The following is a 48558-nucleotide window of genomic DNA, read 5'->3' as shown; positions in this document are numbered from 1 at the left end:
GGTGGCCGCCCGACGCCGGGGCGGCCGCGAGGACTGATCCCCGCTCGGCCTGACCGGCGGCGCCGCCGGTCAGGTCCCCGAGCCGCCGAAGCCCTGGGTGGTGTACGCGCACTCGGTGTAGATGTACCCGGGGCGCAGCTTCGCGGTGTCGGAGCCCGCGGTCGTCACCTGGCCGCCGTTCGGCTTGTGCACGAAGTACGTAGTGCCGACCGGGAGTTGCAGGGTGCGCTGCGGATAGTCCTTGCCACCGGCGCAGGGCTTGAAGGTGGACATCAGCGTGTCGGCGAGCAGGTACGACCGGCAGCCGCCGCAGGCCTTCAGGGTGAAGCTGCCGGTGACCGGGCCGGTGTAGAGGACGGTGACGTCGTCCGGGCTGTCGTTCTTCACCGTGACGGAGATGCTGCCGCCGCTCGCGGTGGTGGGCAGCTTCTTGCCGGCCGCCGGGATGGTCTGGGCGACCTCGGCGGCGATGGCGATCTTCTGGGCGCGCGCCCGGTTCCTGTGGTGCGGGTGCCCGGCGACGAACGTGTCCATGGTCTGCCGGGCGTTGCTGAAGTCGCCGCTCCTGTACTCCTGGACACCGCAGTCGTACGCGCCGTCGTCGCCGCTGCGCCCGGCCCGGGACGCGGCGGAGGCGAGCTTGCCGCCGGGGTCGCCAGCGGCCGTCTTCAGATCGCCGATCCTGGTGTCGAGCCGCTGCAACTCCTCGACGGCCGCGCAGGATCCGGAGCCGCCCACGCCCTTCTGCGCCTTCTTCACGGCGGCGTCGACGGCGGGGACCACCTTCGCTGTCTGCGGGGCGCCGGGGAAGGTCTTCATCAGGTCGCCGAAGCGGGTGACCCAGTCCTGGTCGCCGGCGGACAGGCCCTGTGCTCCGCACGCGTACAGGGAGGTCGCGAGGCGGTCGTCGGGCCAGTCGGCGAGGGTGCCGACGGTGGCCTTGGGCAGTTCGCCGGGCACCGTGCGCAGATAGGTCAGCGGGGCCACGGCGGTGCAGTAGTCCTGGCTGTCGTAGGGCGCGGCGACCTTGGCGTAGTAGGTGCGCAGACTGGCGGGGACCTCGCGGGCGGCGCGGGAGCCGGGGTGGTCGGCGACGAGGTCGCGATAGACCCCGAGTGCCTCGCGGTAGTCGCCTTCCGCGGTGCCGAAGGGCTTGCCCGCGTCCGCCGCCACCAGCTGGTCGGCGCTGGTCAGGCGTTTGAGGAGGGCTTGTTGTACGGCCTCGTCGCGGGCGTCCTGGTACCAGAGCGCGCCACCGGCCGGTACGGCGAGCAGCACCAGGCCCAGCAGCAGCGCGAGCGGCGCGCGGCCGGGCCACACCAGGCGGGTGCGCAGTCCGACGTACGCGCCGTGAACGGCCGCCGCCAACAGGAGCAGCGCGTACACCGCCAACAGGGCGCCGGGGACGCCGTCGGCATCGGCGGGCAGGGCGACGACCAGCAGGATCGCGGTCGCCACCCAGCAGGCGGCCATGAGCAGCCGGCGCCTCGTGAGCGCGTAGCCGAGGCCGAGCCCGCTGAGGTTGAGCAGGGCGACGGCGACGGCCCGCCCGGCATCCGGGGCCGCGGGCGGCGGCCCAACGGGCATGGGCGGCACCCCGAACCCCCGACCGAGCGACGGACCGTAGGCCCAGGGGCTTGCGAAACCAGTGCCTCCGGGGGCTCCGGGTGCTCCGGGGGCTCCAGCGGCTCCTGGGGCTCCTGGGGCTCCAGCGACTCCGGGCGCCCCGGCGGCTCCGGATACTCCAGCGGATCCGGGGGCTCCGGGGACTCCGGCAGATCCGGATACTCCAGCGACTCCCGGCGCTCCAGGCCCTCCGGGGGCTCCAGGCGCTCCGGCAGATCCGACGGCTCCGGGTGCTCCGGGTGCTCCGGGTGCTCCGGGTGCTCCGGGTGCTCCGGGTGCTCCGGGTGCTCCGAGGACTCTAGCGACTCCGGGCGCTCTGGCAGCTTCAGCGGCTCCGGGCGCTCCTGGGGCTCCAGGCACTCCGGTCTCTCCAGCAGCTCCGAGCACTCCAGCGGCTCCGGAGGTTCCGGCAGCTCCGGGGACTCCAGCGACTCCGGGCGCTCCGGCAGCTTCAGCGGCTCCGGGCGCGCCAGGGGCTCCAGGCACTCCGGTCTCTCCAGCAGCCCCGAGCACTCCAGCGGCTCCGGAGGTTTCGGCGAATCCGGGCGCTCCAGGCGCTCCGGCAGCTCCGGGGGCTCCAGGCGCTCCGGGGGCTCCAGGCGCTCCTACAAGTCCGGGGGCTCCAGCGGCTCCGGGCGATCCGGGCACTCCGGCAGCTTCAGCGGCTCCGGATTCCCCAGCGACTCCGGGCGCCCCGGGCGCTCCGGATACTCCAGCAGATCCGGCGGCTCCGGGGGAGCTTCCGAACTCGCCGAGATCCCCTGGCTCTCCGGGACCGCCAGGGCCGACGGGGCCGACGGGGCTTTCAGAGGCTCCTGCGGGGCTTCCTGACCCCCCTGCGGGTCCGGGCCCATCAGGCCCTGCGAATCCTCCGGGTCCCCCGGGTTCTCCAGGACCGCCGACGCCGCCAGGGGCTCCTGCGGGGCTTCCGAACCCGCCGTATCCCGCAAGCCCCCTGGGGCCAGCCGATCCCCCAGGCCCGCTGAGCCCACCGGACCCAACAGACTCACCGGAATTCCCGGGCCCACCAGAGCCCACAGACCCACCGGGCTCACCGGATCCGGCAGACCCACCAGGGCCGACAAGCCCACCCGAACCCCCAGGCCCGCCAAGCTCACCGGATCGCCCAGACCCACCGGGCCCAACAGGCTCACCGGACTTCCCGGGCCCACCAGAGCCAACAGACCCACCGGATCCCGCAAACCCACCGAGTCCGACAAGCCCACCCGATCCCCTAGGCCCGCCGAGCCCACCGGACCTCTCAGACTCACCAGGGCCGACAGACTCACCGGGCCCAACAGGCCCACCGGACTTCCCGGGCCCACCAGAGCCCACAGGTCCACCGGGCTCACCGGATCCGGCAGACCCACCAGGGCCGACAAGCCCACCCGATCCCCCAGGCCCGCCGAGCCCACCGGATCCGACCGACCCACCGGATCCCGTAGACCCACCCGTACCCGCAGGCCCTCCCCGGTCCCGGGGTTCCCCGGGTTTTTCCGTGTCTCTCGGGCCCTCCGGGTCTTCGAATCCTCCGGGCATGACGACTCCCCCCGTGTCCGACAACCCCCGCTGTGCGTGGCCTTTGAGTCTAGCGGTCGGTGCAGCCGGTGGAGCCCCAACACCGGCTCAGATAGAGGCACTTGGGGCCACCGCCTCCCCTTCGTCCACGCGGGCCGCGCCCGGGGGCCGGGTGCGGCCGTCCGCAACCCGGAAACGGGCACATCGCCTGACCGGCCCAATGCGGGTGCGTCGGAGGGGCGCGGAGCCGTGACGGGTGTGACCGTGGTGAAAGGAATCCCCGGGTGCGCGACTGACCGCCCGGTTGCCCAGCGACGAGGAGGCGGGATGCCGGACCAGGTCGGCGTGCGCGAACCCCTGCTCACGGAGGATGCCGACGCCGCGCCCGAGCGGGCCTTCGAACAGCTGGGCGCCGTCGCGGACGCCGTGCTGTACGAGGGCTATCTGCTGTACCCGTACCGCCGGTCCTCCGCCAAGAACCGCGTCCGCTGGCAGTTCGGGGTGCTGCTGCCGCGCGACTGGGTGGAGCGCTTCGGCCCGGTGGCGCCCGGGATCTCCGGCTCCGCGGACTCCTGGTACCAGCAGACCGAGTGCCTGCTGCACGCCCCGGCGGACGACGCGGTCGTACGGCTGCGGGTGCGCTATCTCCAGATGCAGCACAAGCAGGTGGAGGACGCGGGCGGAACCCCGGTGGAGTCCCTGCGCACGGCCGACGGCGCCACGCATCTCTCCTTCGACGAGGCGATCCCGCGCGAGACCGAGCTGACGGTGCCGCTCGCCGAGCTGCTGGACGGCGGTCGTACGGTCGACGTCGGCGCGCCCGGCGGGGACGAGTACGAGCCGCTGGCGGCGGGCGCGGGACGGATCGTACGGCGGCACCACGCGCTGCGGGCAGCGACGACGGTGGCCGCCGAACCGCTCGCGCCGGGCCTCTTCCGGCTGCGGGTGCGCACCGAGAACACGGGCGTTCCGGCCGACCCGGGGGCCTGCCGGAACGAGGCGCTGCGCGACGCGCTGATCGCCACGCACACGGTCCTCGGCGGCGCGGGCGTGGAGTTCGTCTCGCTGATCGATCCGCCCGCGGCGCTGGCCGAGCGGGCGCGCGGCTGCCGCAACGCGTTCACGTTCCCCGTGCTCGGCGGCCCGCCCCCAAAGTCCACCGACGGCGACGGCGAGGGCGAGACCGGCACGGCGATGCTGTCGGCGCCGATCATCCTCTCCGACCACCCGCAGGTGGCGCCGGAGAGCCCGGGCGATCTGCACGACGCGGCGGAGATCGACGAGATCCTGACGCTGCGCACGATGCTGCTGACCGACGAGGAGAAGGCGGAGGCGCGGGCCACCGATCCCCGGGCCGCGCGGATCCTGGACCGGGTCGACAGCATGCCCCGCGAGGTCTTCGAACGCCTGCACGGCGCGATCCGCTCGCTGACACCGGCGGCCTCGCCGGGCTCCCCGGCCTCCGGCCGCCCGGCCACGACGCCCGCCACGGCCGCGGCGGCCCGGCCCGACGCCCCGGCGGCCGAATCAACCGTCGCCCCCCAGCGCCCCGCCTGGTGGCAGGAGGGCGGGGACGAGGGGCTGTCGCCGACGACCGACACCGTGCTCGTGGGCGATGTGCCCCTCGGGGCCGGCAGTCCGGTGCTGCTGCGGCCGCGCACACGGGGGGCCGACGCCCAGGACATGTTCCTGGACGGGCGGTCCGCCACCGTCGCCGGGGTCTTCCACGACGTGGACGGCAGCGTGCGGCTCGCCGTGACCGTGGACGACGATCCGGCCGCCGAACTGCACGGCTGGTACGGCCGTTTCCACTACTTCCGGCCCGACGAGGTCGAACCCCTCGCAACCACGGGCACCCCGGCCGCCCCCGGCCGGGCCCACGACCGACTGCGACGGAGGCCGCAGAGATGACCACACAGAGCGGTACCACCGAGGCCCGCGCCGACGCCCCCAAGGGCTTCGACGAGATCACCATCCTGTGGATCTCCGAGGGCATGAGCTGCGACGGCGACACCGTGTCGCTGACCGCCGCCGGACAGCCGTCCATCGAGGACGTGGTGCTCGGCCTCATCCCGGGCCTGCCGAAGGTCAACCTCGTCAACAAGGTCCTCTCCCCGAGCCTGGGCGGCGAGGACTTCCTCGCCCCGTACCGCAAGGCGGCCCGCGGTGAGCTGGAGCCGTTCATCCTGGTGATCGAGGGCTCGATCCCGAACCAGAACATCATCGAGGGCGACGGCTACTGGACGTCGTTCGGCAACGACCCCGCGACCGGCGACCCGCAGACCCTGAACTGGTGGATCGACCAACTCGCGCCCAAGGCATGGGCGGTGGTCGCGGCCGGCACCTGCGCCACGTTCGGCGGCATCCACGCCATGGCCGGCAACCCGACCGGCTGCATGGGCCTCGCGGACTACCTGGGCTGGGAGTTCAAGGCGCGCTCGGGCCTCCCGGTGGTCAATGTGCCCGGCTGTCCGATCCAGCCCGAGAACTTCATGGAGACCCTGGTGTGGGTGCTCCAGCACGCCGCCGGCAGTGCTCCCCCGCCGCCGCTTGACCACATGCTGCGGCCGCAGTGGCTGTTCGGCAAGACCGTGCACGAGGGCTGCGACCGGGCCGCGTACTACGAGCAGGCCGACTTCGCCAAGGACTACAACTCGCCCAAGTGCCAGGTGAAGGTGGGCTGCTGGGGTCCGGTCGTCAACTGCAACGTGCCCAAGCGTGGCTGGATGTCCGGCATCGGCGGCTGCCCGAACGTCGGCGGCATCTGCATCGGCTGCACCATGCCGAGCTTCCCCGACGCCTTCATGCCGTTCATGGACGAGCCCCCCGGCGGCACGCTCTCGTCGATGGTGATCAAGCCGTACGGGGCGGTCATCCGCCGACTGCGCGGCATCACCAACGACATGGTGAACCACGAGCCCCGCTGGCGGCACAACAAGCAGAAGCTGACCAGCGGTTACGACCCGCACTGGCGCGCGTGACGCCGTACTGCCCCGGCCCGCGCACCACCCCTCCGCCCGCTCCGCCATCCGCTCCGCCCGACCCGAACAGCGAGGGACAGTACCGCAGATGACCACCACCGACGCGCGGACCTCAGGACGCAAACCAGCCCAGCTCGTGGACATGAACTGGGATCCGATCACCCGGATCATCGGCAACCTGGGTATCTACACGAAGATCGACTTCGCCAACCGTGAGGTCGTGGAGTGCCACAGCACCTCGTCGCTGTTCCGCGGCTACTCGGTGTTCATGAAGGGCAAGGACCCGCGCGACGCCGGGTTCATCACCTCACGGATCTGCGGCATCTGCGGCGACAACCACACCACCTGCTCCAACTACGCCCAGCAGATGGCCTACGGCGTCAAGCCGCCGAAGCTGGCCGAGCACATCACCAACCTGGGCGAGGCGGCGGAGTACATCTTCGACCACACGATCTTCCAGGACAACCTGGTCTTCGTGGACTTCTGCGAGGCGATGGTCAAGGCCACCAACCCCGGGGTGCTGGCCCGCGCCGAGCGCACCGACGCGCCCCGCGGCGATGTGCACGGCTACCGCACCATCGCCGAGATCATGAAGGCCTTCAACCCCTTCGAGGGCGAGGTCTACAAGGAGGCGCTGAAGGTCAGCCGGATCACCCGGGAGATGTTCTGCCTGATGGAGGGGCGCCATGTGCACCCCTCCACGCTCTACCCGGGCGGCGTCGGCACGATGCCGCAGCCGAGCGTCTTCACCGACTACCTCAGCCGCCTGATGCGCGTCATCGACTTCGTCAAGAAGGCGGTGGCGATGAACGACGACGTCTTCGACTTCTTCTACGAGGCGCTGCCGGGCTACGAGGAGGTCGGCAAGCGCCGTATCCTGCTGGGCTGTTGGGGCGCCTTCCAGAACCCGGACGTGGTCGACTACCGCTACGCCACCATGAACGAGTGGGGCAAGGCGATGTACGTCACCCCGGGCATCGTGGTGGACGGCAAGCTGGTCACCAACAACCTGGTCGACATCAACCTCGGGCTGCGCATCATGCTGGGCAGCTCCTTCTACGAGGACTGGGTGAACGAGGACCCGTTCGTCACCCACGACCCGCTGGGCAACCCCGTCGACATGCGCCACCCCTGGAACCAGACCACGGTTCCGGTGCCGCAGAAGCGGGACTTCGAGGGCAACTACAGCTGGGTGATGAGCCCGCGCTGGTACCACCCGGACACCAATGAGCACCTCGCCCTGGACACCGGCGGCGGCCCGCTCGCCCGGCTCTGGTCGACCGCGCTGAGCGGCCTGGTGGACACGCCGTACGTGAAGGCGACCGGGGGCGGCATCCGCATCACCCTGCCCAAGGGCGAGAAGCTGCCGGAGACCACGCTGGAGTGGCGCATCCCGAAGTGGAGCAACACCCTCGAACGCGACCGCGCCCGGCCGTACTTCATCGCCTACGCCGCCGCCATGGCCCTGCAGTTCCTGGAGGAGGCCATGGGGATGCTGCAGAGCGGCGACACCAAGGTCTTCGAGAACTTCGAGGTGCCGGACGAGGCGATCGGCTGCGGTTTCCACGAGGCGGTGCGCGGGGTCCTCTCGCACCACCTGGTGATCCGGGACAAGAAGATCGCCAACTACCACCCGTACCCGCCGACCCCCTGGAACGCCAGCCCCCGCGACATCTACGGCACGCCCGGCCCGTACGAGGACGCGGTCATGGGCCAGCCGATCTTCGAGGAGAACGGCCCCGACGACTTCAAGGGCGTCGACATCATGCGCACGGTGCGCAGCTTCGATCCCTGTCTGCCGTGCGGCGTCCATATGTACATGGGCAAGGGCAAGACCCTGAGCACCGTGCACTCGCCCACGTACGGGGCCAACCATGGCTGATCCGGCGGGGCGCCTGGCGGATCAGGCGGTGGAGGCCCGGCTCGCCCGGCTCGACGAGGTGCTGGCCGGGCTCGAGCACACGCCCGGCCCGGCCCTGGAGGCGGTGCGGCTGCTGACCGAGGTCTACGGCGAGGCCCTCGCCCGGATCCTGGACGGCGCCGACGAACGGCTGGGCGCCCGGCTGGCCGGTGACGAGCTGGTCGGCCACCTCATGGTGCTGCACGGGGTGCACCCCCAGCCGCTGGCCGAGCGGGCCGAGCGCGCGATGGAGCGGCTGCGGCCCGCGGTGCGCGAGCGCGGCGGCGACCTGGTGTGGGCCGGGGTCGAGGGCGAGGTCGCGCGGGTGCGCCTCGACTCCGGTTCCAAGGGCGGCTGCGGCGGTGGGTGCGGGGGTGGCTCCGCGGACATCGCCGGGGCGGTCCGGGAGGCCGTGCTCGCGGTGGCGCCGGAGCTTTCCGACGTGGAGATCGTGCCGGACGGCGAGGAGCGCAAGGCCGCCCCCGCCTTCGTGCCGCTGAACACGATCAAGCGCCGGTCCGTGCCGCAGGAGGCGGGGTGAGCGTGGAGGGGGCACTCGCCCGGGTCATCCGCTCCGCCGCCGACCGCGCGGCCACGGCCGACGCGGAGAGCTGCGAGCTGTGCGCGGCCCGGGTGGCGGAGGAGCACGCCCATCTGTACGACACCGGGGCGGCCGAGGTGCGCTGTGTGTGCGGCCCCTGCTCGGTGCTGTTCGCGGACGGCGCGGCGGGCGAGGGCCGCTACCGGCTGGTGCCCCGGCGCCGGCTGCGGCTCCCGCCGGTCGACACCGGGGTGCTGGGCGTCCCGGTGGGGCTGGTGTTCTTCGTGCCGCGCTCGGACGGGGCGGTCACCGCGCAGGGGCCGAGCCCGGCCGGGGCGATGCGCTGGGAGGTGGACGCGGACGCCTGGCGGCGACTGGCCGCCGAGGTCCCCCAGGTGGCGTCCATGGCACCGGACGTGGAGGCGCTGCTGGTGAACACCGTGCGGGGGCTCTCGGAGCACTGGATCGTGCCGGTCGACGACTGCTTCCGGATGACGGCGCTGGTCCGCCGCGAGTGGCAGGGCCTCTCCGGTGGCGGGCAGGTCTGGGCCGCCGTAGAACAGTTCTTCAGGGACCTCACCGAACGGTCGTAGTCGTAACCTGGAAGGAGAGCGGACATGGGCACCATCCGAGTGGGCCGCCCCGAGGCGAAGCCCGACACCCCGAGCCATGTTCCCGGGCTGCACCAGGGCAACAAGGGCCCGTACCAGGAGCAGACCGGACACCACCGGGACGGCAGCTCCGACGCGCGCCGCTCCACCGGTATCCACTGGAAGCGGCATGACGCCCTGGGCGAGAGCATGCCGAACATCTCGCCCGGCTGAGAGAACGGAAAGTGACCGCCATGAGCGATTGCAGAAGCAGAAGGCGCGCGCGATCGGGGATGTCCGGACGGCAGCTGCTGCTGCTCCAGGCCGCGCTGGTCGGCGGTGTGATCACCGCCCTGGTCATCAAGGAGTTCCCCGGGATCATCCGGGAGCTGCGGATCTTCCGGATGACCGGCGGTCCGGGCGCGAACCGGCGCTACCCCTGAGGCGGCCGTGCACGAACTGTCGATCGCGTCGGCGATCGTGGAACAGGCCGAGGAGATCGCCCGCGCGGACGGTGCGGACCGGGTGTCCGCGGTGACCGTCCGGGTCGGCGAGCTGTCCGGGGTGGTGCCCGACGCGCTGGACTTCGCCTTCGAGGTGGCCCGCGACGGTACGGCGCTCGCGGACGCCCGGCTGGTGGTGGAGCCGGTGCCCGCGCTGGCGTGGTGCGACGGGTGCGCCGAGGAGTTCGCGGTGGGCATACCGCCATTCTTCTGGTGCCCGCACTGCGACCGGCCCTCCCAGGAGCTGCGCAGCGGACGCGAGTTGGAGATCACGGGCGTCGATACGTAGGACGCCGCTCCCGGCAAATGGTCCGGCCCCCGCCGAGGACGGCGGGGGCCGGACCTTTCCCTGGCGCTTCGGTCCCGGTCAGCAGATCCGGGGCAGCTGCTCGCCCAGCGGCAGGTCCACGACCCGGGTGCCGCCGAGGCCGGTGGCGACGACGACCATGCCCGGGTGGTCGGCCACGCACTGACCGATCAGCGCCGCGCCGGTGCCCTGCGGGTGGGCGTGCATGGCGGCGAGCACCGCCTCGGCGTGCTCGGGGGGCACGAAGGCGACGAGCCGGCCCTCGTTGGCGACGTACAGCGGGTCGAGGCCCAGGAAGCCGCAGGCGTTCGCGACCTCCTCCGGGACCGGGACGGCCCGGTCGCGCAGCAGCACGCCGGTGCCGGAGGCGCGGGCGATCTCGTTCAGGGAGGCGCCGAGCCCGCCCCTGGTCGGGTCGCGCAGGACGTGCAGGTCCCTGGTGACCGCCAGCATGGCCGCGACCAGACCGGCCAGCGGGGCGGTGTCGGAGACGATCTCCACTCCGAACTCCAGGCCCTCGCGCACGCTCATGACGGCCACGCCGTGCTGTCCGATCGGCCCGCTGACGATGACGGCGTCGCCGGGCCGGGCGCGCTGCGGGCGGATGTCGACACCGTCCGGGACCAGGCCGACGCCCGCCGTGGTGACGTAGACGCCGTCGCCGTGCCCGGACTCGACCACCTTGGTGTCGCCGGTGGCCACGGTGACGTCCGCGGCCCGCGCGGCGGCGCCGATCGCGCGGGCGATCCGCCCGACCACGGCCAGTTCCACGCCCTCCTCCAGGACGAAGGCGGTGGAGAGGAAGGCGGGCCGGGCGCCGCTCATCGCGAGGTCGTTGACGGTGCCGTTGACGGCGAGGTCGCCGAGGCTGCCGCCGGGGAAGAACAGCGGCCGTACGACGTAGGAGTCGGTGGAGAAGGCGAGCCGGGCGCCGCCGAGGTCGAACACGGCGGAGTCGGCGAGACCGGCGAGGAGGGAGTTGCCGTAGGCCGGGGCGAAGACCTGCTCGATCAGCTCGGCGGAGAGGGCACCGCCGCCGCCGTGGCCCATGACGACGACCGGCTGGTCGTGCAGCGGGGCGGGGCAGGTCCAGTTCGCCGGGTCGACGGCGGACTCGGGGGCGTCGGTCGCGGCGGCGGGGGTGGCGAGGTCAGCCAACGGGGTTCATCTCCTCCCGCGGGATCCGCGATCCCTGCGGTGCCGGGGTGTTCATGCGGCGGTAGAGGTAGTAGGCGGCGCAGGCGCCCTCGCTGGAGACCATGGTGGCGCCGAGCGGGGTGCGCGGGGTGCAGGCCGTGCCGAACGCCTCGCACTCGGTCGGCTTGATCAGGCCCTGGAGGACCTCGCCGGCCCGGCACACGGCCGGTTCCTCGGTACGGATGTCCAGGACGTCGAAGCGGTGCTCGGCGTCGTGGGCGCGGAAGGCGTCGGTCAGCCGCCAGCCGCTGGCCGGGATCCGGCCGATGCCGCGCCAGTTGCGGTCGGTGACCTCGAAGACCTCCTCCAGCATGCGCAGGGCGGCCGGGTTGCCCTGCTCGCGCACGGCCCGCGGATAGGCGTTCTCCACCCGGTGCTCGCCCCGCTCCAGCTGGTGCACGGCGCGCCGGATGCCCTCCAGGATGTCGAGGGGTTCAAAGCCAGTGACGACGACGGGCACGCGGTGCTTCTCGGCGAGGTCCGGGTATTCGGCGGTGCCCATCACGCTGCACACATGTCCGGCGGCGAGGAAGCCCTGCACCCGGCAGGCGGGCGCGGTCATGATCGCCTCGATGGCCGGGGGGACCCGGACATGGGAGACCAGCAGGCTGAAGTTGCCGAGGCCCAGACGGCGGGCCTGGTGGACGGCCATGGCGTTGGCGGGGGCGGTGGTCTCGAAGCCGATGGCGAAGAACACCACCTGCCGGCCGGGGTTCTTGCGGGCGAGTTCGAGCGCGTCCAGCGGGGAGTACACCACGCGTACGTCGCCGCCCTCGCCCTTGACCCGGAACAGGTCCCGGTCGGTGCCGGGCACCCGCAGCATGTCCCCGAAGGAGCAGAAGATCACCTCGGGGCGGGCGGCGATGGCCAGGGCCTTGTCGATGACGTCCAGCGGGGTGACGCACACCGGGCAGCCCGGGCCATGGATCAACTCGACCTCTTCAGGCAGGAGTTGATCGATGCCGTGCCGGATGATGGAGTGGGTCTGGCCGCCGCAGACCTCCATCAGGGCCCAGGGGCGGGTGACCGTGGCGCGGATCTCGTCCAGCAACCGGCGGGCGCGTCCGGGGTCGTTGAACTCCTCGATGTACTTCACCGGGCCTCACTCTCGTTCTCCTGGCGGGCCGCCTGTTCCCACGCGTCGCCGAACTCCTCTTCCAGCAGCCCGAGTTGGTCGAACAGCTCCAGGGAGGCGCGGGCCGACTCCTCGTCGAGGCGCTGGAGCGCGAAGCCGACGTGCACGATCACGTACTCCCCCACCCGGACATCGGGCAGGTACTCCAGGCAGGCCTGCTTACGGACGCCGCCGAAGTCGATCAGGCCGGTGAGGGGGTCGGCCTGGTGGTCGATGGACACGACCTTGCCGGGCACTGCCAGACACATGGCTCACTCCGTCTCGTGGTGGGGTGCGGTGGCCGCGACCATCAGCTGGCCGAGCGCCAACCCGCCGTCGTTCGGGGGTACTTCGCCGTGCCGCAGGACCGTGAAGCCGTCCGCGCGCAGCAGGGCCGTGCACTTCTCCTCCAGCAGGGCGTTGGCGAACACCCCGCCGGTGAGGGCGACCGTGTCGAGGCCGGTCGCGCCGCGGGCCCGGCGGCAGATCTCGGTGACGGCGCGGGCCACGCCTCGGTGGAAGCGGGCCGCGAGGACCGGGGCCGGGGTGCGGCGGCGCCGGTCGGCGAGCAGCGCCCGCAGCATCGGCGCGGGATCGCAGGCGAGGGTGGCGCCACCGGTGAGCCCGAAGGGGTACGCCACCGCGTCCGCGTCCCGTGCGTCCAGGGCCGCGGCCTCCAGCTCCAGCGCGGCCTGCGCCTCGTACCCGGCGCGGTGGCAGACTCCGGCGAGGGAGGCCACGGCGTCGAAGAGGCGGCCCATGCTGGAGGTGGGGACACAGGCCACCTGGCGGTCCAACTGCCGGCGCAGCAGGGCGAGTTCGGTCGGGGAGCAGGCGGTGACGCTGGGCAGTTCCGCCGTCCAGGGCAGGCCCGCGGCCCACAGCCGGGCCAGGGCCAGTCGGCAGGGGTTGGCCACGCCCGCGTCGCCGCCGGGCAGCGGGGCGGGGGTCAGATGGGCGAAGCGGCGGTAGCCGGTGTAGTCGGCGAGCAGGATCTCGCCGCCCCACACGGTGCCGTCGTCGCCGTATCCGGTGCCGTCGAAGGCGACGCCGATGACCGGGGTGGTGCCGTCGAGGCCGTGTTCGGCCATGGCGGAGGCGATATGGGCGTGGTGGTGCTGGACCAGCCGCAGCGGGAGCCGGGCGCCCGCACGTCTGCGGGCCCAGCCGGTGGAGTGGTACCCGGGGTGCCGGTCACCGGCGATCAGCCCGGGGGTGACATGGGTCAGCCGGGTCAGCTGCCGTTCGGCCCGCCGGGCGGCGTCCAGCGTGGCCAGGTCGCCCATGTCGCCGATGTGCGGCCCGAACCAGGCGAGTTCGCCCTCGCCGAGGCAGGGCACGTTCTTCAGGTCGCCGCCGACCGCGAGCGCGGGCCGCACCGGGACCGGCAGCCGCAGCGGGCGCGGGACCCAGCCGCGTGAGCGGCGCAGCACCTGTTCGGTGCCGTCGGGTCGGACCCGCAGCAGGGAGTCGTCGCAGGGCGCGGCGATGGGCCGGTCGTGGGCGAGCCAGGCGTCGGCGAGTCCCGCGAGCCGGGTGCGGGCCTCGGTGTCGTCGGTGACGATGGGTTCGCCGGAGCGGTTGCCGCTGGTCATGACCAGTGCCCGGGGTCCCGGTGGGTCGCCGGGCAGCCCGAACAGCAGGGTGTGCACGGGGGTGTAGGGCAGCATGATCCCGAGGTGCGGGCTGCCCGGGCAGACCTGGTCGGCCAGCTCGCCCGCGGGGGTGCGGCGGCGGACCAGCACGATGGGGCGGCGGGGCCCGGTCAGCGCGGCGCGCTCGGCGGGGGTCAGCACCGCGAGGCGCTCGGCGACCGTGAGATCGGCGCACATCACGGCGAACGCCTTGCCGCCGCGCTCCTTGCGCGCGCGCAGCGTGGCGACGGCCGCCGGGTCGGTGGCGTCGCAGGCAAGGTGGTAGCCGCCGAGCCCCTTGACGGCGACGATCCGTCCGGCGGCGAGCAGTCCGCGTGCCGCCGCGAGCGCGTCCGCGTCCCGTGCCGGGCGGATACCGGGGCCCGTCAGGGTGAGCCGGGGCCCGCAGCCGGGGCAGGCGACGGGCTGGGCGTGGAAGCGCCGGTCGGCGGGATCGCCGTACTCCCGGGCGCAGTCGGGGCACATCGGGAAGCCGGCCATGGTGGTCGCCACCCGGTCGTAGGGCATGCCGGTGGCGAGGGTGAAGCGGGGGCCGCAGTGGGTGCAGGTGACGAACGGGTGCCGGTGCCTGCGGTCCTCCGGGTCGGCGAGTTCGCGCAGGCAGTCGGCGCAGGTCGCGGTGTCGGGCGGGAGCTGGGTGCGACCGCTCGCCGGTGCGGTGGAGCGGATCGCGAAGGGTCCGGCGGCGCCCGTGGCGGGCAGTTCCTCGTGAGCGACCCGGGTCACCGTGGCCAGCGGCGGGGGCCGGTGGGCCAGCAGTGCGCAGAACCGGGCCACCTCCGCCGCCGGACCCTCGACCTCGATCAGCACGCCGTCACCGGTGTTCCCGACGAACCCGGCCAGGCCCGTCTCGGCCGCCAGCCGGTGCACATACGGCCGGAAGCCCACCCCCTGCACGGTGCCGTGCACGGTGAGCCGGCGGCGGACCGGGCCGGTCGCGGGAGCGGTCATGCGACGGGCGCGGACTCGGTGTGCTGGTGGTGGTGGTGTCCGTGCGGTTGCGGGGCGAGCGGCGGCCGGTGCGCGGGAGCGCCGTCGCGGGCGGCGAGGGCGCGGTCGAGGACGGTGCCGACGCCGTCGCCGGTGCGGGCGCAGGACCGTACGATCTCCACCCCCGGGTTGACCCGCTGGACGTTCGCGCGAAACGTGCTCTCGTCGAATCCCGCAGCCTCGGCGAGATCGGTCTTGGTGATGACGACGACATGGGCGGAGCCGAACGCGGTCGGGTACTTCAGCGGCTTGTCCTCGCCCTCGGTGACCGCCATCAGCACGATCCGCAGGTTCTCGCCGAGGTCGTAGGAGGCGGGGCAGACCAGATTGCCGACGTTCTCCACGAAGAGCACCGAGGTGTCCTCGGGCAGCCAGCCCGTGAGCCGTTCGCGCACCTGGCGGGCCTCCAGGTGGCAGAGCCCGTCGGTGAGGACCTGCTGGACGGGGGCGCCGGAGCGGGCGAGCCGGGTCGCGTCGTTCTCGGTGGCCAGGTCGGCGGTGAGCGCGGCCACGGGCACGCCCCGCGCCACCGCGTCGGCGAGCATCCGGCCGAGGAGTTCGGTCTTGCCGCTCCCCGGGCTGGACAGCAGGTTGACGACGGCCACCCCCTGTTCCGCCAGTTCCTCGCGCAGGCGCGCGGCGAGGTCGTCGTTCTTCGCCAGGACGGCCTGTCGGACGTCGTCGGACCGGCACATGGGCGCTGCTCCTCGGGTTCGGCGGCTGGGCCCCGGGCCGCGTCCCGCGCGGCCCGGGTGTCATCGATCTTCGGCCGTCGCGGGCGTGCGGGCGGGCAGCGCAGCCGGGTGCGGCGGGCCGTTTTCCATCGAGCGGCCCAATGCGGTCGCCGGTGCGGCCGGGTCGGCGAGCAGCAGCGGGACGAGCGCGTGCAGCGCGGTGACGGCGGGTTCGACGGCGGCGCGCACGGCCGCGCTGAGTCCGGGCAGGATGTCCTCGTCCCCGGCGGGCAGCACCTGCGGTTCGCAGGCCAGCACCAGCACCCGGGGCAACGGCTCCTCGCCCAGGTGGGTGGCCAGGGCCAGTACCGTCGCCGGGTCCATGCCGTGCGCCTCCGGCGGGACGTCCCCGTCGGGGGGTTCGGCCTCGATCAGGGAGAGCGTCCCGGGCCGCTGCCCGCGCCGGGCGGCGTCCACGAGTACGGCGGTGGCGCATCCGCCGAGCAGGTCGTAGGCGAGGTCGAGGCCGCGGATGCCGTAGTCCCGCACCCGCACCCCGGGAGCCAGCGGGCGCTGTTCGAGGGCGCGGATCACCTCGGGCCCGAAGGCGTCGTCGGCGAGGAAGATGTTGCCGACACCGGCGACGAGGAGGGGGGCGGTCATCGGGCGGCTCCGGCTTCGGCGGGGCCGGTTTGGCCGGTGAGTGGCTGCCGGGGGTCGGGCGGTGCGGCCAGGGGGCGGGATGAGCCGGTCGGGGTCTTGCGCACGAAGGCCGCGCGAAGGGCGTGATAGGGGGCGTGCGGGTCGAAGAACAGGGCGTGCATTCGGGCCAGTTCGGCCCGCCGGTACGTGGCGAGGGGCCGGTGCCGTTCGTCGGCGGCGCGGGCGGCCGCCTTCGCGGCGATACGGCGGTCCAGGTCGGGGGCGGCGGCGAGGGTGGCCGCGAGCCGTTCCACCGTCGAAGCGAACTCCCCCGGCGCGGCCGGTACGAGCCGGTCCACCAGGCCGATCCGTTCGGCGTTCGCCGCGCTCACCGGCAGCGCCTGCTCGGTCAGCCGGCGGGCCTCGTCCGGGCCGACGCGGCGGGGCAGGGTGTAGGTCCAGAACTCGGAGCCGTACAGGCCCATGCGCCGGTAGTGCGGGTTGAGGACGCTGCCGGTGCGGCTCCAGACCTGGTCGGCGGCGAGGGCGAGCAGTGCGCCGCCCGCGGCCGCGTTGCCCGCGAGGGCGGCCACCACCAGCCGGTCGGTGGTGCGCAGGACCGCCTCCACCAGGTCGTCCATCGCGTTGAGGTTGACCCAGGACTCCTGTCCCGGATCGGCCGCCGCCTCGATGACGTGGAGATGGATGCCGTTGGAGAAGAAGTCGCGCGGCCCGCCGAGCACCAGGACCCGGGTGGGGCGGGTGAGCGCGTGCTCGTAGGCGGCGAGCAGCCTGCGGCACTGGTCGGTGCTCATGGCGCCGCCGGGGAAGGAGAAGCTCAGCAGGCCGACGTCGCCGTGCTGCCGGTAGCGGATGTCGGTGTAGGTGCACCGGTCCTGGGGCAGCTCCAATGGGGCCGGGACCTCCGGGAGTTCGAGGCCGGGGTCCAGCGCGGCGAGGACCGCGGCGGCGGGGCGGCGGAAGGGTGCCGGGTCGCCGGAGTTCTTGCGCGGGCGCAGTTCCGGGATCCAGACCGCGCCGTCCCGGGTGGCCCGGCAGACCGCTCCCGCGCGGCGGGCCAGCAGTTCGCCGGGGCGGCCGCGCAGTTCGTCCTCGGGGTGCCCGCCGTGCAGGAACAGCTCCCGGCCGAGGAGTTCGTCGAGGACGCCGGGCCGGGAGTCGGCGCCGCGCAGCTTGCGCAGCACGGTGGCGGTGTCGTCGTGCGCCCAGTCGATCCGGCGCCGCTCCTGGCGGAAGGGGCCCCGCCGGACGACGTCGATCGCGGGGTCGCTCTGCGGGCGGGGCTTGAACGCGCCCTCCGCGTACCGGCGTACGGCGGTGAGGACGGCGGTGACGGCGGCGTCGGCGACCTCGTTGCGGTACAGGTCGCTCTTGCCGACCGGCGCCATCCGGAACGGCTCGGCCGCCCAGACGGGTCCCGCGTCCATCCCGGCCTCGGCCTGGAGCACGGTGACGCCCCAGTCCGGGGCCTGGGCGGCGACGGCCCAGTCCAGCGCGGCGGGCCCCCGGTCGCCGGGCGGCCCCGGATGCACGATCAGACAGGTGTGCTCCCGCCACACGTCCTCGGGCAGGGCGGTCGTGAGCATCGGGGCGATCACGAGGTCCGGGGCCCGCTCCCGTACGGCGGCCCGCACCGGCTCCATGCCCCGCGCTGCCAGGACGACGTCCACGCGGTGCCCCCGGTCGGTCAGTTCGGCGTACACACGCTGGCAGAGACTGTTGAACGCGCCGGCCACGAGCAGGATGTCCATGACGCGGCATGCTCACCCCCGCGGGGCGTCCCGCGAAGGACCGCCACGGGGATTCACCCCCGCCACGCGGCGCCCTTGCGCCATCCGGACCGCGTGGGCGCACCCGGACGCGGCGATCCGCGGAGGGCCGTGCCTCACTCCTCGTCGGACGCCGGGATCAGCTCTATGTCGAGCACGCCCTCGTCCTGGAACAGCTCCGAGGTCAGCCGGGACGGGTCCTGGGTGCCCTCCAGCGCGAGGAGGACGCGGGCGGCGTCGTCCGTGCGGCCGGGTAGTCGTTCGAGTTTGACCTGGACGATGCGGAAGCCGAGCCGGGTGCAGGTCTCCATCAGGCGGGGCAGCAGGGCGGTGCCGGTGCGGTAGGTCAGCCGGGCCTCGAAGGCGGCGGCGGTCGTGCCGGGGACCAGTCGGCCGGAGAAGTAGGAGTAGCCGCGCACCACCAGGAAGTGCAGCGCCGTCACCGCCAGCGCGAGCACGGGCAGCCCGCCGCCGCAGGCCATGCCGACGGCGCAGGTCAGCCAGACGGTGGCGGCGGTCGTCAGGCCCCGTACCGCGTCCCGTCGTACGAAGATCAGACCACCGCCGATGAAGCCGATGCCGGAGACGATCTGGGCGGCGACGCGGGAGGGGTCGAAGGAGACGTGCTCCAGGCCGAGCACGGCGGTGAAACCGTGCTGGGAGACCTCCATCATCAGCGCGCTGGCGATGCCGACCAGTGTGTGGGTGCGCAGGCCCGCGCTCTTCTGCTGGGCCGCCCGCTCCCAGCCGATCAAGGTCGACAGCACCAGCGCGAGCCCCAGCTCGGCCAGCTGCCTGGGCCCCTGGCCGTTGTGTATGTCCCACAACGGTGCCGCCAGCCACACTCCCGTCATGCACACCTCTCATCTCATCGCGCCGATTCGTCCTGCCGCTGGCGTCTACCCCCGAGGTGGTCTCCTGACGCTACCGGCCCGGTCCCCGCGGCGCCCGTCGGCCGTCCGCCGACCGTGAGAGGGGTACTCGGCCGCCTGGGGAATGTGAGGCGTGAGGAAGGGGACGGACGCATGCGGCACGACGAGATGATCGGAAAGGTGCAGGCGCTCGCCCAGCTGCCCGACCGGGGTTTCGCCGAGCGGGCCGCGCACGCGGTCGTTGCGACGCTGTCGGAACGGCTGCCGTCCGGGCCGGCCCGGCATGTGGCCGCCCAGTTGCCACCGGACATGGCCGACGCGATGCGGCGGGCGGCGGACCCGGGGGCGAGGTCCGACGCCCGGGAACCGGACGCACGGGAATCCCGGGCACGGGGTTCGGGCGCCCCGGGTGCGGACGGCCCGGGCACGGCGGGCGAGCGGTTCGGGCTGACCGCCTTCGCCGGGCGGATAGCCGACCGGGCGGGCACCGACGAGGACACCGCGCTGCGGGACGCCGCCGCCGTACTGGAGGTCCTGGACGCCGCGCCGGCCCCGGAACTGACCGAGCGGATGGCGGGCGCGCTGCCGGCGGACATCAGGGAGTTGCTGCCGCTGGAGCGGGCGAGCGAGCCGGACCGCTGAGCCGGAGCCGGTCAGCGACGCTCGGGCCGGACCCGGCGGTGTCTGCGCACGCGCGCGGTACGGGGCTTCGACGGGCGGGTCACCCATCGGTCCTCTACCTGATCGAGACCGAAGAGCAGAAGGCTGAGAACGGGGAGCAGCAGAACCGCGACGGTGATCACTGGAGGCACACCTCCTGGCCGACGACACCCCGCGAGTGCCCCGGCGCGAACTCGCCCACCGGGGAGAGTTGTGGAGGTCCCGTGACCGCCACCCGCACCAGGGCCGCGTGGCCCACGTCCACTGTCACATCAGTCGGCCCCTGCCACATCTCCTGGCGGGCGCGCGTGCCGGAGCGGGTCAGGCGGACGGTCACGTTCGTGGGCGGGGGGTGACCCGGGCGCGGGCGCTGGACGGGCCGGGTGGGCGGGGGTGTGCTTACGGTGCTTCCAGGAGCGTGGGACGGGAGCGACGGTGGGTGATGCGCGGCGGCGGGCGGCCGGGCCGGGGGGCGGCGGGCGCCGGACGGGGCTCGGCAGCCGGCCCGCGTACTCCGTGCGGCTCGCGGCCTCCCCGCGTCCCGAGCCGTCGGAGCCGGTGACCGAACGCACCGTGCCCTGGCTGCGCGTCGCCGCGGCCTACGCCTGGCGGCTCATCCTCGTCGGCGCCGTCGTCTACGGCGTGTTCATCGTCCTCGGCAGCTTCCAGCTGATCGCCGTCGCCCTGTTCCTGGCGCTGGTCATCACCTCGGTGCTGCGCCCGCTCGCCGACCTGCTCAGCCGGTTCCTGCCCCGGCCGCTGGCCGTCGCCGCCGCGCTGGTCGGCAGCCTGCTGGTGCTCCTCACGCTGCTCGCGCTGGTGGGCAACGCGGTGGCGGGCGAATCGCCGCGGCTCGCGGGCGAGTTCCGCGGCGGTGTGCACCGGATCGAGGAATGGCTCCAGCGGCCGCCGTTCCGGCTCAGCCCCGGCCGGCTCTCCGCGCTCGAACGCCAATTCACCAACTACCTCGCCGCACACCGCTCCAACCTGCTCAGCAGCGCCGTCAGCGGCCTCGGCCGGGTGGTGGAGCTGGTGACCGGCGGGGCGCTGGCGCTGTTCGCCTCGGTGTTCTTCATCCACTCCGGGGAGCGGCTGTGGGCGTGGGCGCGCGAGGAGCTGCTGCCGGCCGGGGCGCGTACGGCCTGGGACCGGGCGGGGCGGGCGGCCTGGCGGTCCTTCGCCGGATACACCCGCGGCATCATCATCGTGGCCGCCACCAACGCCGTCCTGGTCGGTGTGGCGCTGCTGTTGCTGCGGGTGCCGCTGGCGCTGCCGCTGACCCTGCTGGAGTTCTTCGCCGCGTTCGTGCCGCTGGTGGGCTCGCCGGTGGCGCTCGCGGTCGCCACGGTGGTCGCGCTGGCCGGGCGGGGGCCGCTCACCGCCCTGGCCGTGCTGGCGCTGATCGTGGTGATCGGCCAGTTGGAGGGGCATGTGCTGCATCCCGTGGTGATGAGCTGGGCGGTCCGGCTGCATCCGCTGGTCGTCGCCGTGTCGGTGATCGCGGGCAGCATCGTGGCCGGGGTGATCGGGGCGATCGTCGCGGTGCCGCTGATCTCGGTGGTGTGGGCGGTGCTGCGGGCGCTGCGGGCCGTACCGCCCTGAGTGGCCTCATCAGCCCGCTTCGACTGCTCCGACCGGGTGATACTCACGTGGTGCGGGTGACGGGCCGCAGACCGTGTTCGAGCACCGGTCCCATCAGCAGAGCGGCGCCGCCCCCTCGTCCCAAGGAGGCGGCGCCGCCGTCGTGTCTCCCGGAGCGGCCGGGCGAGACATTCACCGCAGCGCCGCGGCCACCAGCCCGGCGATCTCCGCCTCCCGGACGCCGCCGCCGTTCACCAGCCGGTCGAAGACGAGCCCGTCGACACAGAGCAGCAGCCAGACCGTCCGCTCCTCCGCGTCCGCCACCCCCTGCGCCGCGAGGAAGTCGCACACCGAGCGCCGCGCCGGGTTCTCGCGCGGCACGAGGATCTCGCGCAGCACGGGGTCATGGACGCTCTCCACGGCGCAGGCATAGCGCGCGAGCGTACGGCGGCGCCCCTCCCCGGTGAGCCGCACCCGGATCAACTCATCGATTCCGGCGGCCAGTTCGGCGGGAGACCGGGGCACCGGCAGCCGCTCCCCCATCCGCTCGAGTTCCGCCTGGTCGAGCGCCACCAGACGGCGCACCAGCGCGGTCAGCAGCGCCTGGCGGGTGCGGAAGTAGGCGGAGGTGGTACCGGCGGGCAGGTCGGCCGCGCGGTCGACGGCGCGATGCGTCAGCCCCCGGACGCCGGTGTCGGCGAGCACGGTGATGGCCGTGTCGGCGAGGAGAGTACGTCGATCTGTGGACACCCCCTCTTTCTACACCCCGCCTTCTACAGCCGTAGAACCCCGCTGTACGGTCTTCTACAGCTGTAGAAGCGCCAAGGCGAAGGGGGCCCGGCATGGGTGACACGGCGGTGGTGGTCGGGGGCGGCATCGGCGGGCTGGCGGCGGCCATCGGGCTGCGCCGGATCGGCTGGCGGGTACGGGTGGTGGAGCGGGCGGCGGTGCCGGGGGACGCGGGCGCGGGCATCTCGCTGCACGCCAACGGGCTGCGGGCGCTGGACGCGCTCGGCGCGGGGGCGGCGGTGCGGGCGGCGGCGCACCCCCAGTACACCGGGGGCACCCGCACCCCCTCGGGCCGTCGGCTGGCCCCCATGGACGGCAGGGCGCTGGAGCGGGCGCTGGGAACGCCGATCGTCGGCATCCGGCGCTCGGTCCTGCACCGGCTGCTGCGCGAGCGGCTCCCGGACGACTGCCCGCACATCGCCGCGACCGTGCCCGCGCTGTACCGCTCCGACCCCGCCGAGGTGGGCGTGCCGCTCCCGGACGGCATCATGGCGGCGGACCTCGTGGTCGCGGCGGACGGGGTGCACAGCCGGTTGCGCTCCCAGCTGTTCCCGGACCACCCCGGCCCCTCCTACAGCGGCTCCACCGTGCTGCGGGCCATCACACGGAGCCCGTTGGAACTGTCCACCGACTTCGAGCTGACCTGGGGCGGGGGCGCGGAGTTCGGGCACATCGGCCTGGCGGACGGCCACGCCGAGTGGCACGCGGTGCTCAACTCACCGCCCGGCGTGCGGCATTCCGACCCGCTCGGCATGCTGCGCCGCCGCTTCGACGGCTGGCACGAGCCGATCCCCGCCCTGCTGGCGGCCACCCGGCCGAAGGACGTCCTGCACCACGACATCCACGAACTCGCCGCTCCCCTGCCCTCGTTCGTCTCCGGCCGGGTCGTCCTGCTCGGCGACGCGGCCCATGCGATGACCCCGAACCTCGGCCAGGGCGCCTGCCAGGCCCTGGAGGACGCCGCGGCACTGGCCGCCGCGCTCGCCGGGGCACCGTCCCTCGCCCAGGCACTGGCCCGCTACGACGCCGAACGCCGGCCCCGCGCCCAGGCCGTGGCCCGCGCCGCCCGGCAGGCGGGCCGACTGGGCCAGCAGCTCTCCGGCCCTCTGGCCGTCGGCCTGCGCAACACCGCGATGCGCCTCGCACCGGCCAGGGTCACCCTGCGCACGATCCTGCGCCGCGCCGACTGGACACCGCCGGTGATTCCGGCGCGGGACTGAACGCCGTCAGGCGTCCGCGGCCCCCGAACCCGGCCGCCCCCGCCGCGAGCGGTTCGGGGGTCAGCCGGAGGCGAAGGTCTTCAGCTGTGCCGTGCCGCCGTTGAAGCGGTCGTGGTCGCCCACGGTCTTGCCGGTGGAGGTGTACTGCCACATCGTGTAGTACTGCCAGCCGGCCGGCAGCGTGCCCGCCGTCGAGGCGTAGCGGGCGATCCACAGCGGGTTGCTCGCGCTGAAACCGCCGTAGTTCCCGGTGCACTGGGTCCACCAGTTGGTGGCGGTGTAGATCACCGCGGCCCGGCCGGTACGGGCCTTGTAGCGGTTCAGGAAGTCACGGATCCAGGTCACCATCTGGCTCTTGGACTTGCCGTAGCAGTCGCCGCCGTACGGGTTCCACTCGATGTCGAGCACCCCGGGGAGCGTCCTGCCGTCCGCCGACCAGCCGCCGCCGTGGTTGACGAAGTAGTCCGCCTGGGCGGCGCCGCCGGTGCTGTCCGGGGTCGCGAAGTGGTAGGCGCCGCGCACGATGCCGACGTCGTAGGAGCCGGTGTACTGCTGGTTGAAGTAGGCGTTCTTGTACGACGTTCCTTCCGTGGCCTTGGTGTACGCCCAGCGCACCCCACTGCCGTACAGGGTCGACCAGGCGACGTTGCGCTGGTAGCTGGAGACGTCCACGCCCTCGGTCAGGCCGGTGCGGGAGTCGGAGAGCGAGTCGGCGGTGGGGCCGGGGGCGGCGGCACCGTCGTGGGCGAGGACGCCCATGCCCATGTAGGCGCTGCCCCGCTCGGGGGTCACGGCGCCGCTCTCGGGCACGGCCGCCGGGACGGACAGGGTGAGGAGGAGGCCGGTCAGCACGCCGGTGACGGTCAGGCGTGAGCGGCCGCGGGAAAGGACCATGGAGCTTCGCACGGCTTCCATCTGACCCGGCATCGGGCCGCGCCGCACCCCGGGTTCCGCCCAACGAAGACGGCTACTCGCCGGTTTGGGCCATCCGGGTGCCCCGGCGGCCGGTCGCGGGCGCCCCTTCCGGGGTACCCGCGACCGGCCGGGGGCCCGTCAGCCGTCGATGCGGTGCTGGGTCCAGAAGGAGGTCAGGTCCGTGCCGGTGGCGGCCTGGGCCGCGGCCTTGAACTCGGCCGTGGTGGAGACGCCGTACCAGTGCGCGGTCGCGTAGTCCTTCAGCAGCTTGGTCATGGCGGTGTCACCGATGAGGCGCCGCAGGTCGTGCAGGGCGCACTTGCCGTAGCCGTAGACCACGGTGGAGTAGCGGGAGGAGTGCGCGTCCCAGTACGCCATCGAGTTGGTGATCTTCTCCGCGCCGGAGGCCCAGGAGACGCTGTTCCAGCAGCCCGAGCCGGTGATGCCCTGGGCGAGGTCGGTCGAGTAGTCCGCGAACGCCTCGTCCAGCCAGGCGCTGTTGTACTCGTCGTCGCCGACGATGCCGTACCACCACTGGTGGGCGATCTCATGGGTGAGGGCGGTGCTGCTGACCAGGTCGAGGACGAAGCCGGGGTACTCCATTCCGCCGAACCAGTAGTTGTTGTCGAGGACGGCGTCCAGCTCGCCGTACGGGTAGGCGCCGAAGCGCCCGGCGTGGGTGTCGACGGCGGACTTGGCGGTGCTGAGCATCGACTGGGCGCTGGCGGAGCTGATGCCGGACACCGAGTAGACGTTCACGGCGACGCCGGCCGGCGAGGTGCCGGAGATCTTGCTGAAGGGCCCGGCGGCCCAGGCGAAGTCACGGACCTGGGAGGCGGTGGCCGTGGTGATCGTACGACCGCTCGTGCCGGGGGTGTCGGTGGACGTGCCGGTGGCCGGGACCAGCAGGCTCGTCGGGTGGTCGAGGGTGACCTTGAAGTCGGCGGCCAGCGAGTAGAAGGCCTCGCCGTTGTTCGTGTACGGGTCGAGGTGCCAGCCCGCGCCGTCGCGGATCGCGAGGACGGGCAGGGCGTTGCCGATGTTGCTGTACGCGCCGTCGTGCCCGAAGCGGTCGGCGCCGCTCGGCACGGTGATGCCGAGGTCGAAGCCGATGCTGGCGCTCTGCCCCTGGGCGAGCGGGGCGGGCAGCGTGATCTTCAGCGCGGTGCAGGCCACGGAGAGGTCGCCCGCGGTGCCGCCGGTGACGTTGGTGACCTTGATGGGCATCGCCGAGCAGGTGCCGTGGTAGTTGTCCCACAGCCGCAGATAGACCTCGTTCAGCGCGGTGGCGGAGGCGTTGGTGAAGGTCACGCTCTCGTGCCCGGTCCAGGCGGTGCCGCTGGTGTCGCTGCTGAGGTTCACCGTGTAGCCGGGCGCGGCGGGGGTGCGGGTGGTGTCGGTGGCCGGGGGCGCGGTGCCGCCGGAGGTGTCGAGGGCGATGTCGTCCAGGACGAAGCTGGTCTGGAGGCTGGAGTCCTCGGTGCCGGTGAAGGTGAGGTTCACCGTCTGCCCGGCGAAGGAGGACACGTCGAACGACTTCTGCACATAGCCGGTGTTCTTGTCGAGGTTCGACCAACTGGCCAGCGTGGTGCTGCCGAACGTGGCGGTCAGCTTGTCGTAGGCGGTGCTCGACGTGGTCTCGGCGGTGTCGATGTGCAGATAGAAGCTGAGGGTGGCGGTGGCGCACCCGCTGGGGACGGTGACGCTCTGGGTGAGGCTGTCGGTACGGGTCTTCCCGGTGCCGTCCAGCCAGGCGTACGAGCTGCCGCCGTGGGGGCTCTGCCCGGTGCGGTTGGTGATCACGGTCGACGTGGACGGGGTCCACGCCGGACTCCCGTTCTCGAAGCCGCCGTCGGTGACCACCTGGGCGGGTGTGCAGTCGGCCGCCGCGCTCGCGGGTGCGGGTGCGGTGTGCGCGGCGGCGGGCACGGCGGGGAGGAAGAAGGCGGCCAGGGCGGCGGCGGTGAGCGCGGCAACGCCTGCGGCCTTGTGGGGGGTCGGTCTCACACGCTACTCCTTCGGGGCGGCCGGGGTCCCGGCCTGCTCGACGACCGCCCGGTCGGCTGGGATGCGCCGGGGCGGTCGCGTACGGGGCTTGCGCGAGCGCTGTGCTGAGGAACCGGTCGCCTCCCCCGCTGGGGTCGGGGCGACGACTGCCGAAAGAGTGCCAGATTTGACCCGTCCATGCCAGAGCGTCCATGCCGGTCCGGTCATGCCGGTCCGGTCATGCCGGTCCGGTCATGCCGGACGGCACGATCGGCTCAGCGCTGGCACACCGTCAGGAGTACCGCGCGCAGGCGAGCGCCCGAGGGCGTCGGCCAGCCCGTGGAGATGTGGCCGAGCGCGGGCGTCGCCGGGACCGGGGGATTGCCGTCCGTCGGGGTGAGCACGCGGTGCAGGCGCAGGGCCGTGCCGTGCGGGGTGGGCAGATGGGTGCCGTCCGCGTCGTCCGCCGGGGTCGGGGTGAAGGCCGCCGGGGTGAACGGGGCGCCGGTGTAGGCACGGGTCACCTCGTGGTCCGGGGAGTCGGTGATGCTCTGCGCCATCGCCTGCGTCCGGCCCGCGACGAGCCGCAGCAGCTCGGTGACCAGCACCGGGTCGCGCATCCCGTCGTACGCCCAGCGCTTGCCCAGCACGCCGTGCTCCATGGTGCCGACGAGCGCGTGCTCGGCGCCCTCCAGCGGCGCGCCCCGGTAGCTCAGCGGCACCAGGTACGCGGTCCGCTCCGGGCTCGTGGTGTCGGTGGCGATCATGATCTCGATGCCGACCTCGCCCTCGGGGTCGTCCAGCCGGAAGCCGCCGGTCTTCTCCAGGACGGGGGCGCCGGAACCGCCGCGGTACCACGGGCGGGTGGGCAGCCACTCGGCGAGCAGTTCGACCTTGGAGGGGGTGAGGGTCGTGTGGTGGATGACGGCCATGACGGTGGTGGTCTCCCCGGTGTGAGCGTGCTGATCGGGCTCAGCCTCGCACACCGTCCGAGAACTCGAGCGCGGGACTCAACCCCGCCCAGGGATTGGGCCCTTCGCCGGTCACCGGCCCGCAGACCCCGGCCCCCCGCTCCCGCGCGGTACGCACCGCGAGCGGGACCAGGGCGGCGGGCACGCCGTACACCAGGTGGCAGATCCGGTCGGGTGGTTGACGCGCGGCCCAGGAGGGCCGGGTGAACGCGGAGACGTACGTCGCCCAGTGTCCCTCGAACGTGACGGTGAGATCGACGAGCCGGGCGTACCCCGGCGCCGGATGGACGCCGGGGTTGAGCACCACGCTGCCGGTGCCGGACCGCCGCAGCTCGCGGACCAGGCGGCGGCAGTCCGGCAGGCCCTCGGCGGTCGCGGTGACCCGGTCGAGGAAGCAGCCGTCGGTCCGGTACCAGAGCCGGTGCCGGCGCACGTCCTCGGTGATCGCGGCCCGCTCCCGCGTCCCGTAGTCGGTGTCGACGTACCCGAGCAGCCGGGCGCCCGCCGTGCGCAGCGCCCGCGCCGCCGCGGTGTACGCGGGATCGGGCGCCTCGCCGGGCCCGCTGGCGGGGTTGAGGACGACGGCGTAGGTGCGGGCGGCCGCCGTGATCAGCCGGTGCCAGGCGCCCGGATCCTGTGCCGGGTGCACATACAGCGGTATCAGCAGGCTCACGGTGTCGCCGCCCACAGCGCGGCGAGGGCGTCGTCCAGGCCGTGGGCCGGGCGCCAGCCGAGTGCGCGTTCGACGGCGCCGATGTCCGAGCACTGCCAGGACACCTGGGCGGAGCGCGCCGAGCCGCCCCCGTCCTCCGCCAACTCCCCGCGGAATCCGGCGAGTCGGGCGAGCCCGTGCACCAGCTCGCGCACCGGTACGGCCCCGCCGCCGCCGATGTTGAGCACGGGCGGCAGCGGTCCGGGCGCGGTGACGGCGAGGGCGACGGCCCGGGCCACATCGCGGACGTCCACGAAGTCACGGTAGGCCGACAGGTCCCCGAGCCGCAGCACGGCCCCGGGGTCGGAGCCGGCCGCCCGCAGCAGCGCGGCCATCCGGCCGGGCAGGCTCGCCGCGCAGCAGCGCGGCCATCCGGCCGGGCAGGCTCGCCGCGGGCGCCCCGGGCCCGACCGGGTTGCCGATCCGCAGCACCACCGCGTCCAGGCCCGCCGCGGTCACCGCGAGGGTGCCGGCGAGCTTGGTGGCGCCGTACGGGGTGACGGGGCAGGCGGGCGCCGACTCGGTGACCGCCGCGCAGGGGGTGCCGGGGCCGTACTCGGCGGCGGAGCCGAGATGGACCAGGCGGGCCGCGGGGGCCGCCTCGCGCAGGGCGGCGCAGAGCACGGCGGGCCCCCGGGCGTTGACCTCGGCGAGCGTCACCGGGTCGCCGCCGGTGGCGCCCGCGCAGTTGACCACGGCGTCGGGCGCGGCCGCCGCCAGGGTCTTGGCCAGCCGCTCGGGCCGGTCGGCGGCGAGGTCGACGGTGTACTCGGCGCCGGTGCGGCCCCCGGCGAGCAGGCGCGCGCCCGGAAGGGCGCGCACCTGTTCCATCACCCGGCGGCCCAGATATCCGGTGCCGCCCAGGACGAGAATGCGCATGCGGGACTCAGGCTCCCTTGAGCAGCAGGGACTTGCGGCTGGTGAACTCGGCGTTGGCCCGGTCGTAGTCGTCGGGACGCCCTATGTCCAGCCAGTAGCCCTCGAACTCGTAGGCGTGCGGCGGGTTCTGGGCTCTGAGCAGGTCGAGGACGAGTTCGTCGAAGCCGAGCGGAAGGCCGGGGGTGTAGCCGTCGAGGGTGGCGCGGGAGAGGCCGTAGACGCCCATGGAGACCCGGTAGTCCATGCTGGGTTTCTCGGTGAACGCGACGACCTTGCTGGCGTCGGTGGTGAGCACGCCGAAGTCGATGTGCACCTTGCGGGCGTAGGTGGCGATGGTGAGCGGCGCGCCGGACGCGTGATGGCGGCGCAGTACGTCCGCGTAGTCGAGGTCGGTGAGGATGTCGCCGTTCATCACGAGGAAGTCCTCGGGCAGCCGGTCCTTCAGGTTGAGCAGGGGGCCCATGGTGCCGAGCGGGCTCTCCTCGGTGGCGTAGTCGACGGCCATGCCCCACTGGGAGCCGTCGCCGACGTAGGCGCGGATGATCTCGCCGAGATGTCCGATGGCGAGGGTGCAGCCGGTGAAGCCGGCCGCGGACAGCTGGCGCAGCACGATCTCCAGGATGGCGTGCTGGTCGCCGATGGGCACGAGCGGCTTGGGCAGCGCGGTGGTGTAGGGCCGCAGCCGGACGCCCTTGCCTCCCGCCAGGATCACTGCGTGCATGGGGTGCCTCCTTGAGAAGACGTCGTGACGTGCCGGACGGATCAGATGTTGTAGATGCCGGTCTTGTAGCGGGCCAGGTTGGCCGGGTCGCGGAAGAACTCCACGGTGTGCGCGAGCCCTTGTTCCAGGGTGTGCACGGGCCCCCAGCCGGTGGCGGCGGTGAGCCGTCCGGCGTCGGCCACGAGCCGCATCACCTCGGAGTTCGCGGGCCGGACGCGCGCGGGGTCGGCGCGGACGTCGAGGGCGGTGTCCATGACCTTGCCGATCAGGGCGACGAGGTCGCCGACCGAGATCTCGCCGCCGGTACCGGCGTTGAAGGTGCGCCCGACGACCTGCTCGGCGGGTGCGGCGCCCACGGCGAGGAAGGCCCGCGCGGTGTCCTTGACGAACAGGAAGTCGCGGGTGGGCCGCAGATCGCCGAGGGTGATGGTCCGCTCCCCCGCCGCGACCTGCCCGATGACGGTGGGGATGACGGCGCGCATCGACTGGCGCGGTCCGAAGGTGTTGAACGGCCGCAGGGTGACCACCGGGGTGCCGAAGCTGGCGTGGTAGCTGTCGGCGAGCCGGTCCCCGCCCGCCTTCGAAGCGGCGTACGGGGACTGGGTGTTGATGGGGTGGTCCTCGGTGATCGGCACGGTCTGCGCGGTGCCGTAGGTCTCGCTGGTGGAGGTGTGCACCAGGCGGGGGGTGCCGAGAGCGCGGACCGCTTCGAGCACGTTGAGGGTGCCGGTGACGTTGGTCTCCACATAGCTGTGGGGCGCCTGGTAGGAGTACGGGATCGCAATCAGGGCGGCCAAGTGGTAGGCCACGTCGGCCCCTTCGAGCAGGCCGCGCACGGAGCCGGGGTCGCGGACGTCGCCGAGGACGATCTCCACCTGGTCCAGGACGTCCGGGGCGAGGGTCTCCAGCCAGCCGTAGGAGGAGAAGGAGTTGTACTGGGCCATGGCCCGCACCCGGTGCCCGGAGGCGACCAGGGCCTCGGTGAGGTGGGAGCCGATGAAGCCCTCGGCGCCGGTGACGGCGGCGAGCGGTTGGGAGGTCAACTGGTGGGTCCTTCCAGTGAGTCGAGGAAGAAGAAGGTTCTGGTTCAGGCGTGCCGGGCCGGGCGGCCGAGCAGCCGCAGCGCGCACGCCAGGAGACAGGGCACGGCGGCCGCGCAGGCGAGCGGCAGGGCGGCCGGGCCGGGTGGCAGACGCAGCGCGGTGACAGGGCGGCCGGGCCGGGTGGCAGACGCAGCGCGGTGACCGCGCCGGCCGCGCCGGCGGCGGCCAGACAGATCACGGCGGGCGGCCAGGCGGTGCCGAACGCCTGGAGGAGCAGCGCGGTCCACAGGGTGGCCGCGAGCAGCAGCAGGGGCGCCGGTGGGGCGCCCGTGAGATACGCGGCGGGGAGCAGCGGCAGCAGATAGCCGAGCAGGCACAGGCCGAGGACACCGGCGGAGCGCAGCAGGAATCCGGCGGGGGTGGCGGTGGCGCGCAGCGCGGCGACGGACAGGCCGCGGTAGCGGTAGAGCAGCCATTCGGCGGGCCCCATGCTGAGGGTCAGCACGATCACCGCGTACGGCTCCCGGCGGCCTTCGAGCAGCACCAGCAGCCCGGCGGCGAGACCGAACAGGCCGTACGGCAGCGACCAGCGCAGCGGGGGCCGCCTGCCGCCGTCGGCGCCGGGTTCCTTGAGCAGGCCGCGCAGGGCGTGGGCGGTGACGGCGAGGGTGGCGAGCAGCGCCAGCAAGGGGAGGCCGAGGCGCGGCAGGGGACCCGGGTCCCAGTGGAGCAGGCAGGCGGCGCCCGCGAGCAGCGGGCTCAGCGCGGCGAGCAGTGTCTTCTCCCGGGCCAGGACCAGCAGGACGCCGGCGGCCGCGAGGTAGAGCGACTGGGCGGCGACGGCGAGCAGGACCGGGCCGCCGCCGGTGAGCGGCGCGGCGAGGGCGGTGGCGAGCGCGGCGCCCAGCGGCGCGCCCGAGATCGGAAGAAGGGCGGTGGCGAGCGCGGCGCCCAGCGGCGCGCCCGCGGCCAGAGTGCGGGCGGCCTCCCGGGGGCCGGTCGCCTTGCGTAAGTGGGCGCGGTGGCCGAGCCCTTGGCCGAAGGCCCAGGAGACCAGGCCCGCGAGGATCAGCGCGGCGGCGTGCCCGCCGGGGTGCCACAGGGGCGCGGTGAGCGGGTAGGCGAGGCCCGGCAGGGCGAAGAGCAGCCCGCGCAGCAGACAGCGGACATGGTCGGGGCGCCAGGGGTCGGCGGCCCGCGCGGGCTCGGGGAAGGTGCGGGGCACCTGTTCGTAGAGGGCGGTGGCCAGCGAGAACAGGTTCGGGTGGCCGTACCGGTCCTTGATCGTCTCGGCGGTGAGGCCCTCGGCCTCCAGCAGGGCGGCGACCTCGTAGGGGTGGACGGCGGGGCCGATCCGGTCGGCGAGTTCGGCGGCCAGCAGGCTGACGGCCGCCTCGTCGGTGCCGAGGCCGGGCAGCCGCAGGGACAGGGTGCGGTCGTCGGGGCGGGCGAGCCGGAGGGCGAGGGTGTCCTGTTCGGCGCCGCCCGGCTCCAGGGCCATGGGTCCGCTCATCCGGCCAGGCTCCCCGCGGCGGTCCGGCGCCCGGCCTCGCGCTCCGGCGCGGACGGGGTGCTGAACTCTCGTGTGTGGTAAGGGAGTTCCAGGTATATCGAGCGGAAGGTGTCGATGGTCTGGCGGAGCGTGAACTGCTCGATCACCCGCAGCCGCGCGGCCTCTCCCATGGCGCCGCGCCGCTCGCCGTCGCGGAGCAGTTCCAGGGCGGCCGCCGCCATTCGCCGCGGGTCGCGCGGTGGTACGACGAGTCCGGTGTCGCCCACCGCCTCGCGCACCCCGCCGACATCGGTGGAGACGGTGGCCCGGCCGCAGGACATGGCCTCGATCAGGGTGAACGGGAAGCCCTCGCTGATGCTGGAGAGCATCACCACGTTCCCGGCCGCGTAGGCGTCCTTGATGTCCTCGACGCGGCCCTCGAAGGCGACGGCGTCGCCATGGCCCAGCTCGGCCGCCAGCGCGGCACAGCGCTCCCGGTACGCCTCGCCGCCGCGGGGTGTGCCGCCGAACAGCCGAAGCCGGGCCTCGGGTATCTCGGCCCTGACGAGGGAGAACGCGCGTATGAGCGTCTCCAGGTCCTTGATGGGGTCGACCCGGCCGGCCCAGCTCAGGGTCGGTGTGGCGGGTTCGGGTCCGGCGGGCGGGAAGGCGGCCGGGTCCACGCCGTTGTAGACGGTGCGGATGGCCTTCGGGTCGGCGCCGCCCTGTTCCTCCCAGAGCCGGTTGTAGCGGTTGCCGGGGGTGATCAGGGCGGCCCTGCGGTAGCTCTCCTCGGCCAGCAGCCGGAAGAAGCCGAGGACGACGGCCTTCACCGGCCAGCGGTAGGGCGCGGTGCGGTAGCCGAGGTAGCGCTCGCGCAGATAGACGCCGTGCTCGGTGAGCAGCAGCGGGACCCCGTGCCGGTCCAGGGCGGCGAGTCCGGGCAGTACGGCCACTCCCCCGCTGACCGCGTGGGCCACGCCGTGCCGGGGCGTGGGGGCGGCGAGCGGGCGCAGGGCGTGTTCCAGCAGGGCGGTGGCGGTGACCGCGTCGTGCAGGGTGGGGCGGGCCTCGCGCGCGGCGAGGCCCGGGCGGTTCCACACGGTGGCGAGCAGGGCGATGGCCCGGTCGCCGCGCAGGAAGGGGCTCAGCGTCCCGTCTGCGGCGGCCCGCGCCAGCAGGTAGAGCGCGGGCGGGAACTGGTCCTCGGCGCACGGGTCGAGGAGGGCGGTGAGGAAGCGTTCGTAGGCGGCGGTGAGCCGGGTGAGGGCGCGGCCCCGGGGCGCGCGGCCCTCGGGCGGATCGCCCCACATGGGGACGGAGAGCACCTGGTGGACCTGGGCGGGCAGGTCCCAGACGACGGGTTCGCGGCCGGTGCCGGTGACGGCGATGATGTCGAAGTCCAGGTCGGGCATGCCCTGGACGAGCTGGTCGCACCAGACACTGACGCCGCCGTGGCTGTGCGGGTAGGTGCCTTCGGTGAGCAGGGTGACGTGCGCCGCGCCGGGGCGGCGCGCGCCGTGGTGAACGTGCATCGATCGGGCTCCACGGCCAGAGTTGTGGGGTGGTCGTGCGGTTCCCGGCCGCGTCGTGGCGGCCGGGATCCGGGGCCCGTCCGAGGGTGTCGGACGGGCCCTTGGGTCGGTGCGCGTTCAGTGCTGCGAGGAGTGCCTGGCCTGGTGCCGCGGGGCGTACGGGACCTGCTTGGTGACGCCCTTGGGGAGCCTGGTGCGCGGGGCCGGTGCGGTGGCCGCCGGGTGGGTGTGGCCGTGGGTGCCCGGGGTGGCGGCGGGCGCGGCGGCCGGCAGGGTGAAGGTCTGCGCGAGGCCGATGGAGGCGGTCCAGCCGGACAGTTCACCGCCGTAGGCGCTGCCGAAGGCGCCGAGAGCGTAGGTGCTGCCGGTGGGCAGGGTGGCGTTGGTGTAGGTGCCGCCGGGCGCCTGGACGGTGACGGTGTTGCCGATGCGGTAGGCGGTGACCTGGCCGGCGTTCAGGGCGGCGGTCCAGGCGGTGCGGCGCTGGAGTTCGGTGCCGATGTCCTTCATCCGCAGGTTCACCAGCGGGGTGTTGGCGGCGAACAGGTTGTCGTAGCCGTCGAGCACGCCGTTGAGGACCGGGTAGGCGATGCGGTCCTCGGTGAGGTTGGACTGGTGGATGAAGTGCGGCTTCGGGTCGTTGGAGAGCACGTGCCCGAGGTCGATGCGGGTCTCCAGCGGGACGATGTAGTCCTGATAGCCGGTGCTGGTGTCCAGCGGGGCGGGCAGGCAGGTGCTGGTGGCGGGGTTGTCCTCGCACACCCCGCTGCCGCCCTGGGCACGGCTGGTGTACAGCCAGTTGTACTCGTCGGCCTCCTCGGAGGCCTTGCCCGCGTTGTAGAAGACGTTCATCGGGTAGCGGGCGACCGTTTCGGCGGGGCCGACCTGGCGCTGGGCGGGGTCGCGGGAGGCGTCCGCGCCGAGCCACTTGACGCCGCTGTCGGTGAGCGCGGGGCCCAGGTTGGGGTTGTCGTCGGGCTGCTGCGGCAGGATCCGCATCCCGGAGTGCTCGCCGGTCACCAACTCGCTGTTGTCCAGGGGCAGTCCGTTGGTCAGGCCCCAGGCGCGGTTGTTGGCGATCTCGTCGTCGATGGTCTGCCGGCTGACCCACTGGGTGCTGCCGTCGGGGTTGGTCTCGCACTTCCACGGCACCACGGTGGTGTCCTGCTCGCAGCCGAGGAAGGCGTGTGTGTAGGTGTGGTTGATCCAGCGGAACTGGTTGCGGTCGGCGATGAACTTGTCGGCGAGCTGGTCGACGCCGTTGTTGTCCGCGCGCTGGTCGACGCTGCCGGAGCCGTTGAAGGCGAGGTCGAGGGTGAAGTTGTGGCTCTGCTCCCAGGCGGCGGCGTAGTCGACGTCCGCCGGGGTCATCCGGATCGGGCTCGGCGTGCCGGAGCTGTTGGTGCAGTCGACGTCGCCGGGCGTGCAGTTGAGCTGGGTGTCCCAGCGGTCGTCGGCCGCGAACACGTCGTCCACGTGCACGGCGAAGTAGTTGCGGGAGGAGCCGAGGTGCACCCCGCCGGTCATCCAGTCCACGATGCCGCGCGCCAGCAGCCGGAACTGCTGCTGGTACTGGTTGTAGACGAAGGTGATGACCAGCTCGCGCCGCCCGTCGTGCCGGTACTCGCCGACGAGTGAGCCCTGGGTGGTGGTGCCGGGGATGGTCGCCTGGACGTACGGGGTGAAGTCGGCGCCGGGTGCGGGCGTCGACAGATAGGCGTAACTCTCGCCCACGGTCGGCGAGTTGTCCTCGAAGGGCACGGCGCCCTTGAGGTAGTCGAAGGGGCCCGCCTTGCCCGCCGCGGTGACCTGGGCCTGGATGCCGTCCACGCTGCCGGAGTAGCCGCCGGTGGTCGGGACCTGGAGCCCGGCCTGGGGGCGGGCGTAGGTGTAGGCGTCGACCTGCGGGATGCCGTACGTCTGCTCGTAGGCGGCGAGTGCGCTCATCTCGGCGCTGCCGCTTGCGAACGGGTTGTCGTTGGGCAGGACGACGGCCTGGTACTTGGCGCGGGCCCGGCCGTCCACGGTGTCGGCGAGGAAGCCGGCGTCGATGGTGGGGCGGCTGCCGCTGGTCAGGTCGACCTCGGTGAACGGCGTTCCCTCCGAGGTGAGTTCGGCGGTGATGGCGTCGGTGGCCGGGCCGCCGTCGCTCACCACCAGGACTCTGAGGTCGATACGTGGTGTGCCGCTGTCGGCCTGGGCCGGTCCGGCCTGCAGGCCCAGTGCGGCGATGAGCGCGCCCACCGTCAGCGCGGTGGTGCGAATGGTCCGCTTCATGCGGTGAAGTTCCCCTCCCCGGACAGGGGTGAGCACGGCTCGCATGGAGCGGACGCACCCCCTCGCACGACCCCGGCGTCCCCCTCAGAAGCCGGTCGTCGTGCATCCGTCGCGTCACATAGTGATGGATGTGTGTAGCTTTTGTGGTCGGGTCACGAAACCTGACGGAAAATGGCGGGTGTCCAACTGCCTTGTGACGCAACCCGATTGACCTTTTTCTCGTCCTGCCCCGCGTCGCCCGGCGGACCGTCGGGTCCACCGGGCGACGTCACCGCTCCCGCGGCTGGTGCGACAGGTCCGTCAGGAACAGAGCACGCGCGTCTCGGGCGTGTAGACGGGACCGCCGTTGCTGTTGGTGCCGTCGCTGAACTCGGCGTAGAAGTACGAGTAGAAGCCGATGTTGCCGTTGCAGCCGGAGTCGGCGGCGACCTGGAGGGTCAGGGTGACGGTACGGCTCTGGCCGGGCGGGATGGTGGCGCCGTAGTTGGTGCCGAGGTTGGTCGGGCCGGTGCCGGAGCAGGAGGTGCTGCTGCCGTCGGCGGCGGCCAGGGTGCAGCCGGCGAAGCTGTACTTCAGGTCCGGACGCTGGGTGGTCAGCCAGGTCGGATCGATCGTCTGGTACACGAACAGGACGTCGTACGTCTTGTTGTTGGTCAGCGTCATCGACAGCTTGACCGAACCGCCGGGAGTGGTGGTGGCGCTGTCGGTGCTGAACGTGAGGGCGGCCGGGTCCGGGTCCGCGCTGGCGATGGTACTGAAGCCGAAGACGGCGAGGACGACGGCGAGGACGGCGGTGAGACCGAGGCGTCTCAGCAGAGGTGATCGCATGGCCCGGGAGGCTAGGTGCGGGGCGCGCGTGGCGTCTGCCCCGTCAGGGGGACCCGGAACACGATCGGCCGAAAGCGGTCGTTCCGTGAAGGCTATGTGATGGCGATGTGACGATCTTGCGGGAGGGGGATCCCTGCACGGTACGGGGGGTGACGACGGGGGTGCATGGGGTTACCGGAAACGCCGTCGCAAAGCCGGGGTAATGGCGAAGACCCGCCCCGCCCGCGCGCACGGAATCAGGTCATCCGGTTGTATGACCGCGCACTTCTCGGCCAATCGATGCATTCCGGCCGCGCCGATCCCCGCAGGGGGACCGGCGCGGCCGGAACCGAGTCACCCCCGGGCGTGCGCCCGCTCGAACGCCGCGAACGCGGCCTCCTGGCGCCACTCCAGGCGCGCCCGAGCGCTGCCGTCGAGGAGACGGCGGCAGGCCGCGCCATGCACGGGCCGGCCGGGGCGCTCGGCGCGGCAGGCCGCGACCGGGTGGTAGCCCTGGGCGGTGGGGTTGCCCTGCCACAGGCTCGCGCCGGGCAGGAAGGCGTACTGGAGGGAGGCGCGGGCCAGGTCCTTCAGCACCGGGTAGCCGAGGCCGTAGGTGGCGGCGGCGTACTGGTACTCGTGGCTGATGTCGATGCGCGAGACACCGGGGTCGTCGGTGGCGAGGACGACCGGGACGCCGTAGCGGCGATACGTGGTGAAGGGGTGCTCGGCGCCCTTGACGCCGAGGATCTGGGCGTTGCTGGAGAAGGGCACCTCGACGGCGATCTGCCGGGCCGCCATGGTGCGGGCGGTGCGCTGCCAGTTGTCCTCGTGGACGAGGTCCACGCCGTGTCCGACGCGCTGGGTGTGCGCGACGTCCACCGCCTCGGCGATATGGAACTTCAGCGCCTCGGGCTTGACCAGTCCGGGCCACAACTCGCCCGCGTGCAGGGTGACATGGGCCTTCGGGTACACGGTGCGCAGATAGCCGACCATGCGCATCTGGAGGCTGTAGTTCTCCAGCGAGCTGTCCCAGTCCTCCGGCTGCACCAGGTTGACGGCGACGAAGCGGGAGTCCGCCTCGGCGAGCCGCATGCCGAGGTCCAGCTGGGTGAAGACCCGCACCGGTGAACTGCCCCGGGACGCCTGGGAGATCCAGCGGACGGTGAGCCCGCAGGCGGGCCGGGCCTCGGCGGTGCCGCAGTGCTCGGTGGCGCGGAACTCGGCGTCGCCGTCGTCGGTCTCCTTGCGGGCGTCCGCGACCAGCCTGTCCAGCTTGCCGCCCGCGGCCAGCTTGCGGTGCAGGGCGGCGAGATCGGCGTCCCAGCCCACCTGGTCGGCGAGCTGCTTGGCGCCGTCGGAGGCGGGGGTGACCATCGTCTCCAGGTACGACTGGTTGTTGGCGACGACGGTGTCGGCGACCTGCGCGAGCAGCTTGCCCCGGTGCCGCCAGGTGACCTCGCCGAACTTGCCGAAGGTGTCGAAGAAGTGGTCGTGCCCGTTCTCGTCGGGCGGGAAGTCCTGCATGGACCAGGCGCGCACGATCGCGTCGTGGAAGGCGCGGTCGGTGCGGGCGTCGGCGGCGGGGCGGGTGCCGGGGCCGCAGGGCGGGGCGACGGCGGTCATCGTCGCGTCGACGCACAGGCCGTCCTCGGCGGCCAGCTCGATGAGGTAGTCCGTGTTCACCGCCCCGGAGAGGTGGTTGTGCAGGTCCCCGCCCTTGGGGAGCTGCCGGAAGAAGGCCCGCAGGGCCGCGGGCCGGTCCTTGACCGAGCGGAGATAGGCGTCGGTCCGCGCCTCGGCGGCCGTGGCCTGCCGGGGCGGCGGCGCGGCGGGCCGGGCCCGGCGCGGCGGGCCGGGCCGCGGCACGCGCGGGCTGCGCGGCGGCGGGCAGGGCGGACAGCAGGGACAGGACGCTGAGGGTGCCGAGCACGGCCGGAACGACCCGGCGCGGTACGGCACTTCGGGTGTGCAGACTCACAGGTGCATGATCAGCGAAGGAGGGCGGCGCGGGGCGCGCGACCGGCGCATACCGGCCGGAGAGCACCCGTGCGGGTGATGTATCCGTCTCCCTGTCCGGAAAGGAGGTACGCGCGGGACCGGGGACGACCGGGGTGGCATGCGGGGCGCCGGGCCGGGTAGTCGCGCCTCTGACGTCGTACATCGGCGAAGACACCAGGAGGCCGACCCCATGCTGATGGCACACCCCGCCGTGCTGAAGGACCTCATCACCCAGTACGAGACCCTCGCACTGCTCGGGGCCGAGGAGAGCACCCCGAGGGCGCGGCAGCGGCTCGCGGACATCTCGTACACGCTGTGCGTGGCCACCGGGACGCGGGATGTCGACATGGCCCTGATCGCGGCACGCCACCGGCTGTCCGGGGCCCGCCCGGAGGACGACTCGCTGCTCCAGGAGCCCGCACCGGCCGTCGCCGTGTCCGGCGCCTGAGGCCGGGCAGGGGCCGCGCACCGCCGCGGCCTCGCGCCCCACCAGCGGCTCCCCGCCGCGTTCCCCCCGAACTCATGGGTTCCCGCTTCTGGTCGGCGGGACCTACCGGACGGTATACAGGCCCAGTCAATCGCGTGAGGGCCGCTCCATGGCGCCGCCGCGCGCCGTGTACCGGTCCCAGGGGGGAACGATGACGAACGACAGGCGTCCGGCGAACGGGGCGAGAGCCCGGCGGCGGGCCGCGGCGCTGGCGGCGGCGGTGGGCGGATGCGCCCTGGTCGCCGCCGCCACCACTCCGGCCGCCGCGCGTCCGGCGGGCCACCACGGCCACCGCCTCACCTATGTGGCGCTCGGCGACTCCTACACCTCGGGTCCTGGCATACCTACCCAGGTGGACGCCGACTGCGCACGCTCCGACCAGAATTACCCCTCGCTGGTGGCGCTGCGGGCGGAGGCGAGGACGTTCACCGACGTCAGCTGCTCGGGCGCGACGACCGTGCAGATGTGGCAGGCCCAGGGCACCAACCGGCCCCAGCTGAAGGCCGTTTCGCGGAACACGGACCTGGTGACGCTCCAAATAGGCGGCAACGACGTCGGGTTCGGCGGCATCATCGCCACCTGCGCCCGGCTCGGTGTCCAGGACCCGACGGGCAATCCCTGCGAGCGCTCCTACGAGGCGTCCGGGCAGGACGCGCTGGCCCTCGCGGTGCGGCGGACCGCGCCGAAGGTCACCGAGATACTGCGGGCCGTGCACGCGCGGGCGCCGCACGCCCGGGTCGTGGTCGTCGGCTATCCCGATCTGCTGCCCGACGACGGCGTCGGCTGCTTCCCCCAAGTTCCCTTCGCGCAAGGGGACTTCAGCTATCTGCGGGACACCGAGAAGCGGCTGAACCTGATGCTGCGCACGGTGGCCGGGCGCAACCGCGCCGAGTACGTGGACACCTACGGTCCGACCGTGGGCCACGACATGTGCAAGGCGCCCGCGGACCGCTGGATCGAGCCGCTCCAGCCGGCCGCGCCCGCGGCCCCGGCGCACCCCAACGCCCGGGGCGAGCAGGCCATGGCGGGGGCCGTCCTGCACCGGCTCGCGGAGAACCACGGGCACCGCTGAGCACGAACGGCGGCCGCCACGCACCGGCATGGCGGCCGCCGTGCCGAACACCGGCAGGCAGGCCGTCGCTCAGCCGCCCAGCGCGCCCTGCACCACCGTCCGGGCCTCCTCCTGCACCCGGGCCAGATGGTCCTGGCCGAGGAAGGACTCGGCGTAGATCTTGTAGACGTCCTCGGTGCCCGAGGGGCGGGCCGCGAACCAGGCGTTGTCGGTGCTGACCTTGATGCCGCCGATGGCCGCGCCATTGCCGGGCGCCTCGGTGAGCACGGCGGTGACCGGCTCCCCGGCGAGGGTGTCCGCCGTGACCTGGGCGGGCGACAACTTGCCGAGCAGGGCCTTCTGTTCGCGGGTGGCGGGGGCGTCGATGCGGGCGTAGGCGGGCTCGCCGAAGCGCGCGGTCAGGCCCGCGTAGTGCTCGGAGGGGGTCCGGTCGGTGACGGCGGTGATCTCGGAGGCGAGCAGGGCGAGGATGATGCCGTCCTTGTCGGTGGTCCACACCGAGCCGTCCCGGCGCAGGAAGGAGGCACCCGCCGACTCCTCGCCGCCGAAGCCGAGTTCCCCGCCGATCAGCCCGTCCACGAACCACTTGAAGCCGACGGGCACTTCGACCAGGCGGCGGCCGAGGTCGGCGGCGACCCGGTCGATCATGGTGGAGGACACCAGGGTCTTGCCGACGCCCGCCCGGACGGACCAGTTCTCGCGGTGCCGGAAGAGGTAGTCGATGGCGACCGCGAGGTAGTGGTTGGGGTTCATCAGGCCCGCGTCCGGGGTGACGATGCCGTGCCGGTCGGCGTCGGCGTCGTTGCCGGTGGCGATGCGGTACGTGTCGCGCTGCTCGATCAGCGAGGCCATCGCGTAGGGCGAGGAGCAGTCCATGCGGATCTGGCCGTCCCAGTCCAGCGTCATGAACCGCCAGGTGGGGTCGGTGTGGGGGTTGACCACCGTGAGGTCGATGCGGTGCCGCTCGGCGATCCGGCCCCAGTAGGCGACGGAGGCCCCGCCCAGCGGATCGGCGCCGATGCGCACCCCGGCCGCGCGGATCGCGTCGAGGTCGAGGACGCCGGGCAGGTCGTCGACGTAGGTGCCGAGGAAGTCGTAGCGGGCGGTGGTGTCCGCGGCGAGCGCGCGGGCGTACGGCAGCCGTCGTACGTCCTTCAGGCCGCCGGTGATGATCTCGTTGGCGCGGTCCTGGATCCAGGAGGTGGCGTCCGAGGCGGCCGGGCCGCCGCTCGGCGGGTTGTACTTGAAGCCGCCGTCGGCGGGCGGGTTGTGCGAGGGGGTCACGACCACGCCGTCGGCGAGCCCCGTGGTGCGGCCCCGGTTGTGCGTGAGGATGGCGTGCGAGACGGCGGGGGTGGGCGTGTAGCCGTCCGCGCTGTCGATGAGCACGGTCACGCCATTGGCGGCGAACACCTCCAGCGCGGTGACCTTCGCGGGCTCCGACAGGGCGTGGGTGTCGGCGCCCAGGAACAGCGGTCCGTCGATGCCCGCTCCGGCGCGGTACTCGCAGATGGCCTGGCTGGTGGCGGCGATGTGGTCCTCGTTGAAGGCACTCGCCAGGGACGAGCCCCGGTGCCCCGAGGTGCCGAACGCCACCCGCTGGGCCGGGTCGGCCGGGTCCGGGTGCAGCGCGTAGTACGCCGTGACCAGCCTGGCCACATCGACAAGATCCTCGGGACCGGCCGGCCGGCCGGCTCGCTCGTGCGCCATGAGTGCGTTCCTCCGCGTCGGTTTCGGTCGCTCGCTGACGCCCATCTTTGCTCGTCAGGAGCATGACGCGCGAGTACGCCCCACCTTATGATCCGCCGCCCTCCGCGCCGTCCGGCCACGCGTACGGGACGCTTCACGGACGGGCCCCGCCGTGGACCCGCCGGTGGTCGCCGTGATCCGGCGGGCCACGCCGCGGCAGGCCGCCGGGATCGCCGCGGGGACCGTGGCGGCGGCAGGCCGCCGGGATCGCCGCGGGGACCGTGGCGCCCGCGCCCGCCGGTCTGCCGCAGCCCTCGCGGGCGCGGGCGGCCGTCAGCCGATGTGGTAACTGTCCCCGTACACCTTCCAGTCGAGCGGCGTCCTCAGGTCGAGGTTGCCCTTGCGCAGGAAGACCCGCTGTTCGGTGTCGACGCGGGTGGTGTCGCTGTGCGCCTCCTCCTGTTTCATGGCCCAGACCCGGGCGTCGAGGAAGGCGTTGAGGTACGCCGTCTCGTCGCCGCCCCGCGCCGGCGGCTCGGCGGTGCGCAGGGCACGCTTGCGGATGTTGCGGAAGCTGGTGGAGTCGTCGCCGTCGCCGTGCATGACGATGGCGTCGTAGTAGCAGAACTGGCCGAGGGCGCGCAGTCCGTCGGTCTTGCCCTGGGCGACGGCGGGGTCGAAGTAGACCCGGTCGCGCTCGTCGTCCTGGCACTTCTGGAACGCCGTGTCCTGCGCGGCCTTGCGCCAGTCCTCGGGGAAGTCCGGGTCGAGCCCGGAGTGCGAGTCGCTGCCATTGACCTTGCGCAGCGCGGGCAGGTACTTGGCCAGGACGTCGCCCGGCTTGCGGTCGGCGTAGAGCTGGACGAGGTCGAGCATGTCGCCGGTGCCGGAGCAGAAGCCGATGATGCCGGCGGTGTAGCCGCGGCCGTCGCCGATGTCCTCGATGTACGTGTACTGGGCCTTCCAGTCGAGCGAGGAGTTCTCCGCGCTCGACACCAGCTTCATCGCGATCTCCTTCTTCGCGGGATCGTCGAGGCCGGTCGCGGCCGCGGTGCCGGACTGCGCCGCGACGGCGCGCGGGACACCGAGCGCGGCACCGGCGGCCACGGCGCCCAGCGCGGCGACGAGGGTACGGCGGGACAGGCGGGCGGAGGCTGCTGAATCGCGGTGGTCATGCGCCACTGGGGCTCCAAGTAGGTGTGGGGGGTGGCGAGTTGGGCCAGTACGAAGGTGCTGCGCGTACTGGTAGGAAAGTTTCCTATCAGAGCCGGGAGGGGCCGGTAACCCGGTCCGCGCGAAGTTCGTAGGATCGGACAGCCCTCACCCGGAAAACCGAAGAGGTCCCCACTCAGAAACAGGGCCGCTCAATCCCATCCGGCTGCGCAATTGGACTTATGGATCACCTCGGCGCAGGGTGGACGGGACCCCCTCGCACCTCTGGGGGCACCCGTACCGCACCACCCGGAGAACACCCGATGACCCATGTCGCGGACCCCGCTCGCTACGACGGCACCATGCGTTACCGGCGCACCGGCCGCTCAGGCCTCGACCTGCCGGTCCTCTCCCTGGGCTACTGGCACAACTTCGGCGACGACCGCGCCTTCGAGACCCAGCGCGAGATCGCCCTGCGCGCCTTCGACCTGGGGATCACCCATCACGACCTGGCCAACAACTACGGCCCCCCGTACGGCTCGGCGGAGGCCAACTTCGGCCGGCTGATGCGCCGGGACCTCGCGCCGTACCGCGACGAGATGGTGATCTCCACCAAGGCGGGCTGGGACATGTGGCCGGGCCCCTACGGGCAGGGCGGCGGATCCCGTAAGTATCTGCTGGCCTCGCTGGACCAGTCGCTGCGCCGGATGGGCGTGGACTACGTGGACATCTTCTACTCCCACCGGCTGGACGCGAGCACGCCGCTGGAGGAGACGATGGGCGCCCTCGACACGGCCGTCCGCCAGGGCAAGGCGCTCTATGTCGGCATCTCCTCCTACGACGCCGAGCGCACCCGGCAGGCCGCCGCGATCCTGCGCGACCTGGGCACCCCGCTGCTGATCCACCAGCCGTCGTACAACATGTTCAACCGCTGGATCGAGACCGAGGGCCTGCTGGACGTGGCCCAGGAGGAGGGCTTCGGCGTCATCGGCTTCACGGCGCTCGCCCAGGGTCTGCTGACCGGCCGCTACCTGGACGGCGTACCGGGCGACTCGCGGGCCGCGCGCGGCGACTCCTTCGACCGCTCCTGGCTGACCGAGGACGTGCTGCGCCGACTGCGCGCCCTGAACGGCATCGCCGCCCGGCGCGGGCAGACCCTGGCCCAGCTGGCGCTCGCCTGGGCGCTGCGCGACCAGCGGGTGACGTCGCTGGTCATCGGCGCCTCCCGCACCGAGCAGCTGGAGCAGAACGTGGCCGCGCTGGACCACCTCGACTTCACCGACGAGGAGCTGGCCGAGATCGACACGTACGCCACCGACGGCGGCGTCGACCTGTGGCGCGAGGCCCGGCTGGGCAATCTCGATTGACCCCGAGGAGTGTGACGCACATCACAGAAATCAGGGATAAATAAGACTTAATCTGGCAACTCGGACATCCTTACGACTCCCTCACACCGCAAGGAGCCGCTCGCCGCATGGTGCACGCAGCCCGTCCCAGCCACGTCCCGCCGCCCCACCCGGACCTGAGCCGCGCCCGCGATTGCGAGCGCTGCCTCGGCTGGGGAACCGTCGTCAGCCGCGAGGGCGAGCACGAGCTGTGCCCCAGTTGCCAGCGGGCCCCCGGTTCCGCCGGGGGCCCCGTCCTCTGACCGCCCGTACCGTTGAGGCATGGCCGCCCCTCCGCTTCCGGGACCACTGGCCCATCTGGCGCCGCTGCTCGGCCACTACGGCTACTGGGCCGTGGGAGCCGTGATCCTCGTGGAGGACTTCGGCATCCCGGCACCCGGCGAGACGATCCTGCTCGCCGCCGGGGTGTACGCGGGCGCGGGTGAGCTGGACATCGTGAAGGTGGCCCTCATCGCCTTCGCCGCGGCCGTCGTCGGGGACAACATCGGCTATCTGATCGGCCACTTCGGCGGGCGCGCCTTCGTGCACCGCTGGGGGAAGTACGTCTTCCTGACCCCGAAGCGGTTCGCGGCCGCCGAGGACTTCTTCACCCGGCACGGCGGCGTGATCGTGACCGTGGCCCGGTTCATCGAGGGTCTGCGCCAGGCCAACGGGATCGTCGCGGGCACCTCGGGCATGCACTGGCGCCGCTTCCTCGCCTTCAACGCCCTCGGCGCGGCCCTGTGGGTGGGTCTGTGGACCACCCTCGCCTATCTGGCGGGCAGCCATATCGACACGGTGTACGAGGAGATCAAGCGCTACGAGCTCTACTTCCTGCTGGCCCTCGCGGTCCTGGTCCTCGCGCTCGTGGCCCGTCATGTCGTACGACGGCGCCACGAGCGCGCCGGGTCCGAGGGACCCGAGGGACCCGGCTGAGCCAGGGATCGGGGGCTCCAGAGAGGGATCAGGGGCTCAGGAGGGGCGCGCCGCCCCGCTCGGCTTCGGCGCGGGGTGCTCGGCGCCGGTCGTCGGCGCCTCGTCGGCGCGTTCATGGCCGCCGCGCAGCGCGGAGGCCACCGCGGAGACCAGGGCCATACCGGCGGCCACGCTGAAGACGATGGTCAGGCCGTGGTGGAAGGGCCCGGAGACCAGTTCGGGGAAGAACGTGTGGCCGGTCAGGGTGGCGCGCTGGGCGGCGGTCAGCTGGTCCAGGGTGCCGCCCGCGAGCAGATGGCCGATGGGGTTGTTGCCGAGGAACGTGGCGAACAGGGTGCTCACCGGCGGCAGCGAGGCCACCTGGTGCGCGGTCGCGGCGGGCACGCCGTGCGCCGCCAGGCCGCTGCTCAGGGTCTTCGGCAGGGTGGCGGCGAGGCCGGAGACCATCAGCGAGAAGAACACGCCGATGGACAGGGCCGTGCCCGAGTTCTGGAAGGTGGAGCGCATTCCGGAGGCCACGCCCCGGTACTTCGCCGGCACGCTGCCCATGATCGAGGAGGTGTTGGGCGAGGAGAACATGCCCTGGCCCAGCCCGTTGAGCAGCAGCAGCGCGGCGAACGGGCCGTAGTCGAAGTCCACCGGCAGGGCCAGCAGCCCGAGGAAGGACCCGGCGACCACCAGCAGCCCGGCGGTGGAGAAGATCCGGGCGCCGAACCGGTCGGAGAGATAGCCGGAGACCGGACCGGCGAGCAGGAAGCCGAGGGTCAGCGGCAGCATGAAGATGCCCGCCCACAGGGGGGTGTCCTCGAAGTCGTAACCGTGCAGCGGCAGCCAGATGCCCTGGAGCCAGATGATCAGCATGAACTGGAGCCCGCCGCGCGCGATCGCGGTCAGCAGGGCGGCGAGGTTGCCCGCCGCGAAGGCCCGCACCTTGAACAGGGAGAGGCGGAACATCGGTTCGGCGATCTTGTTCTCCACCACGCAGAAGACGAGCAGCAGGAACACGCCGCCGATCAGCCCGGTGAGGACGAGCGGGTTGGTCCAGCCGGTGGGGTGGCCGCCGTAGGGCTGGATGCCGTACGTGATGCCCGCGAGCAGGATGCCGGCGCCCGAGGCGAAGGTGAGGTTGCCGAGCCAGTCGACCCGGCCGCGCCCCCCGGCCGCGGTCTCGCGCAGGCTCAGATACGACCAGATGGTGCCGGTGACACTGATCGGGACGCTCACCCAGAACACCGCCCGCCAGTCCACGGCGGCCAGCAGACCACCGGCGAGCAGGCCGAGGAACTGCCCGGCGAGCGCGGTGATCTGGTTGATGCCGAGCGCCATGCCGCGCTGCCGGGAGGGGAAGGCGTCGGTGAGGATCGCGGCCGAGTTGGCGGTGAGCATGGAGCCGCCGAACGCCTGCACGATGCGCCACAGGATCAGCCACAGCGCGCCCGCCCCGGCCCGCAGCGGGTCCAGGGACAGGGCGATGGAGGCGAGGGCGAAGACCAGGAAGCCCAGGTTGTAGATGCGCACCCGGCCGAACATGTCGCCGAGCCGGCCGAGGACCACCACCAGGACGGCCGAGACCAGCAGATAGCCGAGGATCATCCACAGCAGATAGCCGATGTTGCCCGCGGCGAGCGGGTCCAGGCCGATGCCGCGGAAGATGGCGGGCAGCGAGATGATCACGATGGAGGCGTCCATCGTGGCGATCAGGACACCGAGCGTGGTGTTGGACAGGGCGACCCACTTGTAGCCGGGGCCGGGCGGTGCGGCCCGCTGCCGGGCCGAGCGGGCGAGGAGCCGGGCGCGTATGCCGCCCTCGGGCGCCTCGGCGTTCACAGCTGTTCCGCCAGTCGGTCGAGGAGGGGCAGTACGCCGGTCAGGGCCCTGCGCTCCTGCGGGGTGAACCCGTCCAGGGCGTGGGCGAGGCGGTCGGCGGACTCGGAGCGGCGCCGCTCCAGCACGGTCCGGCCCTCCTCGGTGATCGCGATGACGGCCCGGCGCCGGTCGGCCGGATCGGGGGCCCGGCTGATCAGGCCCCGCTGCTCCAGGCCGGCCAGGGTGCCGGCCATCGCCTGCGGCCGTACCCGCTCCAACTCGGCGAGCGCGCCCGGCGAGTCGGGCCCGCTGCCCGAGAGCCGGGCCAGCACCGAGGCGCCGGACAGAGTGAGGTCGCCCACCGCGTGGGCCTGGCGCAGCCTGCGCACGATCCGGCCCATGGCCAGCCGGAGCGCGCCCGCGAGCGCGCTGGTCCCCGGGTCGCCGCCCGGGTCGGCGGGGGCTGCCCCCGCCCTGTCTTCCGTCGCCACATCCATGATTAGTAACAATAGGTTTAGCAGTCTGGCCTGTACAACCAAGGGCGGGTAATCGGTTTGAGGGGCGTCGCAGTGGCAAACCGAATGGCGAACGGAACATCACGAGACGTTGGGAAGTGAGACTCCGATGGCAGGCAACCAGAAGGCGAAGGGCAAGGCGGAGCAGGCCAAGGGCAAGGCCAAGGAGGCCATCGGCCGCGCCGTCGGCAACGAGAGCATGGAGGCCGAGGGCCGCATGGAAGGCGCCAAGGGCGACGCCCGGCAGGCCAAGGAGAAGGCCAAGGACACCTTCAAGCACTGAGGCCCGCCGTCGGCCATGACGCTGACCCGGACGTCGACTCCAGCGGGTCCCGGGAATCCACCCCAGCGGATTCCCGGGGCCCGCTGTCGCGTCCGGCACCCGCTGCCAGCAGGGATTCGTGTGCAACCGAAGGATTCCCGGTGCACGTCCCCTTGATCGACGGACCAGCGGGTAGCCGAGCTACAGGACGGCACGTTCCCCGCACGCTCGCAGGAAGGGCCCCCGAACCCGGAGGGAAAAGGGCGACGAGGTATGGACATCTCGCTGAGGACGCACCCGAGGACGCAGGACCTGGGCTACAGCCGCACCTGGGACACCGCCATGTGCAGCAGCGCCGACGCGCGTGACGCCGTCGCCGCCCTGCTCGCCGCGGCACGCCCGGCGCCGCCGCGGCGCTCGGTCCAGGACGCGCAGCTTGTCGTGAGCGAACTGGTGACGAACGCGGAGAAGCACGCGCCGGGCCCGTGCACGCTCAGCCTGGAGCTGAGGCCCGGTGCCCACGCGCTGCGCATCTGTGTGACGGACACCTCCAGTTCGCCGCCGCGTCCGCGTCCGCCCGACCCCGGACGGGTCGGCGGCCATGGTCTGCATCTGGTGCGGATGCTCTCGCGGGACCTGGAGGTGACGGTGCTGCCGGAGGGCAAGCGGGTCACCGCGACGGTACCGCTGGCCCCCGAGGGCGGCGGGGTGCGGGGCGAAGGGTGAGCCCGCGCCACGGCGGCTGAGCGCAACGGCGCTCGCCCC

Annotated in this window: 47 protein-coding genes; 20 read left to right on the top strand and 27 right to left on the bottom strand. The window is 73.1% G+C overall.

Annotated features, from left to right (window positions below):
• Positions 1 to 69 precede the first annotated feature (69 nt).
• The gene (locus ACLF5H_RS27225; protein ID WP_421678647.1) at positions 70 to 1587 is read right to left on the bottom strand and encodes a hypothetical protein; all 1518 of its coding nucleotides are present in this window, start codon (positions 1585 to 1587) and stop codon (positions 70 to 72) included.
• 1884 nt (positions 1588 to 3471) lie between these two features.
• Between ACLF5H_RS27225 and ACLF5H_RS27220 the strand changes: the two genes are divergently transcribed.
• The 8 genes from ACLF5H_RS27220 to hypA all read left to right on the top strand — a co-directional run bounded on the left by ACLF5H_RS27220 (position 3472) and on the right by hypA (position 9948).
• Positions 3472 to 5055 (top strand): hypothetical protein, encoded by a 1584-nt coding sequence (locus tag ACLF5H_RS27220; RefSeq protein ID WP_421678646.1) that lies wholly within the window; start codon positions 3472 to 3474, stop codon positions 5053 to 5055.
• The gene (locus ACLF5H_RS27215; protein WP_421678645.1) at positions 5052 to 6125 is read left to right on the top strand and encodes a hydrogenase expression protein HypE; all 1074 of its coding nucleotides are present in this window, start codon (positions 5052 to 5054) and stop codon (positions 6123 to 6125) included. The genes ACLF5H_RS27220 and ACLF5H_RS27215 overlap by 4 nt, the downstream gene beginning before the upstream one ends.
• Before the next feature lie 88 nt (positions 6126 to 6213).
• Entirely contained in the window at positions 6214 to 8007 is a 1794-nt protein-coding gene (locus ACLF5H_RS27210; RefSeq protein ID WP_421678644.1) for a nickel-dependent hydrogenase large subunit, read from the top strand.
• A complete protein-coding gene (locus ACLF5H_RS27205) occupies positions 8000 to 8566 on the top strand; it encodes a NifU family protein (RefSeq protein WP_421678643.1) in 567 nt (188 codons plus the stop codon). Before ACLF5H_RS27210 ends, ACLF5H_RS27205 begins: the two co-directional genes overlap by 8 nt.
• Positions 8563 to 9159, top strand: a complete 597-nt coding sequence (locus tag ACLF5H_RS27200; protein ID WP_421678642.1) for a DUF5947 family protein — start codon at positions 8563 to 8565, stop codon at positions 9157 to 9159. The genes ACLF5H_RS27205 and ACLF5H_RS27200 overlap by 4 nt, the downstream gene beginning before the upstream one ends.
• A 24-nt stretch (positions 9160 to 9183) precedes the next feature.
• Positions 9184 to 9390 (top strand): hypothetical protein, encoded by a 207-nt coding sequence (locus tag ACLF5H_RS27195; RefSeq protein ID WP_037653844.1) that lies wholly within the window; start codon positions 9184 to 9186, stop codon positions 9388 to 9390.
• Between the two features lie 59 nt (positions 9391 to 9449).
• Positions 9450 to 9599 carry a hypothetical protein gene (locus ACLF5H_RS27190; protein WP_164932484.1) on the top strand — a complete coding sequence of 50 codons (150 nt, stop codon included), beginning with the start codon at positions 9450 to 9452 and terminating at the stop codon, positions 9597 to 9599.
• 7 nt (positions 9600 to 9606) lie between these two features.
• A complete protein-coding gene (gene hypA / locus ACLF5H_RS27185) occupies positions 9607 to 9948 on the top strand; it encodes a hydrogenase maturation nickel metallochaperone HypA (protein ID WP_085563341.1) in 342 nt (113 codons plus the stop codon).
• A gap of 78 nt (positions 9949 to 10026) precedes the next feature.
• Here the strand turns inward: hypA and hypE are convergent, their stop codons facing one another.
• From hypE to ACLF5H_RS27145, 8 genes are all read right to left on the bottom strand, one after another.
• On the bottom strand, positions 10027 to 11124 hold the full coding sequence (gene hypE / locus ACLF5H_RS27180; RefSeq protein ID WP_421678641.1) for a hydrogenase expression/formation protein HypE: 1098 nt from the start codon (positions 11122 to 11124) through the stop codon (positions 10027 to 10029).
• Entirely contained in the window at positions 11117 to 12259 is a 1143-nt protein-coding gene (gene hypD, locus ACLF5H_RS27175) for a hydrogenase formation protein HypD (RefSeq protein ID WP_421678640.1), read from the bottom strand. The genes hypE and hypD overlap by 8 nt, the downstream gene beginning before the upstream one ends.
• Positions 12256 to 12546 (bottom strand): HypC/HybG/HupF family hydrogenase formation chaperone, encoded by a 291-nt coding sequence (locus ACLF5H_RS27170; RefSeq protein WP_421678639.1) that lies wholly within the window; start codon positions 12544 to 12546, stop codon positions 12256 to 12258. Before ACLF5H_RS27170 ends, hypD begins: the two co-directional genes overlap by 4 nt.
• A gap of 3 nt (positions 12547 to 12549) precedes the next feature.
• Positions 12550 to 14883 carry a carbamoyltransferase HypF gene (hypF, locus tag ACLF5H_RS27165; RefSeq protein WP_421678638.1) on the bottom strand — a complete coding sequence of 778 codons (2334 nt, stop codon included), beginning with the start codon at positions 14881 to 14883 and terminating at the stop codon, positions 12550 to 12552.
• Positions 14880 to 15617, bottom strand: coding sequence for a hydrogenase nickel incorporation protein HypB (gene hypB / locus ACLF5H_RS27160; protein WP_421678637.1), 738 nt, complete (start codon positions 15615 to 15617; stop codon positions 14880 to 14882). Before hypB ends, hypF begins: the two co-directional genes overlap by 4 nt.
• Before the next feature lie 60 nt (positions 15618 to 15677).
• Entirely contained in the window at positions 15678 to 16259 is a 582-nt protein-coding gene (locus ACLF5H_RS27155) for a hydrogenase maturation protease (protein ID WP_421678636.1), read from the bottom strand.
• Positions 16256 to 18010, bottom strand: a complete 1755-nt coding sequence (locus ACLF5H_RS27150; RefSeq protein ID WP_421678635.1) for a hydrogenase maturation protein — start codon at positions 18008 to 18010, stop codon at positions 16256 to 16258. The genes ACLF5H_RS27155 and ACLF5H_RS27150 overlap by 4 nt, the downstream gene beginning before the upstream one ends.
• Positions 18011 to 18144: 134 nt before the next feature.
• Positions 18145 to 18882 (bottom strand): MgtC/SapB family protein, encoded by a 738-nt coding sequence (locus tag ACLF5H_RS27145; protein ID WP_421678634.1) that lies wholly within the window; start codon positions 18880 to 18882, stop codon positions 18145 to 18147.
• A gap of 171 nt (positions 18883 to 19053) precedes the next feature.
• Here ACLF5H_RS27145 and ACLF5H_RS27140 point away from each other — a divergent pair, with 171 nt between their 5' ends.
• Positions 19054 to 19542 carry a DUF2267 domain-containing protein gene (locus ACLF5H_RS27140; protein ID WP_421678633.1) on the top strand — a complete coding sequence of 163 codons (489 nt, stop codon included), beginning with the start codon at positions 19054 to 19056 and terminating at the stop codon, positions 19540 to 19542.
• A 157-nt stretch (positions 19543 to 19699) separates the two neighbouring features.
• Here the strand turns inward: ACLF5H_RS27140 and ACLF5H_RS27135 are convergent, their stop codons facing one another.
• The gene (locus ACLF5H_RS27135; RefSeq protein ID WP_421678632.1) at positions 19700 to 19897 is read right to left on the bottom strand and encodes a hypothetical protein; all 198 of its coding nucleotides are present in this window, start codon (positions 19895 to 19897) and stop codon (positions 19700 to 19702) included.
• Positions 19898 to 19995: 98 nt separating this feature from the next.
• Between ACLF5H_RS27135 and ACLF5H_RS27130 the strand changes: the two genes are divergently transcribed.
• Complete coding sequence (locus ACLF5H_RS27130) at positions 19996 to 21162, top strand: AI-2E family transporter (RefSeq protein ID WP_421678631.1); 1167 nt, start codon at positions 19996 to 19998, stop codon at positions 21160 to 21162.
• 171 nt (positions 21163 to 21333) lie between these two features.
• Here the strand turns inward: ACLF5H_RS27130 and ACLF5H_RS27125 are convergent, their stop codons facing one another.
• Entirely contained in the window at positions 21334 to 21891 is a 558-nt protein-coding gene (locus ACLF5H_RS27125; RefSeq protein WP_421678630.1) for a TetR/AcrR family transcriptional regulator, read from the bottom strand.
• 92 nt (positions 21892 to 21983) lie between these two features.
• On the opposite strand from ACLF5H_RS27125, the gene ACLF5H_RS27120 reads away from it, so the two are divergent.
• Positions 21984 to 23150, top strand: a complete 1167-nt coding sequence (locus ACLF5H_RS27120; protein ID WP_421678629.1) for an FAD-dependent monooxygenase — start codon at positions 21984 to 21986, stop codon at positions 23148 to 23150.
• A gap of 60 nt (positions 23151 to 23210) precedes the next feature.
• Here ACLF5H_RS27120 and ACLF5H_RS27115 read toward each other — a convergent pair whose 3' ends face one another.
• From ACLF5H_RS27115 to ACLF5H_RS27080, 8 genes are all read right to left on the bottom strand, one after another.
• The gene (locus ACLF5H_RS27115) at positions 23211 to 24065 is read right to left on the bottom strand and encodes a lysozyme (RefSeq protein WP_421678628.1); all 855 of its coding nucleotides are present in this window, start codon (positions 24063 to 24065) and stop codon (positions 23211 to 23213) included.
• A 138-nt stretch (positions 24066 to 24203) separates the two neighbouring features.
• A complete protein-coding gene (locus ACLF5H_RS27110) occupies positions 24204 to 26072 on the bottom strand; it encodes a M1 family aminopeptidase (RefSeq protein WP_421678627.1) in 1869 nt (622 codons plus the stop codon).
• 254 nt (positions 26073 to 26326) lie between these two features.
• On the bottom strand, positions 26327 to 26983 hold the full coding sequence (locus tag ACLF5H_RS27105; RefSeq protein WP_421678626.1) for a maltokinase N-terminal cap-like domain-containing protein: 657 nt from the start codon (positions 26981 to 26983) through the stop codon (positions 26327 to 26329).
• Positions 26984 to 27023: 40 nt separating this feature from the next.
• The gene (locus tag ACLF5H_RS27100) at positions 27024 to 27695 is read right to left on the bottom strand and encodes a spherulation-specific family 4 protein (RefSeq protein ID WP_421678625.1); all 672 of its coding nucleotides are present in this window, start codon (positions 27693 to 27695) and stop codon (positions 27024 to 27026) included.
• The gene (locus ACLF5H_RS27095; RefSeq protein ID WP_421678624.1) at positions 27692 to 28069 is read right to left on the bottom strand and encodes an NAD-dependent epimerase/dehydratase family protein; all 378 of its coding nucleotides are present in this window, start codon (positions 28067 to 28069) and stop codon (positions 27692 to 27694) included. Before ACLF5H_RS27095 ends, ACLF5H_RS27100 begins: the two co-directional genes overlap by 4 nt.
• Positions 27993 to 28613 carry an NAD-dependent epimerase/dehydratase family protein gene (locus tag ACLF5H_RS27090; RefSeq protein ID WP_421678623.1) on the bottom strand — a complete coding sequence of 207 codons (621 nt, stop codon included), beginning with the start codon at positions 28611 to 28613 and terminating at the stop codon, positions 27993 to 27995. The genes ACLF5H_RS27095 and ACLF5H_RS27090 overlap by 77 nt, the downstream gene beginning before the upstream one ends.
• A 7-nt stretch (positions 28614 to 28620) precedes the next feature.
• Positions 28621 to 29334, bottom strand: coding sequence for a nucleotidyltransferase family protein (locus ACLF5H_RS27085; RefSeq protein WP_421678622.1), 714 nt, complete (start codon positions 29332 to 29334; stop codon positions 28621 to 28623).
• A 41-nt stretch (positions 29335 to 29375) separates the two neighbouring features.
• Entirely contained in the window at positions 29376 to 30377 is a 1002-nt protein-coding gene (locus ACLF5H_RS27080) for a GDP-mannose 4,6-dehydratase (RefSeq protein ID WP_421678621.1), read from the bottom strand.
• 724 nt (positions 30378 to 31101) lie between these two features.
• Here ACLF5H_RS27080 and ACLF5H_RS27075 point away from each other — a divergent pair.
• Together ACLF5H_RS27075 and ACLF5H_RS27070 are read left to right on the top strand one after the other, a co-directional pair.
• Complete coding sequence (locus ACLF5H_RS27075) at positions 31102 to 31389, top strand: hypothetical protein (RefSeq protein ID WP_421678620.1); 288 nt, start codon at positions 31102 to 31104, stop codon at positions 31387 to 31389.
• 9 nt (positions 31390 to 31398) lie between these two features.
• The gene (locus ACLF5H_RS27070) at positions 31399 to 31971 is read left to right on the top strand and encodes a hypothetical protein (RefSeq protein WP_421678619.1); all 573 of its coding nucleotides are present in this window, start codon (positions 31399 to 31401) and stop codon (positions 31969 to 31971) included.
• Here ACLF5H_RS27070 and pelF read toward each other — a convergent pair.
• The 4 genes from pelF to ACLF5H_RS27050 all read right to left on the bottom strand — a co-directional run bounded on the left by pelF (position 31887) and on the right by ACLF5H_RS27050 (position 38357).
• Positions 31887 to 33404: a GT4 family glycosyltransferase PelF gene (pelF, locus tag ACLF5H_RS27065; protein WP_421678618.1), complete on the bottom strand. Its 1518-nt coding sequence runs from the start codon at positions 33402 to 33404 to the stop codon at positions 31887 to 31889. The two genes, ACLF5H_RS27070 and pelF, sit on opposite strands and share 85 nt — an antisense overlap.
• Before the next feature lie 117 nt (positions 33405 to 33521).
• A complete protein-coding gene (locus ACLF5H_RS27060) occupies positions 33522 to 35681 on the bottom strand; it encodes a hypothetical protein (protein ID WP_421678617.1) in 2160 nt (719 codons plus the stop codon).
• 300 nt (positions 35682 to 35981) lie between these two features.
• Positions 35982 to 36509, bottom strand: a complete 528-nt coding sequence (locus ACLF5H_RS27055) for a hypothetical protein (protein WP_128788543.1) — start codon at positions 36507 to 36509, stop codon at positions 35982 to 35984.
• 333 nt (positions 36510 to 36842) lie between these two features.
• Positions 36843 to 38357, bottom strand: a complete 1515-nt coding sequence (locus tag ACLF5H_RS27050) for an adenosine deaminase family protein (protein ID WP_421678616.1) — start codon at positions 38355 to 38357, stop codon at positions 36843 to 36845.
• 322 nt (positions 38358 to 38679) lie between these two features.
• Between ACLF5H_RS27050 and ACLF5H_RS27045 the strand changes: the two genes are divergently transcribed.
• Together ACLF5H_RS27045 and ACLF5H_RS27040 are read left to right on the top strand one after the other, a co-directional pair.
• A complete protein-coding gene (locus ACLF5H_RS27045) occupies positions 38680 to 38937 on the top strand; it encodes a DUF5133 domain-containing protein (RefSeq protein ID WP_421678615.1) in 258 nt (85 codons plus the stop codon).
• A 190-nt stretch (positions 38938 to 39127) separates the two neighbouring features.
• Positions 39128 to 40048 carry an SGNH/GDSL hydrolase family protein gene (locus ACLF5H_RS27040; protein WP_421678614.1) on the top strand — a complete coding sequence of 307 codons (921 nt, stop codon included), beginning with the start codon at positions 39128 to 39130 and terminating at the stop codon, positions 40046 to 40048.
• Positions 40049 to 40117: 69 nt separating this feature from the next.
• Here the strand turns inward: ACLF5H_RS27040 and pgm are convergent, their stop codons facing one another.
• Both pgm and ACLF5H_RS27030 read right to left on the bottom strand, forming a co-directional pair.
• The gene (gene pgm, locus ACLF5H_RS27035; protein WP_421678613.1) at positions 40118 to 41758 is read right to left on the bottom strand and encodes a phosphoglucomutase (alpha-D-glucose-1,6-bisphosphate-dependent); all 1641 of its coding nucleotides are present in this window, start codon (positions 41756 to 41758) and stop codon (positions 40118 to 40120) included.
• Between the two features lie 312 nt (positions 41759 to 42070).
• Positions 42071 to 42919: a chitosanase gene (locus ACLF5H_RS27030; RefSeq protein WP_421678612.1), complete on the bottom strand. Its 849-nt coding sequence runs from the start codon at positions 42917 to 42919 to the stop codon at positions 42071 to 42073.
• A 293-nt stretch (positions 42920 to 43212) separates the two neighbouring features.
• Between ACLF5H_RS27030 and mgrA the strand changes: the two genes are divergently transcribed.
• The 3 genes from mgrA to ACLF5H_RS27015 all read left to right on the top strand — a co-directional run bounded on the left by mgrA (position 43213) and on the right by ACLF5H_RS27015 (position 45210).
• Complete coding sequence (mgrA, locus tag ACLF5H_RS27025; protein WP_398032079.1) at positions 43213 to 44256, top strand: L-glyceraldehyde 3-phosphate reductase; 1044 nt, start codon at positions 43213 to 43215, stop codon at positions 44254 to 44256.
• Positions 44257 to 44363: 107 nt separating this feature from the next.
• Positions 44364 to 44537 (top strand): hypothetical protein, encoded by a 174-nt coding sequence (locus ACLF5H_RS27020; protein WP_421678611.1) that lies wholly within the window; start codon positions 44364 to 44366, stop codon positions 44535 to 44537.
• A 19-nt stretch (positions 44538 to 44556) separates the two neighbouring features.
• Positions 44557 to 45210: a DedA family protein gene (locus tag ACLF5H_RS27015; RefSeq protein WP_421678610.1), complete on the top strand. Its 654-nt coding sequence runs from the start codon at positions 44557 to 44559 to the stop codon at positions 45208 to 45210.
• A 36-nt stretch (positions 45211 to 45246) separates the two neighbouring features.
• On the opposite strand, the gene ACLF5H_RS27010 is transcribed toward ACLF5H_RS27015, so the two are convergent.
• Positions 45247 to 46935 (bottom strand): MFS transporter, encoded by a 1689-nt coding sequence (locus ACLF5H_RS27010; protein ID WP_421678648.1) that lies wholly within the window; start codon positions 46933 to 46935, stop codon positions 45247 to 45249.
• A 98-nt stretch (positions 46936 to 47033) separates the two neighbouring features.
• On the bottom strand, positions 47034 to 47513 hold the full coding sequence (locus ACLF5H_RS27005; protein ID WP_421678609.1) for a MarR family winged helix-turn-helix transcriptional regulator: 480 nt from the start codon (positions 47511 to 47513) through the stop codon (positions 47034 to 47036).
• Between the two features lie 127 nt (positions 47514 to 47640).
• Here ACLF5H_RS27005 and ACLF5H_RS27000 point away from each other — a divergent pair, with 127 nt between their 5' ends.
• The gene (locus ACLF5H_RS27000) at positions 47641 to 47814 is read left to right on the top strand and encodes a CsbD family protein (RefSeq protein ID WP_078967593.1); all 174 of its coding nucleotides are present in this window, start codon (positions 47641 to 47643) and stop codon (positions 47812 to 47814) included.
• A gap of 252 nt (positions 47815 to 48066) precedes the next feature.
• On the top strand, positions 48067 to 48519 hold the full coding sequence (locus ACLF5H_RS26995) for an ATP-binding protein (protein ID WP_421678608.1): 453 nt from the start codon (positions 48067 to 48069) through the stop codon (positions 48517 to 48519).
• Positions 48520 to 48558: the final 39 nt, after the last annotated feature.

Origin of the sequence: Streptomyces sp. LaBMicrA B280 (assembly GCF_049222185.1) — a bacterium.
Taxonomy (GTDB): domain Bacteria; phylum Actinomycetota; class Actinomycetes; order Streptomycetales; family Streptomycetaceae; genus Streptomyces; species Streptomyces murinus.
The sequence above is the reverse complement of the archived record's forward strand: the minus strand, read 5'-3'. Positions and strand labels throughout refer to the sequence as shown.

Coding starts and splice junctions, on each gene's coding strand:
- ACLF5H_RS27225 (WP_421678647.1), bottom strand. CDS start 1,587: ATGCCCGTTGGGCCGCCGCCCGCGGCCCCGGATGCCGGGCGGGCCGTC.
- ACLF5H_RS27220 (WP_421678646.1), top strand. CDS start 3,472: ATGCCGGACCAGGTCGGCGTGCGCGAACCCCTGCTCACGGAGGATGCC.
- ACLF5H_RS27215 (WP_421678645.1), top strand. CDS start 5,052: ATGACCACACAGAGCGGTACCACCGAGGCCCGCGCCGACGCCCCCAAG.
- ACLF5H_RS27210 (WP_421678644.1), top strand. CDS start 6,214: ATGACCACCACCGACGCGCGGACCTCAGGACGCAAACCAGCCCAGCTC.
- ACLF5H_RS27205 (WP_421678643.1), top strand. CDS start 8,000: ATGGCTGATCCGGCGGGGCGCCTGGCGGATCAGGCGGTGGAGGCCCGG.
- ACLF5H_RS27195 (WP_037653844.1), top strand. CDS start 9,184: ATGGGCACCATCCGAGTGGGCCGCCCCGAGGCGAAGCCCGACACCCCG.
- ACLF5H_RS27190 (WP_164932484.1), top strand. CDS start 9,450: ATGTCCGGACGGCAGCTGCTGCTGCTCCAGGCCGCGCTGGTCGGCGGT.
- ACLF5H_RS27170 (WP_421678639.1), bottom strand. CDS start 12,546: ATGTGTCTGGCAGTGCCCGGCAAGGTCGTGTCCATCGACCACCAGGCC.
- hypF (WP_421678638.1), bottom strand. CDS start 14,883: ATGACCGCTCCCGCGACCGGCCCGGTCCGCCGCCGGCTCACCGTGCAC.
- hypB (WP_421678637.1), bottom strand. CDS start 15,617: ATGTGCCGGTCCGACGACGTCCGACAGGCCGTCCTGGCGAAGAACGAC.
- ACLF5H_RS27155 (WP_421678636.1), bottom strand. CDS start 16,259: ATGACCGCCCCCCTCCTCGTCGCCGGTGTCGGCAACATCTTCCTCGCC.
- ACLF5H_RS27150 (WP_421678635.1), bottom strand. CDS start 18,010: ATGGACATCCTGCTCGTGGCCGGCGCGTTCAACAGTCTCTGCCAGCGT.
- ACLF5H_RS27145 (WP_421678634.1), bottom strand. CDS start 18,882: ATGACGGGAGTGTGGCTGGCGGCACCGTTGTGGGACATACACAACGGC.
- ACLF5H_RS27140 (WP_421678633.1), top strand. CDS start 19,054: ATGCGGCACGACGAGATGATCGGAAAGGTGCAGGCGCTCGCCCAGCTG.
- ACLF5H_RS27120 (WP_421678629.1), top strand. CDS start 21,984: ATGGGTGACACGGCGGTGGTGGTCGGGGGCGGCATCGGCGGGCTGGCG.
- ACLF5H_RS27115 (WP_421678628.1), bottom strand. CDS start 24,065: ATGGAAGCCGTGCGAAGCTCCATGGTCCTTTCCCGCGGCCGCTCACGC.
- ACLF5H_RS27105 (WP_421678626.1), bottom strand. CDS start 26,983: ATGGCCGTCATCCACCACACGACCCTCACCCCCTCCAAGGTCGAACTG.
- ACLF5H_RS27095 (WP_421678624.1), bottom strand. CDS start 28,069: ATGGCCGCGCTGCTGCGGGCGGCCGGCTCCGACCCCGGGGCCGTGCTG.
- ACLF5H_RS27090 (WP_421678623.1), bottom strand. CDS start 28,613: ATGCGCATTCTCGTCCTGGGCGGCACCGGATATCTGGGCCGCCGGGTG.
- ACLF5H_RS27085 (WP_421678622.1), bottom strand. CDS start 29,334: ATGCACGCAGTGATCCTGGCGGGAGGCAAGGGCGTCCGGCTGCGGCCC.
- pelF (WP_421678618.1), bottom strand. CDS start 33,404: ATGCACGTTCACCACGGCGCGCGCCGCCCCGGCGCGGCGCACGTCACC.
- ACLF5H_RS27060 (WP_421678617.1), bottom strand. CDS start 35,681: ATGAAGCGGACCATTCGCACCACCGCGCTGACGGTGGGCGCGCTCATC.
- ACLF5H_RS27055 (WP_128788543.1), bottom strand. CDS start 36,509: ATGCGATCACCTCTGCTGAGACGCCTCGGTCTCACCGCCGTCCTCGCC.
- ACLF5H_RS27045 (WP_421678615.1), top strand. CDS start 38,680: ATGCTGATGGCACACCCCGCCGTGCTGAAGGACCTCATCACCCAGTAC.
- ACLF5H_RS27040 (WP_421678614.1), top strand. CDS start 39,128: ATGACGAACGACAGGCGTCCGGCGAACGGGGCGAGAGCCCGGCGGCGG.
- pgm (WP_421678613.1), bottom strand. CDS start 41,758: ATGGCGCACGAGCGAGCCGGCCGGCCGGCCGGTCCCGAGGATCTTGTC.
- mgrA (WP_398032079.1), top strand. CDS start 43,213: ATGACCCATGTCGCGGACCCCGCTCGCTACGACGGCACCATGCGTTAC.
- ACLF5H_RS27020 (WP_421678611.1), top strand. CDS start 44,364: ATGGTGCACGCAGCCCGTCCCAGCCACGTCCCGCCGCCCCACCCGGAC.
- ACLF5H_RS27015 (WP_421678610.1), top strand. CDS start 44,557: ATGGCCGCCCCTCCGCTTCCGGGACCACTGGCCCATCTGGCGCCGCTG.
- ACLF5H_RS27005 (WP_421678609.1), bottom strand. CDS start 47,513: ATGGATGTGGCGACGGAAGACAGGGCGGGGGCAGCCCCCGCCGACCCG.
- ACLF5H_RS27000 (WP_078967593.1), top strand. CDS start 47,641: ATGGCAGGCAACCAGAAGGCGAAGGGCAAGGCGGAGCAGGCCAAGGGC.
- ACLF5H_RS26995 (WP_421678608.1), top strand. CDS start 48,067: ATGGACATCTCGCTGAGGACGCACCCGAGGACGCAGGACCTGGGCTAC.